Source organism: Verrucosispora sp. FIM060022, from assembly GCF_003977705.1.
GTDB classification, from domain to species: Bacteria; Actinomycetota; Actinomycetes; order Mycobacteriales; family Micromonosporaceae; genus Micromonospora; species Micromonospora gifhornensis.
In genome coordinates this window covers 345,207-402,877 of the sequence record NZ_RQIV01000005.1, presented here as the reverse complement: position 1 = coordinate 402,877, position 57,671 = coordinate 345,207, and the positions used below count along the sequence as shown (strand labels likewise).

Here is a 57,671-nt window from a genome sequence, read left to right as displayed (position 1 = left end):
CGCGTTGGGCACGTTCCTGCAACTGCTGGAACGCCCGCAGACCAGCGCGGCCAGCACTCCGCTGGTGCCGGCGCTGGAGGCGGCGTACGCGCTGGGCAGTGGTGAGGCCCGCTCCGGTCGCAGTGTGGACGCGCTGCTGGCCGCCTACCGGATCGGCGCCCGGGTCTCCTGGCGGGAGATGGCTGCGGCCAGCGTGGCGCTCGGCCTGCCCGCGGCCACCGTGGCGGAGTTCGCCGAGCTGATGTTCGCCTACATCGACGAGCTGTCCGCCGCCAGCGTGGCCGGGCATGCCGACGAGCTGGCCAGCGCCGGCCGGGCCCAGCGACGCAACCTGGAACGGCTCACCCAGCAGCTGCTCGCCGGTGAGCCGGAAGAGGTGCTGCTGCGCAGCGCCGAGCGGGCCGGCTGGCAGGTCCCGGAGACGCTCACCGTCGCCCTGCTGCCGCAGGCCAAGCTGCGCGGCGCGCTCGCGCTGCTCGACGAGCACACCTTGGAGAGCAGCGAGGAGCTACCCGCCGGTGAGCCCGGCGAGGAGACCGCCGTGCTGCTGGTGCCGGACATGCACGGCGACCGGCGTCGCCAGCTCGCCCGGGTGCTGCACGGCCGCCGCGCGGTGCTCGGCCCGGCCCGCCCGTGGGCGCACGTCAGCTCGTCCTACCGGCGGGTGGTCCGGGTGGTCGGACTGGGCATCGCCCAACCGCCCGACGGTGAACCGCTGGACACCGACCGGCATCTGGCCGAGCTGCTGCTCAGCGCCGACATGGAGGCCCTGACCGACCTGCGCGCCCGGGTCCTGCAACCGCTCGCCGACCTGCCCTCGGCCACCGCGGAACGGCTCGCCGAGACGCTGCGTTCCTGGCTGCTGCACCAGGGCCGACGCGACGACATCGCCGCCGACCTGTTCGTGCACCCGCAGACGGTGCGCTACCGGATGGGACAACTGCGCCAGCTCTACGGCGAACGGCTCACCGACCCGCGCAGCGTGCTCGACCTCACGGTCGCGTTGGCGCTGCCGACCGGAATCGCCACCGCGAGCTGACGGGCGGGACCTCACTCCAGGGTCCGGGGTCCGAGCAGGCGGATCTCCTCGACGTCCAGCCGCGCCTCCAGCTCACGTTGAACGGCGTCGTCGATCTGCCGGCGGTCCCGCAGCCGGGTGATCTCACGCCGCTTGTGGTCCAGCGCCGCCAGGCGCAGCTGGTGTTCGGCCTCCTGGGCAGCCGCCGTCTCGTCCTGCGGGTCGGACTGGAGTCCGTCGAGGTGGCTCTCGTACTCGTCCTGGATCCGGCGCATGGTGTCCGGGTCGGCACCGACCCGGTCGGCAAGATCCGGCAGGGCGTGCAGGGTCTGCCGGATGGCGTGGCGTTGCGCCTGCCGCTTCTCGTCGGTGCGGTCAGGGTCCCCGGTCAGCCTGGCCCATTTCATCACCAGCGGCAGGGTGGTGCCCTGCACGAGCATGGTCAACAGGATGACGGCGGCGACACAGAAGATGATCAGGTCGCGCTCCGGGACCGGCTGGCCGTCGATGCTCATCGGGACCGCGAGCGCCGCCGCCAGGGAGACCGCACCGCGGAACCCGGCCCAGCCGGCCACCGTACGGACCCGCCAGTTGACCCGCCGGTCGAGGTGAACCTTGCGCCAGTCCACCAGGCGCAGGATGAGGGCCATCGCGTGCACCCAGAGCATGCGTACCGCCACCAGCACCACGGCCACCACCACCGCGATGAGGAGCGCGCGGGTCAACGCCAGGCTGGTGACGTCGCTGACCGCCCGGGGGATCTGGAGCCCGACCAGCACGAAGAGGCCGCCGTTGATGAGGAAGGTGGTCAGGTCCCAGAACGACAGGGCCAGCACCCGGGAGCGGGCCCGGATCACCCGAGGGCTGGCGTAGGCGAGGATCAGCCCGGCGACCACCACCGCGAGCACTCCGCTCTCGTGAACGGCCTCGGCGAGGAAGAATGCGGCGAACGGGGTGAGGACGCTGACCGCGCCCTCCCGCAGCGGATCGTCCAGGTGCTTGCGGATTCCGATCACCACGATGCCGACCAGCAGCCCGGCCGCGATGCCGCCGAGGAAGGACAGGCCGATCCGCTCGACCAGTTCGAAGGCGTTCGGTGCGGCCCCGCCGCCGAGCAGGCCCAGTGCCACGGCGAACAGCACCAGAGCCGTACCGTCGTTGATCAGGCTCTCGGTGTGCAGGGTGGTGAGCAGCCGGCGGGGCATCTGCTTGGCCAGCCCGGCGACCGCCGCCGCGTCGGTCGGGGCGAGCACCGCGCCGAGCACCCAGGCCACCGCCGGGTCGATGCCGAAGCGCTGCACGACCAGGGACACCGCCACCATCGTGAGGCCGACCAGCACCACCGCCAGCATGGCGATCACCGTGATGTTCGCCCGGACTTCACGCAGGCTGGTGGTCAGGCTCTCCCGGTAGAGGATGGCCGGCAGGAACAGCAGCAGCACCACTTCTGGCGCGAGCATCACGTGGGAGAACGGTGGCAGCAGTCCCAGCAGCGCACCGAAACAGATCAGCAGCACCGGCGGGGCGACCCGGTACCGTCCACCGACGGTCGTGCCGATCAGCACGGTGATCCCGAGAACGATGATCAGCAGCAGTTCCTGCACGTCGCCCCCTGTTCGTCGCCCACCACATGGTGGTACGCCGAACGGCCTCTCCGGGTCGATTCGCCAGCTAACCGCGCAGGCCGAGGGCGCTGCCGGTCACCGGCGGGAGCCGGCGGCCAGGTCCTCCTCGATCCGGCGGGCGGTGGCCAGCAGCGGTGGCAGCAGTTCCCGGCGGATGGCGTCGAAGGTGCCACGGCTGGCGTGGGCGGAGACGTTGACCGCGGCGACCACCGCGCCGTCGTCGCCGTGGATCGGGGCGGCCAGCGACCGCAGCCCCTCTTCCAACTCCTGGTCGACGATGGCGTACCCCTGGCCGGCGATCCGGTTCAGGGTGGTGCGCAGCTTCGCCGGGTCGGTGATGGTCCGCCGGGTCAACGGTCGCAGCTGCGCCGTGGCGAGGTAGTCGTCCAGCCAGTCGGCCGGCTGGGCGGCCAACAGCACCCGCCCCATCGAGGTGGCGTACGCGGGGAACCGGGTGCCGACGCTGATCCCGACCGTCATGATCCGTTTGGTGGGCACCCGGGCCACGTAGACCACCTCGTCGCCGTCGAGGACGGACACCGAGCAGGACTCGTGCACCTGCGCGACAAGCGCCTCCATGTGCGGCTGGGCGACCTCCGGCAGGCTCAGGCTGGACAGGTAGGCGTAGCCGAGGTCGAGGATGCGCGGTCGCAGGGCGAACAGTCGCCCGTCGGTGTGCACGTAGCCCAACTCGACGAGGGTGAGCAGGAACCGGCGGGCGGCGGCCCGGGTCAGTCCGGTGGCGCGGGCCACCTCACTGAGGGTCAGTTGCGGGTGTTCGGCGTCGAACGCGCGGATCACGGCCAGGCCCCGTTCCAGGGACTGGACGAACTCCCCCGATCGCGCCGCGTCGGTCACCGGTCCTCCTGCCGCAGGGTTTCCTGAGCCACCTTGAACGCCCGGTTCGCGGCCGGTACGCCAGCGTAGACGGCGACCTGGAGCAGCACCTCGCGGACCTCCTGCGGGGTCAGTCCGTTCCGCAGTGCGGCGCGGACGTGCATCGCCAGTTCCTCGTCGTGGTGCAGGGTGGCCAGCACGGCGAGGGTGATGCAGCTGCGGGTGCGCCGGTCCAGGCCGTCGCGGGTCCATATCTCGCCCCAGGCGTACCGGGTGATCAGGTCCTGGAAGTCGGCGGTGAACTCGTCGGTGTCGGCCACCGCCCGGTCGACGTGCGCGTCGCCGAGCACCTGCCGGCGTACGGCCATGCCGGCGTCGTGTCGCTGCTTGTCGTTCACTGGTTCGTCCCGCCCTCCGGCTCGAAGTGGGCGCGCAGCAGCCGGGCCACGGCGGCGGGCTGTTCGACGTTTGCCAGATGCGCGGCGTCGTCGACGACGGCCAGCCGCGCCGCCGGGATCCGTTCGGCGATGTCGGCGGCGTGCTCGGGTGGGGTGGCCGGATCGTCGGCCGCGCCGATCACCAGGGTCGGTGCGCGGACGGCCGCCAGGTCGGCGCGCAGGTCCATGGCGGCGATCGCCTCGCAGCAGGCGGCGTAGCCGGCCGGCGGGGTGGCGGTCAACATGTCCCGGTAGCCGGCGACCGTGTCGGGTCGGGCGGCGGCGAAGCCCGGGGTGAACCAGCGGGACACCACGGTGTCGGCGATGGTGCCCAGCTGTCCGGCGCGGACACCGGCCGCCCGGGCCCGCCACACCTGCGCCGGGCCCAGGCAGGCCGAGGTGCAGAGCAGGGCGAGCCGGTCGATCCGCTCGGGGGCGTGCGCAGCCAGCCACATGCCGACCATGCCGCCGAGGGAGAGCCCGGCGTAGTGCGCGGACCCGACCCCCAGGTGGTCGAGCAGCCCCAGCACCTCCCGGCCGAGCAGGTCGATGGTGTACGGCCCGGGCGGTACCGGTGAGCGGCCGTGACCGAGGTGGTCGTAGCGGACCACCCGGAACCGGTCCGCGAGGGCGGCCACCTGCGGTTGCCACATGGCGCCGGTGGTGCCCAGGGAACTGCCCAGCAGCAGCACCGGCGCATCCGGCGGCCCGTCGACGGTGGCGTGCAGTGTCATCCGGTCCCCCGCTCGTAGATGTTCAGGGCGCGGTCGACAAGCGTGGCCGCGCTGCCGAGCCAGCCGGCCGGGTCCAGCGCCGCGTCGACGTCGGCCACCGACAGGTGGGCCCGCACGTCCGGGTCGGCGAGCAGGGCGTCCCGGAAGGAGGCGGCGGTGGCGGCCCGGGCGACCAGGTCGTGTGCGGCGGCCCGGCCGAGCGCTGGTGCCAGCCGGGCGGCGACGGCCTCGGCGAGCAGCAGGCCGCCGGTGGCGTCGAGGTTGGCGCGCATCCGCTGCGGGTGTACGCGCAGGTTGCCCAGCATCCGGGCGGTACGGGCGGCCGCCCCGCCGGCGAGGTGCAGCAGGTCGAGCAGGGGTTCCCATTCGGCGTGCCAGCCGCCGGTGGCCCGTTCGTGTTCCTGCCCGGCGGCGGCGAACAGGGTGCCGACGAGGCCGGGGCCGCGGCGGGCGGCGGCGGTGACCAGCACCGAGTCGACCGGGTTGCGTTTGTGCGGCATGGCCGAGGAGCCGCCGCGCCCCGTACCACCCTCGGCGACCTCGCCCACCTCGGTCTGGGCGAGCAGGCCGACGTCGAGGGCGACCTTGCCGGTGGCGGCGAGCAGCCCGCCGAGCGCGGCGGCCAGGTCGAGCACGGGTTGGCGGCGGGTGTGCCAGGGCAGCGGGCCGGCCGCCAGGCCCAGGTGGGCGGCGAACCGGTCCGCCACGACCAGACCGCTCGGCCCGTACCCGGCGAGGGTGCCCACCGCCCCGCCGAGTTGTGCGGGCAGCGCGGTGCGCGCCTGTGCCAGCCGGGTCCGGGCGTCGTGCAGGCCGAGCAGCCAGCCGGCCGCCTTGAGCCCGAAGGTGGTGGGGGCGGCCTGCTGGCCGAGGGTGCGGGCCACCATGACGGTGTCGCGGTGGGCGCGAGCGAGCCCGGCGGCGGCGTCGGTGGCGGCGTCGAGGTGACGCAGCAGCGGCCCGGCGGCCCGGGCGACCACCAGGGCCAGGGCGCTGTCGAGGATGTCCTGGCTGGTCGCGCCGTGGTGCACCCAGGCGCGGGCCGGTGGCGCGACGGCGGCGGTCAGGTCGCGGACCAGCGGGACGACGGGGTTGCCGGCGGCGTCGGCGGCCGTGCCGAGCGCCGCCGGGTCGTACCGGTCGGCGTGGCAGTGCCGGGCGATCTCGTCGGCGACCGGCCCGGGCAGCAGGCCGGCGTCGGCGCCGGCGCGGGCGAGCGCCGCCTCGGCGTCCAGCAGCGCCTGCAACAGGTGACTGTCGTCGAGTTCGGCGTCGACGTCGACCGCGCCGGACAGCCCGCGCAGCAGCACCTCAGACGGCGAAGAAGACGGTTTCATGCTCTCCCTGCAGGCGGATGTCGAACCGGTAGCCGTCGGCGGCCGGACGGGCCACGAGCGTGTCGCGGCGGCCGGGGTCGACGGTACGCAACACCGGGTCGGCGGCGTTGGCCGGCTCGTCCGGGAAGTAGATCCGGGTGACCAGGCGGTGCAGCAGTCCCCGGCCGAACACCGACAGGTTCAGGTGCGGCGCCTCGGTCTCACCGTCGGGGGTGGGCAGCGGTCCGGGCCGGACGGTGTGCAGCGCGTACCAGCCCTCGGCGTCGGTGTCGGCGCGGCCGAAGCCCCGGAAGCCGGGCACGGTGGCCGCGCGGGCGCCGCGCGGGTCGTCGGGGTGGTCGAAGTGCCCGTCCGGGTCGGCCTGCCAGCTCTCCACCATCGCGTCGCCGACCGGGGTGCCGGTGCCGTCGACGATCCGGCCCCGGATCCAGAACGCGCCAGGGGTGCCCTCGGGCACCACGTACGGGCCGTCCGGCCAGCTCAGACCGATGTGCAGGTACGGCCCGACGGTCTGGGCGGGCGTGACGCCCAGGCGCTCACTCATCGTCGTCCTCGTCCTCGAAGGGGGTGGCCTCCCGGCCCCGCAGCACGATGTCGAACCGGTAGGCCAGCGCCCACTCCGGCCGGGTGGCGGCATGGTCGTAGCGGGCCACCATCCGCTCGCGGGCCTGCGGGTCGCGGACCGAGTTGAAGATCGGGTCCTGGGAGAACAGCGGGTCGCCGGGGAAGTACATCTGGGTCACCAGGCGCTGGGTGAAGGCCCGGCCGAACAGTGAGAAGTGGATGTGCGCGGGCCGCCAGGCGTTGTCGTGGTTGCGCCACGGGTAGGCACCCGGTTGCACGGTGACGAACTCGTAGCGCCCCTGGTCGTCGGTGAGGGTACGCCCGACGCCTGTGAAGTTGGGGTCCAGCGGGGCGGGCCAGTTGTCGACAGCGTGCCGGTACCGGCCGGCGGCGTTGGCCTGCCAGATCTCGACGAGGGTGTGCGGCACGGCCCGGCCGTCGCCGTCGAGGACCCGACCGTGCACGATGATCCGCTGCCCCTGGGGCTCGCCGTCGTGCTGCCGGGTCAGGTCGTGGTCGAGTGCGCCGAGGCGTCCCTCGCCGAGCAGCGGGCCGGTGATCTCGGTGAGCCGCTGCGGCAGGTAGGTCAGCGGCTGCTGCGGCGCGCGGATGACTGTGGACTTGTAGCCGGGGCTGAGCAGCGGCGGGTGGGCCTCGACGTCGTCGCGCCGGTAGCCGGGCAGCAGCAGCTTCCGGGTGGTCTCGCTCATCAGGTCCCCTTCGGGCTTGCCGGACGACGCTTCATCACACCCCGGCCTTCTTGGTGGCTTCCAGGGCGCGCAGCACGGTGAGTTCATCGGTGCTGGGTGGCTCGCCGGTGCTCACCTCGTCGGCGACGGCCAGCGGCCAGCCGGTGGCGGCACGGACCTGGTCGACGGTGACGCCGGGATGCAGCCGGGTGAGGGTGAGTTCGCAGGTCACCGGGTCGGCGGTGAGCACACCCAGGTCGGTGATGACGGTCTTCGGGCCGCCGCCGCGCAGTCCGAGCCGGGCCCGGTCGCCCGGACCGGCGCCGTAGCCGACCGAGGTGACGAAGTCGACCCGGTCGATGAACGTCCGCAGGCTCTGTCGGACGATGACGACCACCTCGCCGCAGGAGGCGGCGATCTCCGGAGCACCACCGGCGCCGGGCAGGCGAACCTTCGGGTCGGTGTAGTCGCCGCCGATGACCGTGGTGTTGATGTTGCCGTACCTGTCGAGTTGGGCGGCGCCGAGGAACCCGACGTCGATGCGGCCGGGTTGCAGCCAGTAGTTGAAGACCTCGGGTACGGAGACCACCGCGTCGGCGGTGTCGGCGAGGACACCATCGCCGATGGACAGCGGCAGCCGGTCGGGTTTGGCGCCCAGGCAGCCCGACTCGTAGATGAGCACCAGGTTGGGGGCGTGGGTGACCCGGGCCAGGTTGGCGGCGGTGCTGGGCAGCCCGATGCCGACGAAGCAGGCGGTGCCGTCGCGCAACTGTCGGGCGGCGGCCACGGTCATCATCTCGTCGGCACTGTAGTCGGCGCTCACGCCGGCACCTCCACGTCGAGCACGTGCCGGGCGATCCACTCCTCGAAGGTGGCGCGCTCCCGGCTGATCGCGTCCCAGGCCCGGTAGAAGTCGTTGTCCCGCACCGAGTAACCCTGGGTGTACGACGGGTGCGCGCCACCGGGCACGTGTGCTACGGCGGTGACCGCCCAGCCCGGCAGGATCACCTGCCCGGGTACCGGATCCAGGTGCTCGACGATCTCCTCGACGGTGACCAGCGACCGTCGGGCGGCCAGCACCGCCTCCTTCTGCACCCCGGTGATGCCCCACATCTGCACGTTGCCGGCGCGGTCGGCGCGTTGGGCGTGCACCACCGTCACGTCGGGTCGCAGGGCGGCGACGGCGGTCAACATCTCCCCGGTGAAGGGGCATTCGATCGGGCGGATGTTTGCGGTGTGCCGGGGCAGGTCGGTGCCGGTGTAGCCGCGCAGCACGGCGAACGGCAGGCCGCTGGCGCCGGCGACGTACCGGTTGGCCATCCCGGCGTGGCTGTGTTCCTCCAGTTCCAGCGGCACCGGCCAGGAGTTCTGCACTGCGTCGCGGAACCGGTGCAGGGAGCCGACGCCCGGGTTGCCGCCCCAGGAAAAGACCAGCCGACGGGCACAGCCGGCACCGATGAGCTGGTCGTAAATGACGTCGGGCGTCATCCGGACCAGGGTCAGATCGCGCCGTCGCTGTCGGATGATCTCGTGGCCGGCGGCGAACGGGATGAGGTGGGTGAAGCCTTCCAACGCCACCGTGTCCCCGTCGCGGACCAGCTCCGCGACGCCGTCGGCCAGCGAGACGAGCTTCGCCATCAGCTTCCGCCCTCCCGGGTCCAGGACCGCCACCGGTGTTCGGTATGCGGACTCGCGTACACATCTCGAACGTAGTGGCCCGGGCCGAGCTCCGTCAACGCGTCGGATTCCGGTGCGCGGAATGTCCACAGCATGCGTTGACTGGCCCGACGGCCCGTGCCATGTTCTGAACGAGAACGATCGTTCGTTTTCCGAACAGCCTGCGGAGCGCTCCTTCGGACCACACCCCACCCCGCAAGGAGGATCACCATGTCCCTGCTCGACACCGGCGCCTGGCACGGCACGCTCTACAGCGACGGCTGGGTGGAGGCGGCCGGCGGCACCGCCGCGGTCCGCTCCCCCGCCACCGGCGAGGAGATCGGGCGGGTCGGCGTGGCCGACGCCACCGACGTCGCCCGCGCCGCCGCACGGGCCGCCGAGGCGCAGCGCGCCTGGGCCGCCACCAGCTACCAGGAACGGGCCGCGGTGCTGCGCCGGGCCGGTGCGCTGTGGGAGCAGCACGCCGCCGAGGTCGGCGACTGGATCGTCCGCGAGGCGGGGTCGATCCCGCCGAAGGCCGGCGTCGAGACCAGCACCGCCGCACAGGAGTGCTACGAGGCGGCGGCCCTGGCCTCGCATCCGCTGGGCGAGATCATCCCGAGCGCGCAGCCACGGCTGAGCCTGGCCCGGCGGCTGCCCGTCGGCGTGGTCGGGGTGATCGCGCCGTTCAACTTCCCGCTGATCCTGGCCATCCGCTCGGTCGCGCCGGCACTGGCGCTGGGCAACGCGGTGGTGCTCAAACCCGACCTGCGTACGGCGGTGTCGGGCGGGTTGACGCTGGCCGCCGTCTTCGCCGAGGCCGGGCTGCCCGACGGGCTGCTGCACGTGCTGCCCGGCGGGGCGGACACCGGTGCGGCGCTGGTCGCCGATCCACACGTACGGGTGATCAGCTTCACCGGGTCGACCGCCGCGGGCCGCAAGGTCGGCGAGGCCGCCGCCCGGCACCTCAAGCGGGCCCACCTGGAACTCGGCGGCAACTCCGCCCTGGTGGTGCTCGACGACGCCGATCTGGACCTCGCCGTCTCGGCCGGCGCCTGGGGCTCCTTCCTGCACCAGGGGCAGATCTGCATGACCACCGGCCGGCACCTGGTGCACGCCAGCCTGGTCGAGCGTTACGTCGAGGCCCTCGCCGAGAAGGCCGACCACCTGCCGGTCGGTGACCCGACCAAGGAACAGGTGGCGCTCGGACCGATCATCGACGAGGCCCAACGCGACAAAATTCACTCGCTGGTCACCGCGAGCGTCGACGCGGGCGCGCGGCTGGCCGCCGGTGGCCGCTACGACGGGCTGTTCTACCGTCCGACCGTGCTCGCCGACGTCACCCCGGCCACCCCGGCGTACGCGCAGGAGGTCTTCGGGCCGGTCGCGCCCGTGCTCAGCTTCACCGACCTGGACGAGGCCGCCGCCCTGGCCGCCGACACCGAGTACGGGTTGTCGCTCGGCATCCTCAGCCGGGACGTGCCGAAGGCGCTGGCCCTGGCCGACCGGATCCCCAGCGGCATCGTGCACATCAACGACCAGACGGTCAGCGACGAGGCGGTGGCCCCGTTCGGCGGCGTCCGCGCCTCCGGCACCGGCTCCCGTTTCGGCGGCGCGGCCGCCAATGTGGAGGCGTTCACCGAGACGCAGTGGTTGACCGTGCAGGGTGACATCACCCGTTACCCGTTCTGAGCCGGAGGCAGCGATGGCGGGTGGCAGCCGCTCCCCCGGCGCGTCGGTGACCTCGCGGGTGCTGGCCGTGCTCGGCGCGTTCGACGCGGCCCATCCGGCGTTGACGCTCAGCGACATCGCCCGGCGCAGCGGCCTGCCGTTGGCCACCACGCACCGGCTGGTCGCCGAACTGGTGACCGGCCGGGCGTTGGCGCGCGGCGTCGACGGCACCTACCGCATCGGGGTACGGCTGTGGGAGATCGGGCTGCTCTCGCCGCTGCACGGCCAACTGCGCGAGGTGGCGCTGCCCTACCTGCAGGAGCTGTACACCACGGTCCGGGAGAACGTGCACCTGGCGGTCCGCGACGGCGACGAGGCGCTCTACGTGGAGAAGGTCACCGGGCACCGCGCGGTGCCGACCATCTCCCGCGCCGGGGGCCGCCTGCCGCTGCACGCCACCGGGGTCGGCAAGGCGCTGCTGGCGTACGCCCCGCCGGAGGTGATCGCCGCGCACCTGCGGGGGCCGTTGCGCCGCTGCACCCCGTACACGATCGTCGAGCCGGGTCGACTGGCACGCGAGCTGGCGGCGATCCGCGAACGCGGCTGGGCGCGGACCCACGAGGAGATGACCCTGGGTTCCTGCTCGGTCGCGGTCGTGGTGCCGGGGCCCGACGGCGCGGCGCTGGCCGCGATCGGCGTCGTCGGGCACAGCCTGGGGGCCGCACCGCAGCGGCTGGTCCCGGCGCTGCGCGCGGCGGCCGACCAGGTGGCGGCCCGGCTCGCCGACGAGCCGGACGCGACGCAGCGCGCCACCGCCTGACCGGCGCAGGTTGGCCTTCCACTGGGTGGAAACCGACAGCGGCGGCCCGGGACGGTAGCGGGCAGGCTGAGGGCGGTGGAGACGGCGACCACGTCGCCGACGAGCAAGGAGGCACGGATGCGTACCCAGGTCGGCATCGTCGGAGCGGGACCGGCCGGTCTCATGCTGTCGCACCTGCTGCATCGGCAGGGCATCTCGTCGGTGGTGCTGGAGAGCCGCAGCCGCGACTACGTGGAGCACCGGGTGCGCGCCGGCGTGCTCGAACAGGGCTCGGTCGACCTGCTGCGCGCCACCGGCCTGGGCGACCGGCTGGACCGGGAGGGCCTGCGGCACGAGGGCATCGAGCTGCGCTTCGACGGCGAGTCGCACCGGGTGGCGATGACCGAACTGACCGGCCGGGCGATCACCGTGTACGGGCAGCAGGAGGTGGTCAAGGACCTGATCGCCGCGCGGCTGGCCGCCGGTGGCACGATCCTGTTCTCCGCCGAGGCGACCCGGCTGTCCGGCCTGGAATCGCCGTCGCCGGTGGTCCACTACCGGTACGAGGGGCGCGACGAGGAACTGCACTGCGACTTCGTGGTCGGCTGCGACGGCTTCCACGGGGTGAGCCGCTCGGCCGTCCCCGACGGGGTGCTGCACACCTACGAACGCACCTACCCGTTCGCCTGGCTGGGCGTCCTGGCCGCCGCCGCACCGGCGGTCGACGAACTCATCTACGCCCACCACGAACGGGGTTTCGCCCTCTACAGCATGCGCTCGCCGGAGATCTCCCGGCTCTACCTGCAGGTCCCGGCGGACGAGGACATCGCCGACTGGCCCGACGAGCGGATCTGGGCCGAGCTGCGGACCCGGTTGGAGACCGTGCCGGGCTGGAGCCTCAACGAAGGGCCGATCCTGGAGAAGGCGATCACCCCGCTGCGCAGCTTCGTGGTCGAGCCGATGCAGTGGCAGCGGCTGTACCTGGCCGGCGACGCGGTGCACATCGTGCCGCCCACCGGCGCGAAGGGCATGAACCTGGCCCTGGCCGACGTGGCGCTGCTCGGTGACGGCTTCGCCGCCTGGTACGCCGACGGTCGCACCGACCTGCTCGACGACTACTCGCGTACCGCCCTGCGTCGGGTCTGGCGGGCGCAGCAGTTCTCCTGGTGGATGACCTCGATGCTGCACCGCCTCAACGCCGACGACCCGTACGAGGCGAAGCTCCAGTCGTCGGCGCTGCGCTACCTGACCACCTCCCCCGCGTACGCCACAAGCCTCGCCGAGAACTACGTCGGCCTGCCGACCGTCTGAAGGAAGGGCACCTTATTAACGCCTCGGGTAGAGGAAGGTGCCCTTCTTAACAGCACCCGCAGATGGCGGGAACCGGAGTCGTCTGCTGTCCGACTAGGTACCCGTAGCGACGGGCGTCCGGGCGAGACGCAGCATCACTGACCCGAAGGGCACGGGCCAGGCTACAGAAGGCTCCTACTCCGATCGGAAAAGTGCATGTCTCTGACCGACGTCTCCGGCCTGCCGGATTCCGCTCCCGAGCCGTCCACTGTCGAGCCACCGTCGGGTCGGCCGCAACGGCGGTCGTCCCCGCTGGCGGCGCTGCTGGTGCGGCTGCACTTCTACGCCGGCATTCTGGTCGCCCCGTTCCTGGTGGTCGCCGCGTTGACCGGCCTGGCGTACACCGTCACGCCGCAACTGGACCGGGCGCTGCATGGTGACCAGCTGATCGTGACCACCAGCGGCGAGCAGCCACGACCACTGGCCGAGCAGATCACCGCCGCGCGGGCGGCCCACCCGGACGGCAGCCTCGTGGCCGTGTCACCCGGCACCGCAGACCGTACGACAGCTGTGGTGTTCGCCTTGCCGGAGTTGGGCGACAAGCAGCACACCGTCTACGTCGACCCGTACACCGGCACGGTGGCCGGGCAGTTGACCACCTGGTTCGGCTCCACCCCGGTCACCACCTGGCTGGACGACCTGCACCGCAACCTGCACCTCGGTGCCGTCGGCCGGCACTACTCGGAGATCGCCGCGAGTTGGCTGTGGGTGCTGGCGCTCGGCGGCATCATCCTGTGGTGGCGTCGCCGCGCCACCGGGCGGGGACGGGTACGGCACCTGCTGGTGCCGGACCTGTCGACCGGGCGCGGAGTACGCCGGACCCGGGGCTGGCACGCCACTCTCGGCGTCTGGCTCGCCGTGGGCCTGCTTGTCCTCTCGGCGACCGGGCTGACCTGGTCCCGGTTCGCCGGCGGCAACTTCTCCGCCGGCCTGACCGCGCTCGACGCCGCCCGCCCGACCCTGTCCACGAGTCTCACCGCCGCTCCCGTTGACGGTGGCGGGGAACACCACCACGGCGGCGCACCGTCGCCGACGGCCGAACCGACGACCTTCGACCGGGTGCTCGCGGTGGCCCGGGACGCCGGGCTGGACGGGCCGGTCGAGATCAGCCCGGGTGAGGCCGGCGAGGCCTGGGTGGTCGCCCAGACCGACAACACCTGGCCGGTCGGCTGGGACCGGGTGGCAGTGGACCCCGACGCCGGTACGGTGACCGCGCGCAGCGACTACGCCGACTGGCCACTGCTGGCCAAGCTCAGCGCGCTCGGCATCCAGGCGCACATGGGTGTGCTGTTCGGCCTGGTCAACCAGATCCTGCTGGCCGCCCTCGCGATCGGTCTGCTCTGCGTCATCGTCTGGGGCTACCGCATGTGGTGGCAACGCCGCCCCACCCGGGTCGACCGGCGGGCCCTTGTCGGCGCCCCGCCTGCCCGGGGTGCCCTGCGCGGACTGCCCTGGTGGGCGCTGCTGCCGGGCGTGCCGCTGGTCGCCGCGCTGGGCTGGGCGCTGCCGTGGTTCGGTGTGACGTTGCTCGGCTTCCTGGCCGTCGACGTGGCCCTGGGCCTGGCGGCCCGACGACGCACGGGCCTGACGTCCGTCGGGTGAGGCACTGCGTTTCGGCGCGATGGCGGTGACCGGGTGCGCCCGAAGCCGCCATCACGCCGAAACGGAGTCGATCACCGCGGGTCAGTCGACGACCGGGCTGCGCCGTTCCAGCAGCGTGACGTCGCGCCAGCGGCCGTGGTGGCGGGCCACCCGCTCGCGGACGCCGACCACCCGGAATCCCGCCCGACTGTGCAACGTCAGGCTGGCGGTGTTCTCCGGGAATACCGCGGACTGGATGGTCCAGATGCCCGCCGCCTCGGTCGAGGCGATCAGGCCGTCGAGCAGCAGGCGGGCCACTCCCCGGCCCTGTGCCGCCGGGTCGACGTAGACGGAGTGTTCCACCACACCGGCGTACACCGGCCGGGTCGAGGTGGGCGACACGGCGACCCAACCGAGCACCGTCCCCGCCTCGTCGACCGCCACCAGGCGATGCGCCGGCAACCGCCCGGCGTCGAAGGCCGCCCACGTCGGGGCGACGGTCTCGAAGCTGGCCTGTCCACCGTCCAGCCCGGCCTGATAGATCGTCAGCACCCGGTCGGCGTCGGCGGCCGTCATCGGCCGCAACACCACCTCGGCCATCGGCCCCCGCTCTCGTTCGCTCCGTACCTGCTCAGGGGCGGTCTCCGGGGTCCGGAACGCGCCCCGCCCCACCGTACTCCGGCACCTCACGGCCTTGATCATCGGCACCCGGCCGGGAGCCCTCCGGCCTCATGCCAGCCGGCCCGCCGCCGAGAACCCCTCGGGCGGCGGGCCGACATCATGCAGGGCAGGTCGGGTCAGCGTTCGGTGAGGTAACTCTCCACCGCGTGCGCTGCCTTGGCGGTGCCGCCGTCGGCCCGTACCTCGGCCTGGGCCTCGGTCAGGCGGCCGCGCAGCGCCGTGTCGTCGGCGACCGCGTCGACGGCCGCGCGCAGCGTCTCGGCGGTGACCTCCTCGGCGGGCAGCAGCCGGCCGAGGCCGGCGTCGGCCAACTGTTGCGCATTGGCGAACTGGTCGACCGCCTGCGGGATCGCGACCGTGGGCACCCCGAACCAGAGCGCCTCGGTGCAGCCGCCCATGCCGGCGTGGGTGACGAAGGCCGAGGCGTGGGCCAGCACCACCAGCTGCGGCACCCGGCGATGCACCTCGACGTTGCCGGGCAGCGGTCCCAGGTCCGCCGGGTCGACCTTGTCGCCGATGGCGATGACCACGTGCCACGGCGAGTCGGCGAACCCTTCCAGGCAGGCCCGGTACACCGGCAGCTGGTCGTTGTAGGCCGTACCGAAGGAAACCAGCAGGACCGGCCGCCCGTCGGTGGGCGGCGTCCACCCCGGCTCGGTGAGCCGGGCCGGGTCCAGGCACGGGCCGACGAAGCGAACCGTCTCCGGCACCCGGTCGGCGTTCGGTTGCATCACCCGTGGGATCAGCGACAGCACCCGCTGGGGAAAGGTGACGAAGGTGCGCGAGTCCTGGTGGATGCCGTGGTCGGCCAGCCAGGCGTCGAAGGTGGCGTAGTAGTCCCGCCCGGACGCCGAGGAGGTCAGCGCGGTGAAGAACTCGGCCATGTCCTGCTCGTAGCCGGTCCAGGCGACCATCGTCGGTGACAGTTGCACCGCCGGCACACCGTACCGCTCACCCAGCAACGGGCCCGGCAGGCCGCCGATGTCGTAGAGCACGAGGTCCGGCCGGTCCGCGTCGTAGCGTGCGGTCACCTGCGGCAGCACCGCGATGCCCTCGTCGAGGAAGACCCGCATCGCCGTGGCCGGGTCCTCCGGCCACGGCGTGTCGCCCTGCGGCAGGATCGTCGGGTGGGCGATGGGCTCGGCGCCGGTCGGCGCGACCAGGCCGGTGAGCGGTTCGCCGACCACGTAGGTCACCCGGTGTCCCCGGTCGACCAGTTCGCGGATCAGCGCCAACGAGGGGTAGATGTGGCTCGGCGCGGTGCAGCCGACCATGGCGATATGAGCTGGTTTACGCATTCGAGATAGGTCCCGTCGAGTCGGAGAGACGTGTGTCATCCGAGGGTCGAGGCGACGCGGACCGGGCCACTCACCGGGGTGAGGGCGTCATCGGGCCGACGAGGCACCGGTCAACGACCGGTGCGACGCGCGCCGCCTCAGGCGGAACGCAGGCGCATGAAAGCGATGATCATGTGTACGACCCTAGTGCGGCAGATCAGACCCGTCAAACCGGAAACACCGGTACGTCTTGTCGGCCGCGGACATCAGCCGGTACTGTCGCGACAATAGCCACCGATCAACCCGCCGCCACCCCGACCGGCCGGCACCTGCTCTGGTTTCGGCGGCCCGCCGTGGACTGGCAGTCCCAGGCCCTGCCGATCGGCAACGGCCGCCTCGGTGCCATGCTCTTCGGCCAGCCCGACCACGAACGCATCCAGTTCAACGAACAGAGCCTGTGGGGCGGGGTCGACGACTACGACAACGCCCTGGCCGGGCAGCCCGACGACGTGTTCGACCCGAGCATGACCGGGTTCGGCTGCTACCTGGCCTTCGGCGACCTGCACCTGCGCTTCCACGCCCACCAGCAGCCGGACGTCGACTACCGCCGGGCGCTGGACCTGGAATCCGGCATCCACACCACCCGCTTCGGTGCGCCCGGTCGACGTGTGCGGCGGGAGGCGTTCGCCAGTCGTAGCGCCGACCTGCTCGTCCTGCACTACGCGGCCGAGCGGGCCGACGCGCTCGACTGCGACATCACCCTGACCAGCGCGCAGGACGCGACCGCGACCGCCGACGCCGGGACCATCGCCTTCCGCGGCACGCTGGGAAACGGGCTGCGGTACGCCGCAGCCGTCCGGGTGGCGGCCACCGACGGGCAGGTCAGAGCCGACGGCCATCGGTTGCAGGTACGGTCGGCGACCCGGCTGACGCTGCTGCTGGACGCGCGTACCGACTACCGGCTCGACGCCGCCGCGCGGTGGCGGGGCGCGGACCCGGAGCCGGCGGTGCGCGCGGCGCTCGACGCGACGGCCGGGCAGCCCTACGCCTCGCTACGAGCGGCACATCGGGCGCGCAGCAGGGCGGTGGCCGACCGGGTACGGGTGAGCTGGGGTGCCAGCGCCGACGAGGTCGTGGCGTTGCCGACGGACGAGCGGCTGGCCCGCTACCGCGCGGGCGGCGTCGACCCCGAACTGGAACAGACCATGTTCGTGCTCGGCCGGTACCTGCTGCACAGCTCCTCGCGGCCCGGTGGCCTGCCCGCCAACCTGCAAGGGCTGTGGAACGACAGCAACCAGCCGCCCTGGGCGGCGGACTACCACACCAACATCAACGTCCAGATGAACTACTGGTGCGCCGAGACCACCGACCTGGACGACAGCCACCGGGCGCTTGTCGAGTTCGTCCGGCAGGTGGCGGTGCCGAGCCGGGTCGCCACCCGCCACGCCTTCGGCGCGCACACCCGAGGGTGGACGGCCCGCACCAGCCAGAGCATCTTCGGCGGCAACGCGTGGCAGTGGAACACCGTCGCCAGCGCCTGGTACGCCCAGCACCTCTACGAACACTGGGCCTTCGGTCAGGACGTCGGCTACCTGCGGGACACCGCCTACCCGATGATCAAGGAGATCTGCGAGTTCTGGACCGACCGGCTGGTCGACGACGGCACCGGCCGCCTCGTCGCGCCGCAGGGCTGGTCACCGGAGCACGGCCCACGTGAGGACGGCGTGCCGTACGACCACCAGATCATCCGGGACCTGTTCCAGAACTACCTCGATTGTGCCGCCGCCCTCGACGTCGACCACGATTACCAGGCCACCGTCACCGACCTGCGATCGCGGCTCGCACCGGACCGGATCGGCAGGTGGGGTCAGCTCCAGGAGTGGCGAGCCGACCGCGACGACCCGGACGACCGGCACCGCCACACCTCGCACCTGTTCGCCGTCTACCCGGGCCGCCAGATCACCCCGGCCGGGTCACCGGCACTCGCGGCCGCCGCCCTGGTGTCGTTGACGGCCCGCTGCGGTCGGCACGACGGCGGCCCGGTCAGTGACACCACTGTCACCGGCGACAGCCGCCGGTCGTGGACCTGGCCCTGGCGGGCGGCGATCTTCGCCCGGCTGGGCCAGGCACCGCAGGCGTGGACCATGCTCCACGGGCTGCTGCGGCACAACACCCTGGACAACCTGCTGTGCACCCACCCGCCTATGCAAACCGACGGCAACTTCGGCATCACCGCGGCGATCGCCGAGATGCTGCTGCAGAGCCACGACGGCACCATCCACCTGCTGCCGGCCCTGCCACCACACTGGACCGACGGCAGCTTCGCGGGGCTGCGGGCCCGAGGCGGCTACCGGGTCGACTGTGTCTGGCGGGCCGGCCGGGTCACCGACTTCACGATCACCGCCGACCGCGCACCCCACTGCGACCCGGTCGTGGTCCGTTGCGACGGCCGGGACGTGCTTGTCGAGCCGGCACGCTGAGCACCTCAGGACGTCAGCAGGCCCTCGGCCGCCAGGTCGTCCCAGAGCGCGTCGGGCACCGGCTCGGCGAGCAGTTCGGCGTTACGCATCACCTGCTCGACGCTCTTGACCCCGACGACCACGGTCGCCACCGCCGGGTGCCGGGCCACGAAGGCCATCGCCGCCTGCGGCAGGGTCACCCCGTGTCGCCGGCACGTGGCGGCGATGCGGACCGCCCGGTCGTACACCGGCTGCGGGACCGGACGGTAGTCGTACATCCGGCCTGGTTCCTCGGTGGCCAGCACACCGCTGTTGAAGACCCCGGCGGCGAGCACCGACACCCCACGTTCCTGGCAGGCGGGCAGCAGGCGTTCCTGCGCCGACTGGTCGAGCAGCGTGTACCGGCCGGCGAGCATCACGGTGTCGATGTCGGTCTCCACCACGAACCGGTGCAGCATCTGCCACTGGTTCATGCCGACGCCGATGGCACCCACCACGCCCTGCGCCCGTAGGTCGTGCAGCGCCGGATACGCCTGCTCGACCGCCTGCTGCCAGTGGTCGTCGGGGTCGTGCAGCAGCACCACGTCGATGCGGTCGAGTCCCAGCCGGTCGAGGCTGGACTCCAGCGACCTGCGGACCCCGTCGGCGCTGAAGTCCCACTCGCGGACGTGGTCGGCCGGCACGTCGAAGCCGCCTTCCTCGTCGCGCAGGTGCGCGGTCTGCGGCGAGGGCACCAGCAGCCTTCCGACCTTGGTGGACACGGTGTACTCGGCGCGGGGCCGGTCGGCCAGTGCGGCCCCGAGCCGGCGTTCGGACAGGCCGAGGCCGTAGTGCGGGGCGGTGTCGAAGTAGCGGATGCCCGCCTCCCACGCCGCGTCGAGGGCGGTGTGCGCCGTCTGCTCGTCGACGGTCCGGTACAGGTTGCCGATCCCGGCCGCGCCGAAGCCGAGCGGACTGACGGTCACCGTCGAGTTGCCGAGCCGTCTCATTGCTGCCTCGATTCTGCGGTGGGGGTGGTGGTTGTCGGTGGGCGCAGGCGCAGCCCGTGCATCCCGCCGTCGACGGCGAGCACGGTTCCGGTGGTGGCGGCGGCCAGTGGGCTGGCCAGGTAGGCGACCGCCGCCGCGACCTCGGCGGGGGTGACCAGCCGTCCGATGGGCTGGCGGGCGCGCAGGGCCGCGTACTCGGCGGTGGGGTCGTCGGCGGCGTCGACCAGGCGGCGTACCCACGGGGTGTCGACGGTGCCGGGGTTGACGCAGTTGACCCGGATGCCCTCACCGACGTGGTCGGCGGCCATGGCGAGGGTCAACGCCTGCACCGCGCCCTTCGTGGCGCTGTAGAGGGCCCGGCCGGGCAGGCCGGCGGTCGCCGCGATCGAGCAGGTGTTGACGACGGCGGCGGACGCGGAGACCCGCAGGTACGGCAGGGCGGCCCGGGTGACCCGGACGATGCCGACGACGTTGACGTCGTACACCCGGTGCCACTCGTCGTCCGACTGGGCCTCGATGGTGCCCTGCGCGCCGGCACCGGCGTTGTTGACCAGGATGTCCAGCCCGCCGAGCCGGTCCACGGCAGCACGCACCGCCGCGTTCACCGAGTCGGCGTCCCCGACGTCGCACGCGATGGCGTGCAGCGGCGCGGGCACCTGCGACGGGTCGAGGTCGAGGCAGGCCACGGCGGCACCGCGCGCGGCCAGCAGCTCGGCCACCGCCAGGCCGATGCCCGATCCCCCGCCGGTCACCACGGCCGCCAGCCCGGCGAACTCCCCGCTCACGCGGTGCCGACCGGCTGGCGTTGCCGACCGAGCCCGTCGATCTCCAACTCGATCACGTCGCCACCGCGCAGGTACGGCTTCGGCTCGGGCATCCCGAGCGCCACCCCGGCCGGGGTGCCGGTGTTGATTAGGTCGCCCGGCTCCAACACCATGAACTGGCTGACGTAGTGGACGATCTCCGCCACCCCGAAGATCATGTTTTTGGTGTTGCCGTCCTGGCGCAAGATGCCGTTGACGCTGCACCGCAGGCCCAACTGCTGCGGGTCGGGCACCTCGTCGGCGGTGACCAGCCACGGGCCGAGCGGGTTGAACGTTTCGCAGGACTTGCCCTTGTCCCACTGGCCGCCGCGTTCCAGCTGGAACTCGCGTTCCGAGACGTCGTTGGCGATCGTGTACCCGGCGACGCAGTCCCACGCCTCGGCCGGGCTCGCCAGATAGCGGGCGGTACGGCCGATGACGACGGCGAGCTCGACCTCCCAGTCGGTCTTCCGGCTGCCCCGGGGGATGAGCACCTGGTCGTTCGGCCCGACCACGGTGTTCGGCGCCTTCATGAACAGGACCGGCTCGGCGGGCGGCTTCGCGCCGGTCTCGGCGGCATGATCGGAATAGTTCAACCCGACGCAGACGATCTTGCCCGGTCGGGCGATCGGGGCGCCGATGCGGGCCGTGGGATCGGCCTCGGGAAGCGTGCCGCCGTCCACCGCCGCCCGGACCTCGGCCATGCCGTCCCCGCCGAGGAACGCCGCGTCGATCTCGGACACCAGGCCGGACAGGTCGACCAGTCGGCCGGCCCGGTCCAGTGCGGCGGGCCGCTCCTGCCCGACCGCTCCCACTCGCAGTAGCTTCACCGTGCACCCTCCGGCCAGACATCGGATCTATCGCCCTGGTTCTATCCGGATCATCGAGCACCGGCAAGCCCCGACCGGAAACTCAGGCGGCAGCGCGTTCGGCGGCCTCGATGGCGGCGTCGGTGACCCAGAACATGCCGACCAGCAGGATCAGGGCCAGCACGCCCATGATGACGAAGACCGCTTGGAGGCCGAACACCTCGGCGAGCCCGCCACCGACCAACGCCCCCAGCGGCATGCTCCCCCAGGCCAGCAGCCGGTAGCCGCTGTTGACCCGCCCGAGCAGGCGGTCCGGGGTGATCTGCTGGCGCAGCGAGACCGTGATGACGCTCCAGGAGGTGAGCAGGATCCCACCGACGAAGAAGACTCCGCCGAGGACGAACGGGTTGGTACTCACCGCCGGTACGCCCACGACGACCGCGATCGCGACCATCGCGACGCCGAGCGCGCGGGCGCGGCCGAGCAGCCGCTCGATCCTCGCGGCGACGAGCGACCCGAGCACGATGCCCGCCGCGAGGGTGGTCAGCAGGAGGCCGTAGCCCGGCTCGCTGAGCCCGATGGCCGAGTTCGGCCCGACCGCGTACAGCACCAGCACCGCGAAGGTGGCCGTGGTGGTGAGGTTGCTGACCCCGACCATCAGTGCCAGGGTCCGCAGCAGTCGGTGTCGCCAGAGGAACCGTACGCCTTCGGCGATGTCGGCGCGCAGCGTGCTCGTGCCCTGCCGCGCAACCCGGAACCGGCCGCCGACCAGCAGCAGGGCCACCACGGCGGCCGCCCAGAGCCCGGCCGGCCCGAGCATCGCGTACGCGACTCCGCCGGCGACGAGGAAACCGGCCAGCGGCGGGCCGACGAACTGGTTGGCGGCCAGTTCGACGGCGTACAGCTGTCCGTTGGCGCGGGGCAGCGCCGCGCGCGGGACGAGTTGCGGCAGGATCGACTGGGCCGAGGTGTCGTACAGGGTCTCGGCGGTGCCCGCGCCGAAGGCCACCAGGTAGAGCAGCCAGATCGAGCCGGCGTCGAGGGCCACGGCCAGGGCCAGCGTGCCGAGCAGGGCCGCCCGGAGGCTGTTGGCGGCCAGCATCACCTGTCGCCGGTCGAGCCGGTCGACGAGCGCGCCGGCCGGCAACGCGAACAGCAGCCAGGGCAGGCTGAACGCGGCGGCCACCCCGGCGACGAGCACCGGCGAGGTCGTGTAGCCGACGGCGGTCAGCGGCAGGGCGATCTTGACGATCCCGTCGGCGAGGTTGGACACCGCCGACGCCGACCACAACCGCCAGTACCGGCCACCCAGACCGCCCGAGCCCGTGCCCGTCTGCTCTGAGCCGGCCGGTCGCGCGGTCGCTACTGGCTCATCCACCCCCGTCACCGGCAGATCATCGCAGACCTCGCGCCCCTGCTCGACCCCGCCGGTACACGGCGGTCGACCGGCCGGAAACCGACCGTGGAGAACTGCGATCATGGATGACCGGAATTATCGATATTCACAAGCATCTTGCTCCGACCCATGGTGCACGCCCATACTTTGGCTACACGCGAGCAGCGGATTGGCACGAATTGCACCGTTGGCACGGCGAGGTGGACGGACACCAGGTTCCGTAGGGCAGCACCTCGCGCATCGCGACGCCGGTCCTCGTCCTCGGTCCACGCCTTTCTGCCGTGGCCCGGTCCGGCGCGCTGTCGTAGTCCATGGAGGTGGACGTGAAACGAACCGTAGCGGCGCTGGGATCCCTGGCTGCCGCGTCCCTTCTCGCCGTGACGGGCGTGCTCTTCGCCCCGTCACCGGCCTCCGCCGCGTCCCTGGTCGAGGTGACCAACTTCGGCACCAACCCGGGCAACATGCGGATGCACATCTACGTGCCGGACGTCCGGCCCGCCAATCCCGCCGTCGTGGTCGCCATGCACGGCTGCGGCGGCAACGGCCCCGGGTTCTACTCCGGCAGTGAGTTCGGCCGCCTCGCCGACCAGTACGGCTTCGTGGTCATCTACCCCACCGCCACCCAGCAGGCCGGCTTCGGCAACTGCTTCGACGTGTGGTCCGCCGCCTCGAAGGTGCGCAACGGTGGCAGTGACCCCGTGTCGATCATGTCGATGGTCAGCTACGCCCAGCGCCAGTACGGCGGCGACCCGCAGCGGGTGTACGCCACCGGCAGCTCGTCGGGCGGCATGATGACCCAGGCCCTGATGGCGCTCTACCCGGACGTCTACAAGGCCGGCGCGGCGTTCATGGGCGTGCCGTTCAACTGCTTCGCCAACGCCGCGGACTTCCCGCCCACCAACAGCCAGTGCGTCAACGGTCGGATGGACCGGACCCCGCAGCAGTGGGGTGACGCGGTCCGGCAGGCGTACCCCGGCTACACCGGTGCTCGCCCGCGGGTGCAGCTGTGGCACGGCACCAACGACAACCTGATTCCCTTCCAGCTCCTGCAGGAGTCGGTGGAGCAGTGGACCAACGTGGCCGGGCTGAGCCAGAACCCGACCCGCACGGACACCCCACAGGCGAGCTGGAACCGGCGTCAGTTCGCCGACTCCACCGGCACGGTGCGGGTGGAGGCGTACGCCATCCAGGGTGCCGGGCACAGCCTGCCGTCGACCGGCATGGCCCGGGCCGCCATCGACTTCTTCGGTCTGACCAGCACCACTCCGCCGCCCACCACCCCGCCGCCGACGACTCCGCCGCCCACCACTCCCCCGCCGACCACGCCGCCGCCCACCACTCCGCCGCCGACGACCCCGCCGCCGGGTGCCACCTCCTGCCGGGTGCAGTGGACGGCCGACACCTGGAACAACGGCCTGGTCGCCAACCTCACCGTCACCAACACCAGCCCGGTTGCGGTCAACGGCTGGACGGTGCAGTGGACCTGGGCCAACAGCCAGCAGGTGACGAACGCGTGGAACGCCACGATCACCCAGAGCGGCAACCAGGTGACCGCCCGCAACGTCGGCTACAACGCCACCATCGGGGCCAACCAGAGCATCACCTTCGGTTTCCAGGCCACCCACACCGGCACCAACACGCCGCCTGACCGCTTCACCCTGAACGGGGCAGCCTGCAGCTGACCCCTCGACCAGATCGGTGCCCCGGCCGTCGACGGCCGGGGCACCGGCACGCCCGGTCCGCGCGGGCACGCCTCCCCGACGACCTGACTCAGGCGGGCGTACCGCTCAGGATGTCGTGGCGTCGACCGGCGGCAGGTCGATCGGGACGCCGGTCAGGCGTTCGCTCTGCGCCCACAGCTGCTGTGCCACCTCGACGTCGACGGCGCGGGCGCTGCGGGTCGCGGGCACCGGCGGGCCGACGTTCTCCGCCCGGTGCGCCGGGCCCCAGTAGCTGCCGCCCTCGGCGTCCGGGTCGGTGGCGGCGCGCAGGATCGGCAGCGCCCCCTCGGAAAGCGGCATCGCCAGGTACCGGCCGATGCCGTTGACGATCGTGACCAGACGGTCGCGACCCTGACTCGGCCCGGTGTACGTCCACCCAGGATGGGCGGCGGTGACCCGCAACGACGTTCCGGCCCCGGTCAGCCGCCGATGCAGCTCCAGGGTGAACAGCAGCATCGCCAGCTTGCTCTGACCGTAGGCGGCGAACCGGGCGTAGCGCCGCCGTTGCCAGTTCAGGTCGTCGAGGTCGATCCGCCCGGTACGGTGCGCGTTGCTTGCCACGTTGACGATCCGGGCCTGCTCGGTGGCGAGCAGCAGCGGCAGCAGCCGGCCGGTGAGCGCGAAATGGCCGAGGTAGTTGGTGCCGAACTGCAGCTCGAAGCCCTGCCGGGTACGCCGCAACGGCGGATACAGCACCCCGGCGTTGTTGACCAGCAGGTCGAGTCGATCGTGCTCGGCCCGGTAGGCGGTGGCGAACGCGGTCACCGAATCGAGGTCGGCCAGGTCCAGCGGACGGCAGTGCACCTCGCTGCGCGGGTGCCGGGCGCGGATCACCTCGGCCGCGGCCTCACCCCGGCCGCGATCCCGGCAGGCGAGCACCACTCGCGCACCCTTGCCGGCCAGCGCTCGTGCCGTCTCCACGCCGAGCCCGCTGTTGGCCCCGGTGACGATAGCCGTGCGCCCCCGCTGGTCCGGAATGTCGTCGTACGTCCAGTGGGGCATCTGTCGCTCCTCGATCCGCTCGGGACCTGGCCGACACGACCAGGTTGGGCTCGTTCACGGCGACCCGGTGCGGTCCGCCGGCGGGATGACGCCGCCGGCGGACCGCACGGGGTCAGCCGATGGTGCAGAGGGTGCCGTTGAGCCGGAACGCCGTCGGTACGACGTTCGGCCCGCTGTACTCGCCGACGAGGCCGACAGTGGTCGAGGCCCCGGCGGAGAGTCGACGGTTGTCGTCGTTGCTTGTCACCCGCACGGTGCTGCCGACCTGTTCCCAGGTGGCGCTCCACCCGCTGCCGACCCGCTGCCAGGAGGTGGGCCAGGTCCAGGTCAGGGTCCACCCGTCGATGGTGTGCTCGCTGTTGTTGACGATGTCGACGTTTGCCACGTAGCCGTTGCCCCAGTCCGTGGTGCTGGTGAAGCGGACGGCGCATCCGCTGGTCGCGGGGCTGCCGGTGGTGAAGGTCAGCGGCGGGGACGCCCAGGAGACCCGTCCTGTGGTGTCGCGGGCCAGCACGTTGACCGTGTACCTGCGGCCCGGCACGAGGTTGCCGACGGTCAGGCTGGTCCCGGAGGTCTCGCCGAGCTGCTCACTGACCGCACCGTTCTGCCGGTGCACCTCGTACTTGGCGATCGGGGCGGCCCCGGCGGTGGCGGCCGGCCAGGTGATCGTCACGTCCCGGTCGGTGACGCCGGTCGCGCTGGGTTGGCCGGGCGCGCCGGGTGCGCCGGTGACCGCAGCCGCCGGCCGCACCACCAGGGTGGTCAGCGAGTACGGCGGCAGCGTACGGCTGGTCGCCTCGCCGCTGCGGGCGGTGGTGACCTCGGTGGCGCCGTTGGTGTGGGTGTGCACCGTCGGTGCTCCGCTGGCCGGGGCGAACCCGGCGTAGTCGATGGTGACCGGGTGGGCGTTCTCCGGGTCCTTGTTGATCAGCAGCACCGCCACCTCCCCGTTGGCCCGCCGCACCGCATGCGCACTGACCAGTGGCTGGTCGGTCTCGGCGCGGATGAACTGGTCACCGGTGCGGGCGAACCGACTCATCATGGACAACCCGTGATAGGCGGCGAACGGGGTGTTCACCGGCGGTTCGCAGACCGAGCCGTCCGCGGTGCAGGTGCCGCTGGAGAGCAACCCGAAGTCGCCGTAGTCGGTCTGCCCCGCCACGGTGCTCACCCGGCCGATGCCGTTGTGCACGTTCCACCAGTGCACGGTGAAGACCCCGTTGGCCAGCAGACCGCTGTAGGCGTCGGCCAGGAACAGCGCGGCCGGTTGGCTGGTCATGCCCTCGGAGGTGACGTTGACCTCGGTGAGGCTGATCCCGATGCGGTCGGCCTGGGACCCGGCGTACCGGGTGATCTGCTGGCGCAGCAGGTACACCGCGTCGGTGATGTGGCTGGTCCGGGGCAGCGACTCGGCGGGGCTGCCGCCCGGGTACCAGTGCACGTCCACGAAGTCGATCGACGGCCCGGCGATGGACAGCACGGTCTGGTTCCACGGGCCCGGGTCGTTGCCGGCGGTCAGGCCGTCCGGCCAGTTGGCCGGCATGGTCAGCACCGCGCCGACCTTGATGGTGGGGTCGGCGGCCTTCATCGCCTCGGCGTAGTCGACCACCAGGTTCGCGTAGTAGGTGGCGCTCTTGTCGGGGTGGTGGTCGGCCTCCCAGGCGGACCCGTAGTGACCGTTGCCGTAGTTCTCGTTGCCGACCGTCCAGTACCGCGCGCCGTAGCCCTTTGTCACGTTGGCGTACCGCACCCAGTCGGCCGCCTCCTGCGGCGTGCCGGTGCCGTAGTTGGCGATGATCATCGGTTCGGCGCCGACCCGCCGCACCGCACCCATAAAGGTGTCGAAGTCGGTGCCGGGAGCGACGTAGCCGCCGGGCGCGGTGTGGTCGCGCCAGTGGTAGATGTCGGCGTACGAGCCACCGGGGTAGCGCATCATCTGCACCCCGGCGTCGCGCAGCAGGTCCGACGTCTCGGGGGTGGCCAGATACTGGTCCCAGATGGCGTGGTTGACGCCGAGCGCGGTGTCGGGCACCCGGGCCAGCCCGGCCCGCGCGTTCACGCTCACCGTCACCGGTGCCGTCGCCGCGTCGGCGCTCGGGGCGTCGACCCCGGTCACCACGCCTGTGGCGAGCAGCAGGCCCGCCACGAGCAGCGCACCTCCACGCCGGGGCAGTCGCCACGATCGGGCCGAGGATCGAACACCGTGCCTGTTCGGAAATCTCATGGTTGTCCTTTTTCGATCACGAGCGAGATCCGCCCGGCCGACAGCCCACGACCGGCGGCGGAGAAGAGAGAACGACCAGCTCACCTGCCGTCACCCGCCGCAGGCCCGGACGGGCCCCGGCTGCCCATCGGGCGACGGTCACTCGCGCGACAACACATCGACAGATCAGAATTGCACAGCGTACGGCGATCACTCAACGTCTCGGGCCCAGAAGGCCGATGCGAGGCGGACGAGAAAAGCGCCCGTCCCGGCTCGGGGAACGGGCGCTTCGCGCATCCGGGTCAGGGCCGCTCGCCGGTCAGGCCCGCTCGGTCACCTGGGCGACGAACGCCTTCCAGGCCGCCGGACCGAAGGCCAGCATCCCGCCGTCACGGTCCTTGGAGTCCCGGACGAGAACGACCCCGGAGAGATTGTCCGCGACCTCGACGCAGTCACCGCCGTTCGCACTGCTGCGGCTGCTCTTGCGCCAGGTGGCACCGATCAGGTCCATGTCTCAGCCACTTCCCTCAGGAGCTCGATTGACTGCCGGTGGGACAAGGCCTCACCTCGCACATTCTCCCACGCAGCCATAAGGGCAACCAGCTCTGCCGGATCAGACACCACCTTGCCGTGCAGCTGCGTGTCCAGGTATCCGGCGGTGCGGTTGTCAGCGCTACTGGCGATCACGAACGGCCCGGACAGGCCAGCGTATGCCCCCGCAGACAGCGGTACCACGTGCACACGAACGTGCGGCAGATCCGCCGTCGCAGCCAGCGATTCCACCTGCTGCCGCATCACCTCGGGCCCACCCACGCTGCGCCGCAGCGCCCCCTCGTCGATGACCGCGGTCAACCACGGGGGAGCATCACCGGAGAGCACCGATTGACGTGACATTCGCGCCGCCACCAGCCGCTCGATGTCATCCGGTGTGTACTGCCCGGCCGACCCGAAGAGTGCCCGCGCATATCTCTCTGTCTGCAACAGCCCCGGCAGGACCAGCGGTTGGTATGAGCGCAGCGAGCGCGCCTCGCGCTCGATTGCCTCCCACGGACGGAACCACACGAGATCCCGATGCCGTCGATTTGTGTCCGGCCATATGTCCGACACATTCTGTCCGAGTGCGGCTGCTGCCGCGCTCCGGTGTGCCGGGTGTGGAATGCGTCCCTCGCGAAGCCAACGGTCCGTCGTCTTGGGGTCCACACCGATCTGGCCAGCAAGGGATTCCGTTGTGTGGCCGGCCCGCTGAAGCGCCACTCGTAGTGCGTCATTCACTGCGACACCTCTCGACACAAGGGATTCCTCGACACCATATCCCTACGCGGTGTCACTGTCTCCACACTGACGGCAAGGTGGCGGTAGGCGGTGTTCACGGGCTGGACCAGTAGCCCCCGTGGGCGCTGCACGGGGGCCGACCTGTCCGTACACCTTCGAGGGTCGGCCCCCTTCCACGACGCGCACCGACGGGAGGGCCGCCCATGCCCGCGCAGAGACCAGCGCACGCCGCCACATCCCACGGAACCGCCCCGAGACGGGCCGCGAGCCCGACGCCCACGCGACCGGACGGCACACCACGGGTCGCTCCCGGCGCGTACCTGCTGACCCGGGCGGCGTCGCCGCAGTTCAGTCAGCCGATCGTGGTCCGGGTGATCCGCGAGTTGGTCGAGCGGCAGCCGTACGACGGTTGGGCCTGGGTGGATTGTTACGTGCTCGACCGCCACGGCGACGCGACGGAAAAACGGCAGTTGTTCGTCCGCCCGGACGGGATGCGGCCGGTGCAGATCCGACCGGTTCCGTACGCCGAGCGGCACCGCGCCAAGGTCGGCCGGTGAGCGCGCCGCACGCCCGGGATCATGTCGCCTCGCGTCCGACGTGGCGCTGCCGGGCGTGCGGGGTCGTGTGGCCGTGCAGTGCGGCGAAGGTACGTCTGCTCGCCGAGTACCGGGGCAACACCCCCGGGCTGATGGTCTACCTGGTGACGCTGCGCGAGGAGGCCACCGCCCAACTGGCCGAACTGAACCCGAGCACGCCCCTGCCGGACCTGCACCGACGGTTCACCGACTGGGTTCGCGTCCGGTCGACGTAGCGAGCGGGTGCGCCGGAAAGGCTGTGGCAGTAGAGCTGCTCTGCGTCGGCGTGTCGTACCGCTCAGCTGCCACAGTCCTGCGTTCCTGGGGCAGTACAGCTAGGGCAGCTTCGGGGTGGCGCGGGCGAGGAGGGTGGGGAAGTCGACGCCGGGGGGCAGGGTGCCGTAGGCGTGGCCGTGGTCTGCGGCGAGTCGGGAGGCGCAGAAGGCGTCGGCGACCGCCGGGTGGCCGTGGCGCACCAGCAGCGCGCCCTGCAACACCAGGGCCAACTGCTCGACCAGCCGGCGGGCGCGTACCTCCCGGTCGGCGGGGTCGGCGAGGGCCGCCTGCACCTGGCGTACCGCCGCGTCGAGGCGCGGGTCGGCACCGGCGGCGGCGTCCAGCTCGGCGCGGAAGGCCGCCAGCACCTCGGGCTGGCCGGCGAGCGCGCGCAGCACGTCCAGCGCGGCCACGTTGCCGGAACCTTCCCAGATCGAGTTCAGCGGTGACTCGCGGAACAGCCTCGGCATGCCGGATTCCTCGACGTAGCCGTTGCCGCCCAGGCATTCCAGGGCCTCGGCGGCATGGCCGGGCCACCGCTTGCAGACCCAGTACTTGCCGATGGCCAGCGCGATCCGTTTGAACGCCGCCTCGGTCGCGTCGCCCCGGGCGGCCCGGTCGGTGGCTCCGGCCAGCCGCATCATCAGGATCGTGGCGGCCTCGGACTCGATGGCCAGGTCGGCCAGCACGTTACGCATCAGCGGCTGGTCGATCAGGGCACGACCGAAGGCACGCCGATGCGTGGCGTGGTGCACGGCGGTGATCACACCCTGGCGCATGCCGGCCGCCGCACCGATCACACAGTCCAGCCGGGTCAGGTTGACCATGTCGATGATGGTGCGTACGCCCCGGCCCTCGTCACCGATCCGCCAGGCCGCCGCCTGCTCGTATTCGACCTCGGCGGAGGCGTTGGAACGGTTGCCGAGCTTGTCCTTCAGGCGCATCAGTCGCATCGGGTTGCGGGTGCCGTCGGGCAGCACCCGGGGCACCAGGAAGCAGGTGAGGCCGCCGGGCGCCTGCGCGAGGGTGAGGAACAGGTCGCACATCGGCGCGGAGGTGAACCACTTGTGCCCGACCAGCCGGTAGCTGCCGTCGGGTTGCGGGCGCGCGGTGGTGGCGTTGGCGCGGACGTCCGAGCCGCCCTGCTTCTCGGTCATCGACATGCCGGCGAGCAGTCCCCGCTTGGTCAGCGGCGGGCGCAGCCCGAAGTCGTACGCCCGGGTGGTCAGCAGTGGTTCGTGGTCGGCGGCCAGGTCCGGCGCGTGCCGCAACGCGGGCACCGCCGCGTAGGTCATCGAGATCGGGCAGCCGTGCCCGGCGTCCGGACGCCAGGTGTAGAACTTCGCGGCGCGGGCGACGTGCGCGCCGACCCGCTCGTCGGCCCAGGGCGCGGCGTGCAGACCGTGCTCGACGGCGGTACGCATCAGCTCGTGCCAGGACGGGTGGAACTCCACCTCGTCGATGCGGTGACCGTAGCGGTCGTGGGTACGCAGCACCGGCGGATATTCGTTGGCCAGCCGACCGTGCTCGATGGCGGGCTGGCTGCCGGCGAGCCGACCGAGGTCACGGACCTCCCCGACGGCCCAGCCGGCACCCTCACGGGCGAGGCCTTCCAGCAGCGCCGGGTCGTCGGCGGTGTCGTGGTCGATCAACGGGGGGACCTGGTTGGACACCTCGTGTGTGGTCACGGCGACACCCCCGGCGCGTGGTGCAGTTGCTTGGCGAACCAGTGATCAGGGTACGGGCTCGTGTTGTATCGCGGGATCTCCTCGTATCCGGCGCTGCGGTAGAGCCGGATCGCCTCGGTGAGGGCGCGGTTGCTGTCCAGGCGTACGCAGTCCGCACCGGCTGCCGCGGCGTGCCGTTCCAACTCGGTGAGCAGCCGTCGGCCGACACCGAGCCCGCGCACCGTGCCGGAGACCCAGAGGCGCTTGATCTCGGCGGGCCCGTCGGGGTCGAAGCGGACCGACCCGCAGCCCACCGCCTCGGAGGCGAGGGTGGCGACCAGGAACACCCCGGCGGGCGGGACGAACTGCTGGTCGTCGTCGGTGTCGAGGGTGAACCCGGACTCGAACCGCTCGGCCAACTCCGCCGCGTACGCCCGCAGGCAGGCACGGGCACGCGGATCGGCGGGCGGGCAGACCTCGACGGTGACCATCGAGGCCATCAGCAGCCGTTGCACCTCGTTCATCGCGGTGGTCAACCTGTCACGTTGGCCGACGGTCAACGGGGCGAGCATCGACCAGGCCAGTTCGTCGGATCGGCGATCGAGCAGTGCCCACTCGGCACGGCCGGCTTCGGTGAGCCGGGCCATGCGTACCCGTCCGTCGCCCTCGGCCGGTGTCACCACGACCAGTCCCGCGCCCTCCAGGGTGCGCAGCAGCCGGCTGAGGTATCCGGCATCGAGGTCCAGCCGGTTGCGCAGCGCCGCCACCTCCGCCCCGGCGGGGCCGATCTCCCAGAGCAGCCGGGACTGGGCCAGCGGCCGATCGCGGGCCAGGAACTTGTCGTCCAGCGCGCCGACACGCTGGGTCACCGTGCGGTTGAAGCCCCGCACCACGTCCACCAGTTCACGCTCCATGTTGTCTGACTTTAGTCAGCTATTCTCTCCGACGGTAGGGCGGATCCGCATCGGACACCCGGAGCACCCCAACCGGGCAGCCGAAAGTCCAACGCCGGTCAACGCCGGTCGGCGCGGCGCAGGGAGGGCGAGGTCAGTGCCGTCACCGCCGCCACGGCCAGCACACCGGCGCAGCCGTACAGCAGCGCCGCCACCGGCACGACCTCGGCGAGCGAACCGAGCACGTTGAGGGTGAGCAGCAGCGGCAGGCTCTGCACGAGCACCAGCACCGACTGCACCCGAGACACGTGTGTGTCCGGGGCGACGGCCAGGATCAACGGGCCGACATGGGTGGCGAAGCCACCCGATCCGACACCGATCACCATCCCGGCGGCGACCGAGACCGACAACGAACCGGCCGCCGCCCCCAGGGTGACCACGCCGACGGCGGCCACCAGCAGCGCGGCAGCGCTGGCCCGACCGGGGTCGGGCAGGGCGCCACGCACCAACACGAGGATCGCGACGGTCGCGGTGCCGAGCGCCAACGCCGCGACGACCGCACTGGTGGCCGGCGACGACCAGGTGCGCTCCCGCCCGAGCAACGGTACGAGCAGGCTGGACACCGGCAGCAGGAAGCCTGCGGCCACCCCGACCAGCAGCATTGCGGGCCGCAGTACGGCATGCGAGGCGGCGATCCGCAGGCCGTCGACCGCAGCCCGCCACAGTGGTTGCGACGGCGGCTGCCCGTCCGGCAGTTCCGGCGATCCGCTCGGCCGTCCGCCCATGGCCGCACGGAGCACCACCAGGACCGCCAGCATCAGGGCGAAACTTGAGGCGTTGGCCAGCGCCACTGCGGCGAGCCCGAGGGCGGCCAGCAGCAGGCTGCCCGCCGCCGGCCCGACGAACATGGCGAGTTGACCGGCAAGGTGTCGGGCCGACATCGCCCGCGCCAACCCGGCCGGTGGCACCAACCGCCGGGGCATCGAGCCCGTGCTGGGCAGGTAGAAGGCGTCCACGACCCCGATGGCCAGGGCTGCCAGCAGCAGTGGCAGCCACGGATCCGCCGCCGACCACACGGCGGCGGCCAATGCCACGGTGACGACGACCATCGCCGCGTCCGAGACCACCATGACGGTCCAGGCGCCCAGCCGGTCGGCCACCGCACCGCCGACCAGCAGGAGCAGGGCCCGGGGCAGGTTGACGGCGGTGAGCACCAGCGCGGCGAAGCCGCCACCTGCTCCGGCCGCCACCCAGGCCATCGCGAACGCCATGGCCTGAACGCCGATCAGGGACAGCGTCGTCCCGCCCAGCCACGCCCAGTACGCGCCCGGCACCGCTGTCGCACTGCCGCTCGATGGCGCCCTACCGGTAGATGTCGCCGCCACGGTTCCTCCCGATCACCGCATCGCGCCGACCGTTGCCGGTCGGTGTCTCGCGTCCGGCACTGTCCGGCCTCGACCCGGTCGAGAGTCAAGTCGGCACGGGACCGGCCCCGGCGGGCGACCGTCAGTCGGCCGGCTCGGTGCGCGGCAGCATTTCGGGCGACCAGGTGAAGCGGTAGCGCGGATCGGACACGGCCTGGGCGAAGGCCGCCGAGACAGCCGGGGAGCTGACGATCCGCCAGTCCCGTTCCTTGTTCACCTCGAACCAGATGAGCCCGATGATGCCCTCGTGCTCGGGTAGCGACCGGAACGTCTCAGTGATCCATTCCGCCTTGCGGCCGGCGATGTCGGAGGCCGCGGTCTCGGTGATGACCAGCGGTTTGGCGCTGAAGGCACGGATCTCCCCGATGGTCTCCTTGAAGATCGCGTCGAAGGACCGGTATTTCGAGAAGGCGCCCATGCCGTAGTAGCCCGAGATGCCGATCCAGTCGACGTAGTCGTCCCCCGGGTAGAGCGCGGAAAGCTTCGGCGTCGAGCCGTCCCATCTGGCGTTCGGGCTCCACACCCAGATCACGTTTGTCGTTCCGGCAGCCTTGAACAGATCGTGCAGGTGGCGCCAGGCCTTGACGTAGTCGCCCGGCTGATTGCCGTTGGCGGTCTCGCACCACGGGTACCAGTTGCCGTTCATCTCATGGGCGAACCGGATGGCCACCGGGTAGTCGAGCGCCTTGATCCCCTCAGCCCAGGAGCGCAGGTAGTCATCGAAGTCGCCGCGCGTGATGTGGGACAACCGGTAGTCGGGCTGACGGGAGCGGAGCCGGTCGATCGTGCCGCGGGCGGCTCCCTTCTCACGGGCCTGCTCGTCCAACCGGTAGTCCCATGGTTCCCAGGCCAGCATCGGCAGCATGCCCCGACCGCTTACCGCGTCGAACAGCGTCCGGTCGAAGGTGTCGGTCGCCCAGCCGGAACCGAAGAGCATGACCTGCGGATGGTGCTTCGCCGTCGCGGTGAAGGCGTCCACGGGTGTGAAGTCGTGCGGTCCCTCCTTGGTCGCGATGCCGATGAACACCTTTTCCGCTGGCGGGAAGACCTCGGGCGGGGATGGCGAAGGGCTCGGTTCGCGTACCGCCGCCTGGTCCGCCGGGGCGGATTCCCGCCTCCCGGACCCGGTGCCCGGTGCGATGGCGAAGGCGTACGCCAGCAGCAGCGCGCCGACCAGCGACATGGCGACCCGCGGCAGAGTCAGCCGTGCCATGGCACCTCCCGGGAAGCGACCACCGGTGCCGTCGCCCGGACCCGCCGGTGGCGGACGGCATGACGCCCGGTCGGACTGGCGCGGCGCGAGCGCCAGGCCAACAGAGCCGACCCGCACGCGATCAGCGGTGGGCCGAGGCCAGTCAGGAGGGTCAGCAGAGGCCATACCCGCAGTGGTGTGCGGCCGTGTTCCAGCACGAAGCTCACGGCGAGCAGGCCGGCGGCGAAGGCCGCCCAGCACAGGTGCAGCCGGAACGTGTTGAGCGATTCGGTGGTGCGTAGCCTGCCCTTGGCGGTCACCACGAACCCGAGCTTGCGGCGCAGCAGCGCGCCGACGGCAGCCGCCACGTAGATCGGGCCGGCGAACAGCGCCAGCGCCATGCCGACCAGGCCGATCTCCTCCCGCTCGTGCGGCGCGATGTTGAATCGACGCAGCCAGAGCCAGAGCACGAACCAGGTGCAGATGGTGGCGCCCCACAGCACCGACCACACGGCGATGTCGACCCGGGCCGCGCTCACCCCGGTGAGCAGGTACGCGGCGGTGGCGAAATTGCCCAGCAACAGACTGACCGCGACGCTCGGGTAGTAGAACTGGAGCAGCCGGTAGTGCCAGCGCCGTCGGGACCGTAGTTCGCGCGGCGCCCGCAACTCGGGGCGGACCAGTATCTCGCAGATTCCCGCCGCCCACCGCTTCTGCTGGTTGAAGTAGTCCGCCCACGATGTCGGGCCTTCCCCGATGGCCACCACGTCGGGGGTGTAGACGCCCTTCCACTGGTTGCCGGTCTGCGGGTTCACCGCAGCGTGGATCCGGATGCTGGTCAGGTGGTCCTCGATGATCGAATCCTGGTAGCCGCCGATGCTGCGCCAGGCGGACGGCCGGTACAGGTGGCCGGTGCCGGTGAGCAGTGGGGCGTCCAGTCCGTTGCCACCGCGGGCGATCAGTCCGTTGTAGAGATACTGCTGGACCGACGCGCCGTGGGCGACCATGTTCTGGTGCATGTTGCCGTAGACCTGTGGCGTCACCACGAAGGCGACGTCCGGGTCGCGGAAGTAGCCGAGCGTACGCTCCAGGAAGTTGGCCAGCGGCACGTGGTCCGGATCGACGTTGGCGACCACGTCGTAGTGGTGCTCGTGCTCGGCCCGCCAGGCGTTGTGGTTGCCGGACTTCGTCCTGGTGCGGAACTCGCCGTCGGGCTGGTTGTACTCCGGTCTTCCCTTGCGGCTGAAGTGGCGTACGCCGAGCCGCGCGGCCATCTCCTTCACCGCCGGATCGTCGCCCTCGTCGAGGATCCAGACATCGACCTGACCGCAGTAGACGATCTGCCGCATGCGCCGCAGGGTCCGCTCGGCGACGTCGATCGGCTCCTTGCTCGGCACGATCGTGGTGAGCAGCGCCACCCGCAGGCCGACCGGAGGATCGACCGGGATCGGATCCTTGGCGTGGTACGCGAACACCCAGACGACCATGTTCTGCGCGAGGCGGATCAGTTCGACGCCGACGATCACGCAGAAGCCGAGCCGGGCCACGGCGGTCTGCCAGTCGCCGAGCCCCGTCACGCCCGAGCCGGGTACGTGCTGGGGAAGCAGCAGCCAGCCGACGAGCAGCAGTCCGGCCGCACTGTTGACGAGGACCAGCAGGGTCAGTACGAGCCGCGCCGCGGGCGACAGGACGGATCGGAACTCGACCGCCGCCTGCGGATGTCGTGGCGCGACGAGAGTTCCGGCACTCGCCCCGCAACTCGCGTACGCGATGCGAGCACTGATGTTGAGTTGACGACGGTCAGGGCGTCGGGCGGGTGACGGCCGGACCGCGGTGCTCTCTACGGGCCCGCCTCCGGGCGGCCTCTCCGCCACGTCCCGAGACAGGCGTGTGTCGGTCACGACGCCCACGTTGCCCCCCAAGGGTCGGAGTTCCCTGGCCTTCATGAACACGGCCATGCTGATCGTAAGGACAGATACCGGCAAACTTCTCAGATAGCTCTGTTCGGCCCCAAAGGGCTACATATCTGCTCTTTCATCTACCAGCAGGGCAGGATTGAGTCCCGCGTCGCGGAACGGTGCCCGGCTATCGCCGCCAGCACACCCGCCGACCGGCGGACGCGCATCGCGCGAGCGCGGCCGCGCCGAGCGTCGCCCAGGCCGGAAGCGTGAAGAGGACGAACTCCGGCCGCCAGAGCGGCGTCGCCTGCGCAGCGAGCAGCAGAGCCAGCGGCGGCACGGCCGCCCAGGCGGTGAACACGGCGGCGGGGTGCCGCAGCGGAAGGCTGAACAGCACCAGCACCAGCAGCGCCGCACCCAGCGCGGTGACGCCGAACAGTTCTCCCGGCGTCGCAGCCAATTCGGTCAGACTCGGGTTCGACGTCTGCGCGAGCCGTACTCCCTGCCGCGTGGCGTGCCAGAGCAGGCCGACCGCGGGTAGCGCGCTCACCACCGCAGCGGCCAGCCATCGCAGCGCCACCTCGCGCCGGAAGGCGAGCACGGTCCAGCCGTGTCCGACGAGGAGCAGGAGCGCGGTCACCTGACACAGACCCATCAGGCCCGCCACGGCGGCGTAGAGCACGAAGCGCCAGAGTCTCGGCCGACCCACGGCCGCCTGGAGCAGCCATGTGGCGAGGACCGCGGCGAGCAGGGTGAGCGCGTACGGCTGGGCCTCCTGCGCGTACCGCGCGGACGTCGGCAGCAGGGCGAAGATGACGCCGGCCAAGACACCGGTGCCCGGTGCGAACATCCGGGCGGCCAGCGCTCCGACGAGCGCTGCCGCTGTGACCATGGCGAGGACGGAGAGTCCCCGCAGCGCCAACTCCGAGGTGCCGAAGTACTCCGCCCAGGCCCGCACCAGCAGGTGGTAGAGCACGCTGTCGCCCGAGCGGAGCATCGACCAGGTGTCCCGCCAGGACGATGTGGCCCCGGCCCGGGTCGCGAGTTCCGCCATCCGCGGCCCGGGTGTGCCGGCCCGTACGGCGCCGAGTGCGCCCATCAGCAGTGCTGGCACCAGCCAAGCGGCCAGCCGCATTCGGCGGCTACCCTTCACCGGCTCGCCCGGTGCCTCGCCGCGGCCCTCCCCCCATGGGTCCTCGGCGGCCTCCGGCAACCCGAGTCGGGGCAGGACGATGGTGTCGGCGTCCTTCATCTGTCCCTCACGCATCTCCGTGGGTTCCGTAGATCCAGGAGCGTATTGAGCGGATCTCACCACCGAGGCCGTTATGCCTACAAAGCCGCCGAATCGGTACGTCATAGCTGCAAAGCGACAAACAACCATGGCCACCTGAGCGGGCCGCCGTAGGATGCCCGCGCCGCTCGACGTTGACCGACAGGTGTGTTGCGGGACGATTTCGACCCTGCGTTCCGGCCGGAAACCCGAGGCTTGCGCACCTGTTACCGGAACCATTATGTTAGCGATAACATCGATGCCGGCGCATAAAGGTTCGGAGCTCGATCCGTGGAGACGGGCGAGGGCACCCCGCCGCCACGGCCGCACAACACCCGGCCGGACGGTCGTGGGTCGCCTGCGGTGCCGCCGTCTCCGACGCCCCGCCGAGCCCCACCACCTACCGCAGCGACACCTCCTGCCCGCCGGCCGTTCCCTGGGCTTCGTCCCCCCGGGGCTCACGGCCCGCCCAGCACTTGGCGTACCGGAGTCACACCCCCGTCCCACCACCAGAAAGGTCCACCCCCATGGCGTTGCGCCGACGAGCATTCACCCCGGGCGCGATAGCCAGCGCCGGACTCACCGCAACCGGCCTGGCGATCCGCCCACGATCCGCCTCGGCCGCCACCTTCCGGGTCACCTCGTAACGGTCCACCGGCCCGGGGTGACGCCGAGATTCGGCCCGCCCCGGTTCCCGTACATGCCGCACCCCTCACCCGCAACCAGGGAGGCCGCGATGCCCTACCCGTCCCTCAACCGTCGACACATACTTCAGGCCGCCGGCGCGGCTGCCCTCGCCACCGCCGTCGGTCCCGTCCTGCGTGGCGGCACCGCCAGCGCGGCGATCCCGCCGGTGCGACCCGATCTCGGTGTCGCCGCGTACGCCTTCGACATGGGTCAGGTGCGACTGACCGCCAGCCGCTGGCTGGACAACCAGAACCGCACCCTGAACTACCTGCGCTTCGTCGACGTCAACCGGCTGCTCTACAACTTCCGCGCCAACCACCGGCTGTCCACCGCCGGGGCCACGGCGCTCGGTGGTTGGGAGGCACCCACCTTCCCGTTCCGCACCCACTCCCAGGGGCACTTCCTGACCGCCTGGTCGCACATGTGGGCCGTGCTCGGCGACACCACCTGCCGGGACAAGGCCAACTACATGGTGGCCGAGCTGGCGAAGTGTCAGGCCAACAACGCCGCCGCCGGCTTCAACCCCGGCTACCTCTGCGGCTACCCCGAGTCGGACTTCACCGCCGTGGAGGCCCGTACCCTCAACAACGGCAACGTGCCGTACTACACCATCCACAAGACCCTCGTCGGCCTGCTCGACGTGTGGCGGCACATCGGCAACAACCAGGCCCGAGACGTGCTGCTGGCGTTGGCCGGGTGGGTCGACTGGCGTACCGGCCGGCTCAGCTCCGCACAGATGCAGGCCATGCTCGGCACCGAGTTCGGCGGCATGAACGCGGTGCTGACCGACCTGTACCAGCAGACCGGTGACGCCCGCTGGCTGACCGTCGCCCAGCGCTTCGACCACGCGGCCGTGTTCAACCCCCTCGCGGCGAATCAGGACCAGCTCAACGGGCTGCACGCCAACACCCAGATCCCCAAGTGGATCGGCGCGGCCCGCGAGTTCAAAGCCACCGGCACCACCCGGTACCGCGACATCGCCAGCAACGCCTGGAACCTGACCGTCAACACCCGCACGTACGCCATCGGCGGCAACAGCCAGGCCGAACACTTCCGGGCCCCGAACGCCATCTCCGGGTATCTGCGCAACGACACCTGCGAACACTGCAACACGTACAACATGCTCAAGCTGACCCGCGAGCTGTGGCTGCTCGACCCGAACCGGGTCGCCTACTTCGACTTCTACGAGCGCGCCCTGCTCAACCACCTGATCGGCGCACAGAACCCGGCCGACAACCACGGCCACATCACCTACTTCACCCCGCTGCAACCGGGCGGACGGCGCGGCGTGGGACCGGCCTGGGGTGGCGGCACCTGGAGTACGGACTACAACTCCTTCTGGTGCTGTCAGGGCACCGGCCTGGAGAACAACACCACCCTGATGGACTCGATCTACTTCCACAACGGCAGCACGCTGACGGTGAACCTGTTCATGCCGTCGGTACTGAACTGGTCGCAGCGCGGCATCACCGTCACCCAGTCGACCAGCTACCCGGCCAGCGACACCAGCACGCTCACCGTCACCGGCACCGTGGACGGCTCGTGGACGATGCGCATCCGCATCCCCGCCTGGACACAGGACGCCACCGTCAGCGTCAACGGCACCGTGCAGAACATCGCCACCACGCCCGGCACGTACGCCTCTCTCACCCGCACCTGGACCTCCGGCGACACGGTGACCGTACGGCTGCCGATGCGGGTCGTCGTGGAGCCGACGAACGACAACCCGAGCGTGGTCGCGCTCACCTACGGCCCGGCGGTGCTCTCCGGCAACTACGGCAACACCGCCCTGTCGGCGCTGCCCGCACTGGCCACCGCCTCGGTCACCCGCACCAGCAGCACGGCGCTCACCTTCACCGCCACCGCCAACAACACGCAGGTCAACCTGCTCCCGTTCTACGACGCGCACGGGCACAACTACACCGTCTACTGGAGCAGCGGCGGCTCCTCCGGCCCGGCGCAGGCCACGTTCCGGCTGGTCAACGCCGCCAGCGGGCTGGTGCTCGGGATCGAGAACATGTCCACCGCCGACGGCGCACCGGCGTTGCAGTGGGCCGACAACGGCACCGCCGACCACGACTGGCAGCTGATCGTCGACGGCAGCGTGGTGCGGTTCCGCAACGCCAACAGCGGCAAGGTGCTCGGCGTGCAGAACATGTCCACCGCCGACAACGCGCAGGTCCTGCAATGGTCGGACACCGGCACCGCCGACCACCGCTGGACGATCGTGGACGCCGGCGACGGCTCACACAAGATCCGCAACGGCAACAGCGGCAAGCTGCTGGCCGTTCTGAGCGGCTCGACCGCGCAGGGCGCGCGGGTGGTCCAGGACCCGGACAACGGTACGCCGGACAACCAGTGGCGATTCGTCCCCAACGGTGCCCGCCGGATCCAGAACCTGGCCACCGGCCTGGTCCTCGGTGTGCAGAACATGTCCACCGCCGACGGCGGCCTGGTGATCCAGTGGGGTGACACCGGCACCGCCGACCACCTCTGGACCGCGATCGTGGACAGCGGCGGCTACCTGCGGCTGCGCAACTCCAACAGCGGCAAGGTGCTGGGCGTGGAGAACGGCAGCAGCGCCGCCGGCGCCCGGGTGGTCCAGTGGGCCGACAACGGCTCGTCCGCCAACCGGTGGCGGCTGCGGTACGGCGGAGGCGGCTACTTCCGGATCCAGTCGGCCAACGGCGGACGGGTGCTCGGCGTACTCGGCGCCTCGTCGAGCCAGGGCACCCAGATCGTCATCTGGGACGACAACGGCGCCAACGACCACCACTGGCGCTTCATCTGACCACCACCGCTGATCGGCTGATCGCTGACGGCCGACGCTGATCGCATAGCGCCGCGTGCGGCCCGGGCCTCCGCTCGGGCCGCACACGCGTCTTCGGCAACCGTTCCCTCAGCAGGCACGACCCCGCAGTCGTCAATCCATCGACACTCTTGATGGTGTTATCGATAACATGCTAACTTCTGCCCAGGAGTAAGGGCACACTCCTTTTCGAGGTCACCGTCTGCCAGGGCGCTGCGGGACGCAACCACTCCCGCCACCCGCCGACCGAGACCTGTCCGGGCCGACACCACCCCAGCCAACCCCACACTCCCCCACCCGCCCCACCCCGTTGATCAAGACGTTTCGGTCTGATTCCACGCGCTCCCCGACCAGACCGGCCGGGGTCGGGTTGAGCCGGGGGCGCGGCGGGGTGGGTGATCAAGAGGTTTTGGTCAGGTGTCGAGCTGATTCTGACCGAAACCTCTTGATCACCACTTTGAGCGGGGGCCGGGGGCAGGGGTCGGGTTAGCGGTGGGGTGGGGGGCCTACGGATTGGCGGGATACGAGGGAGGGGGCGATGGTTTCGCGGAGGGCACCGCCGCTGTCGGTCTCGATCTGCGCCAGCAGCATCTCCAGGCTGGCCCGCGCCACCGCGACGAAGTCCGGTCGGACGGTGGTCAGCGGTGGGATGAAGTAGGCCGCTTCCGGCACGTCGTCGAAGCCGACCACGCTTATGTCGTCCGGCACCCGTCGGCCGTGCTCGTGCAGGGCGCGCAGCACCCCGAGCGCGAGATGGTCGTTGGCGGTGAAGACCGCTGTCACGTCGGGCATCCGGGCGAGCATCTGCCCGCACCGGTAGCCGGCCGCCGCCGACCAGTCCGCCGGCACCAGCGGCGGGATCTCGACGCCCGCCGAGAGCAGGGCGCTCCGCCAGCCCTCGATGCGGCCCGCGCTGTCGAACCAGTCGGACGGCCCGGAGACGTGCCAGACCGTACGGTGCCCGGCGTCGAGCAGATGCTGGGTCGCGGCTCGGGCACCGGCTGCCTGGTCGACAGTCACCAGCGGCATCGGTCGGCGCGGATCACCGTCGACGGTGACCAACGGTACGTCGTTGGGCAGCCGCTCCAGCGCCTCACCGGCCGACTCCACCGGTGCGATCACCACGATGCCGGCGACCCGGTGGGCCAGGTGCCGTTCGACGACCGCCGAGATGGACCGGTGATCGAGGTCGCGGACACTGCCCACACTGACCGCGAAGCCGGACTCCGCGGCGGTCTGTTCCAAGGCGGCCAGCAGTGACGCCGGCCCGTAGAGGGTGGTGTTCTGCGCGACCACGCCGATCACCTGAGAGCGACCGGTGACCAGCGCACGCGCCGCCCGGTTCGGCCGGTAGCCCAGCTCGGCTATTGCCGCCTGGACCCGCAGCCGGGTCTGTTCCCGCACGTTCGGGTGGCCGTTGAGCACTCGCGAAACCGTCTGGTGGGAGACGCCAGCGAGGCGAGCCACGTCCGTCATCGCAGGATCGCGTACGGCCATCTCACACTCCCGCATGCCCGTGGGTCGCCGCGACCCGTCGACACTGACCGGAGCGGCTCAGATTCACGATCCCTCTCGCGACGCCCACGCCGGCCCGTGCCAGCCGGGGTGGCTTTTCGCTAGATCACGCACAGTCTACGACAGCGACGACGTCATACGCCGACAGGCCAGTCACGGATTGACGGATGTCCGTCTTTCCGACCGCACCGATCGGCTAAAGGGTGATTCGAAGTCGCTGCTCCGCGCTTTTCGCCACGCGGCGATCACGGGGCCGCGATTCCGCGAAACTGCGGATCGGCGCGTGGTGCGGGTGGCGCCCATGCCTGGGCGCCACCCGCCGGTCACCGGTGGCTGGTGACCTCGTTCCCGGTGGTCGGCGTTGCCGGAGGAGAACGCCGGACCCACTTCGAGAGCCGCCTGACGATCGAGGTCAGGGCGTCGCCAGCTCGAAGCGTCGCACGGTCACCGCGCCGCCCAGTGCCTGGGTGGCGTGGTTGAAGATGGCGAACCGGTACCCCATGAAGAACGTCCAGTTGTTGTTGAGGGTCAGGGCATTGCCCAACGAGACGAAGTTGACCCCGTCGGTGCTGTACGAGAAGCGGGCCTGCCGGCCGGAGCCGGGCCTGATGTCGGCGTTGGCCCGCAGCCAGATCCGCCCGCCGGACACCGCCGCGCTGGCGATCTCGCTGCCGGTGCTGGTGGTGTCCCAGTTGCTGTTCATGTTCAGCCCGTTGGTCATGACCACCCGGGTCTGCCCGTTGTCACGCCGTACCCCGATCCAGGCCGAGACGTCGCGCAGCATGGCCAGACCGGTCCGGTCGCCGTCGCGCATCGTCGAGTAGTCCAGCTCGACGGTCGCCGTGGAGGTCGGCCCCTGGATGCGGTGGGTGACCGTGTTCCGGGCCTGGTAGAGGTCGTTGGTGACCGAGGCGGTCTGCAGACGCAGGCCGTTGTTCACCGACCAGCGGCTGTTGTCCGGGTTGTGGTTCCACTCCCACTGCGGGCCGAGGGTGGTGCCGGCGAAGGTGTCCACGCCGGTGAGCGGCTTGACCGGACGCAGCGGCAGCGGGTTGGGGTAGTTCACGCCCCAGGCGCCGTTGACCGTCTGCACCTGCGGCCAGCCGTCGGCGGTCCAGGTGATCGGGGCCAGGGTCGGCACCCGCCCGCCCGGGTACGCGTCGGTGAAGGCCATGTAGTACCAGGCGCCGTTCGGGGTCTGCACCAGGCCGCCCTGGTGGGGCACGCCACCGCCGGAGATCGGACCCTGCATGTTGAGCAGCACCTGCCGCTGCTCGTACGGGCCGAAGGGTCCGTTCGTGGACTTCAGCACGTACTGGCCGTTGGCGGGGCGGGTCAGCCAGATGTAGTAGGCGCCGTTGCGCTTGTAGAACCGCGCCCCTTCCAGGGTGCCGATGCTCGACGGCGTCTGGTAGACCTGCTGGGCCCGTACCTGGCTGCGCCCGTCGGCGGAGAGCTGCGCGACGCTGATCGTGCCGTTGCCGTACGCGACGTACATCGTGTCGTTGTCGTCGATGAGCATGCCGGCGTCGTAGTAGCAGGGCAGGGTGGCGTGCCGGGTCCAGGTGCCGTCGACGGCCTTGGCGGTGTAGATGTGGGTCTGGGCAAAGTTGATGCACCCGGCCCAGTAGTACGTCTGGTTGCTCGGCCGGTAGCTCAGGGTCGACGCCCAGATGCCCTCCACGTACGCCTGTTGCCCGGGGGGCAGGTCGTACTTGGTGCCGAAGTCCAGTCGGGGCACGGAGTGCCCGGCGAACTCCCAGTTCACCAGGTCCCAGGAGCGCAGGATCGGCGCGCCGGGCGAGTAGTGCATCGTCGAGGCGGTCATGTAGTAGACGTCGCCGACCCGGATCACCTCGACGTCGGCGAAGTCCTGCCAGACCACCGGGTTGGTGAAGTTGCCACCGGTGGGCGGCGGGGTCGTCGGCCCGGGGGTGGGCCCGTCGCCGACCCGGACCAGCTGCCACTGCTGGTTGGCACCGTTCCAGTCGTCGTACTGGACGATGTTGCCGCCGTCGGCGGTCGAGGCGTTCTGCACCTCCATCACCCGGTTCGAGTTCCGGTTGATCAGCCGTACGTAGCCACCGGCCGAGTCGGCCAACCGGAACTGCTGGTTGGTCCCGTTGTGGTCGGACCACTGCACGATCGAGGCACCGTTGGCGGTGGAGAAGTTGTAGACGTCGAGCACCTTGCCCGACAGCCGCGACTTGAGCCGGTAGTAGCCACCGCCGGAGTCGACGAACTGCCACTGCTGCTGGTTCCCGTCGTTACGCGACCACTGGGTGATCCGCGCGCCGTCGTTGGTCGCCAGGTTGTACACGTCGAGCGCCTTGCCGCTGTTGCGGTTGACCAGCACGTACCACGCGTTGGTGTCGACCGTCGCGGCCGAGGCCGGCGTGGCGGCCACCGCCACCAGCGTGCCGCCGACCATCACCGCCGCCGCCACCGCGGCCCACATCCGCGACCACCACCCACGCCTACGCGGCGCGGGTCCTGAGACCTCGCCAATGGCAACCATGATCCTCCTTCAGCAATGACGAGCCATCTGAGCGGGACGGTCTCCACTGCGGCGAGCGTCGTGGTGATCTCAGACCAGTCATGTGATCGCTAACATGCCATCCCGTGCCCAAAGGACGACAAGAGATCATTTACTGGGAGAGACGCGAAGCGGCCCGGACAGCCACAGATATCGTCCGTCTTCACTATCGACTGTGAGCGATAACACGACGTTAGTCAAGACGTAACATCCGCAGCGCGATCGGGCGGCGGAGGCGAAGGTGAGGACCCGCCACCGGCAGGGCGGTGCCCCGGCCGGTGGGTGGCGGGTCGGCCGGGGCGAGGCAGCCGCGAAAGCGCGCGCTGCCGTCTCGGCGTGACGGGCGGCGCGCCCGTCACGCCGAGAGGGTCGTGCTCAGAAGCCCCGGGCGAGCCGGTAGTACGCCTGGTTCCAGCGCAGTTCGTTGGCGAAGCGGCGCGGCTCGGTGTCCGCGTCGATGACGACCAGTTCGGTACGGGCCATCTCGGCCAGATCGTGCAGCTCCTCCACCCCGACGCCCTGGGACAGCACGGTGTGGTGCGGCGCGCCCGCGGTGATCCACGCCTCGGCAGAGCCGGCCAGGCTCGGGCGGGGCTGCCAGACGGCCCGGGCCACCGGGAGCTTGGGCAGCGGCTGCGGCGGCGCCACCACGTCGACCTCGTTGGCGACCAGCCGGAACCGCTCCCCCATGTCGGCCAGGCCGAGCACCACCGCCGGGCCGGGTGCGGCGTCGAAGACCAGCCGGACCGGGTCCTCCCGGCCACCGATGCTCAGCGGGTGGATCTCGACGTTCGGCACGCCTGAGGCGATCGTCGGGCACACCTCCAGCATGTGCGCGCCGAGGATCAGCTCCTGGCCCGGCGTGAGGTCGTAGGTGTAGTCCTCCATGAAGGAGGTGCCGCCCTCGGCCCCGACCGCCATCGCCTTGACGGTGTGCACCAGCACCGAGGTCTTCCAGTCGCCCTCGCCGCCGAAGCCGTACCCGTCGGCCATCAGCCGCTGCACCGCGATGCCGGGCAGTTGCCGCAGTCCGCCGAGGTCCTCGAAGTTCGTGGTGAAGGCGCGGAAGCCACCGGCGTCCAGGAAGGTACGCAGACCGAGCTCGATGCGGGCGGCGTAGCGCAGCGAGTCGTGCCGGTCACCGCCGGGACGCAGCTCGGCGGCGACCCGGAAGGTGTCGTCGTACTCCTTGACCAGGTCGTCGATCTGCGCCTCGGCGACCTCGTCGACGGCCGTGACCAGGTCGTTGACGCCATAGGTGTTGACCGAGACGCCGAAGCGCAGCTCCGCCTCCACCTTGTCGCCCTCGGTCACCGCGACGTCGCGCATGTTGTCGCCGAAGCGGGCCAGGCGCAGCGAACGCATCGCCGACCAGCCGATCGCGGCCCGGGTCCAGGCGCCGACGCGAGAGACCACCCGCGGGTCGGTGACGTGCCCGGCGACCGTCTTGCGGGCCACCCCCAGGCGGGTCTGGATGAACCCGAACTCCCGATCGCCGTGGGCGGCCTGGTTGAGGTTCATGAAGTCCATGTCGATCTCGTGCCATGGCAGCTGAACGTTTGCCTGCGTGTGCAGGTGCAGCAACGGCGTACGCAGCGCGTCCAAGCCGGTGATCCACATCTTCGCCGGCGAGAAGGTGTGCATCCAGGCGATGACCCCGACCGCCCCCTGCACGCTGGCGTCCTGACAGACCTTCAGGATGTCGGCGCTTGTGGTCAGGACCGGCTTCCAGACCACCCGGGCGGGGATGTGCGGCGAGTCGTCGAGCAGGGCGGCGATCTGACGGGACTGCTCGGCCACCTGCCGGAGGGTGTCCTCGCCGTACATCGCCTGGCTTCCGGTGAGGAACCAGACCTCGGGTTCAGGTTGTGCTGCCATGGGAGTTGCCTTCCGCGAGAGGGGCGGTCACTTGTAGCGGATGCCGATGAGGCGCTGGAACAGGATGAACGCGAAGAGCAGGCCTCCGATCACGATCTTGGTCCACCAGGAGTTGAGGCTGCCGTCGAAGGTGATCAGAGTCTGGATCACGCCGAGCACCAGCACACCGAGCACCGTGCCGAACACGTAGCCCGATCCACCGGTCAGGACGGTGCCACCGATCACCACCGCCGCGATCACGTCGAGTTCCATGCCCACCGCGATCAGCGGCGCGCCGGACAGGGTGTAGAACGACAGCAGGATCCCGCCGATCGCCGAGCAGAGCCCGCTGATCGTGTAGACCGCGATCCGGGTACGGCCCACCGGCAGGCCCATCAACAGCGCCGACTGCGGGTTGCCGCCGATCGCGTACACGTTGCGCCCCAAGCGGGTGTACGCCAGCACGTACGCGGCGATCAGCACGACCGCGAAGGCGATCAGGACGCTGACCGAGACGAAGTTGCCGCGGGGATCGCCGATCCGGTACTGCGCCATCGTGGTCCAGAAGCCGTCGGTGATCCGGATCGACGAGTCACTGATGAACGTGCACATGCCCCGGGCGAAGAACATCCCGGCGAGTGTCACGATGAACGGCTGGATGTCGAAGAAGTGGATCGCACAGCCCATCAGGAAGCCGAGGGTCGGCCCGATGAGCAGCGCGATGATCAGCACCGGCAACGCCGGCAGACCGGATTCGAGCAACCAGGCCGAGACCATCGCCGTCATCGCGACCACCGAGCCGACCGACAGGTCGATGCCGCCGGTGAGGATCACGAAGGTCATCCCGACCGCGACCACGAGCAGGAAGCCGTTGTCGATGAAGACGTTGAAGATGACCTGGATGTTGGAGAAGGCGCGATACTGGGACACACCGATGCCGTACATGACCAGCAGCAGGGCGAGGGTGACAAGCACCGGCACGTGACGCCGGGGCAGCCGGGCCCACCGCGGGCCGGTGGTCAGCGAGGTCGTGGTCACGCCGTCACCTCTTCCTTCTGCGGCTGCGGGGCCGAGGTCGGCGAGGGTGGTCCACCGCGCCTGCGCCGACCGAGCTTGGCCCGGAACTCCGGTGCCTGGATGAGGCAGACCGCGATGACGACCACCGCCTTGAACAGCAGGGCCGTCTGGGGGGAGATGTTCATGGCGTACACCGTCGTGGTGAGGGTCTGGATGATCAGCGCGCCGAGGATGGTGCCGCTGAGATAGAACCGGCCACCGGCCAGCGACGTGCCGCCGATGACGACCGCGAGGATCGCGTCCAGCTCGACCCAGAGGCCGGCGTTGTTGCCGTCGGCGCTGGAGACGTTGGCGGTCATCATGAAGCCGGCGACGGCCGCACATGCCGCGCTGACCACGTAGACGAGGAAGACCATCCGGGCCGACCGGATGCCGGCCAGCCGGCTGGCCTCGCGGTTGCCACCCACCGACTCGATGATCATGCCGAGGGCGGTACGGCGGGTCAGCGCCGCGACGAGCAGGGCCGCGCCCAGCGCGATGAAGATCGCCAGCGGCAGGGTCAGCAGGTGCCCCAGCCCGATCGCCCGGTACGGCCCCGAGTTGATGGTGATGATCTGTCCCTCGGTGACCAGCTGGGCCAGGCCCCGGCCCGCCACCATGAGGATCAGCGTGGCGATGATCGGCTGGATGCCGATCACGGAGACGAGCACACCGTTCCACGCGCCGAGCACGAGTGCGGCGCCGAGCGCCATGGCCAACGCGGTGAAGACGGTGACCAGGCTGTTCTGGTCCGGTGCCTGACTGATGTGCAGACAGGCGATGGCGCCGCTGATGGCGCAGATCGAACCGACCGACAAATCGATACCGCCGGTGGAGATGACCAGGGTCATGCCCAGCCCGACCAGGATCAGCGGGGCGCTCAACCGGAGGATGTCGATCGGGGTGCCGTAGAGATGCCCGTTGTTCACCTCGACGGCCAGGAAGCCGGGACGGTAGATCGTGTTCACCGCCAGCATCACCACGAGGACCGCCACCGGCCAGAACAGCCGGTGGCTCGCCATCGACCTGAGACGCTCGTTCACTGGCTCGCCTCCTTCCTCGTCGATCCGCTGGCGATGGTCTGCATCACGCGCTCGGCGTCCACAGTGTCGTCGTTGTCGAGCTGCGCCACCATCTCCCGGTCGCGCATCACCGCAACCTTGTGGCTGAGCCGCAGCACCTCCTCCAGCTCGGCGGAGATGAACAGCACGGCCATGCCGCCGTCGGACAACTGCACGACGAGCTTCTGGATCTCGGCCTTGGCGCCGATGTCGATGCCGCGGGTCGGCTCGTCCAGGATGAGCAGGCGAGGCTCGGTGATCAGCCAGCGGGCCAGCAGCACCTTCTGCTGGTTGCCGCCGGACAGGTTACGCACCGGCACGTCCGGGTTGGCGGGTCGGATGCTCAGCGCCTTGATGTACTGCTCGACCAGCTCGTCCTGGCGTCGGCGTGGGATCGGGCGGAGCCAGCCCCGGGCCGCCTGCATCGCCAGGATCATGTTCTCCCGGACGGACAGGTCGGGGATGATCCCCTCCGCGCGGCGGTTCTCCGAACAGAACCCGATGCCGTACTCGATGGCCTGGACCGGGTTGCGCAGGCTCGTCGGTTTGCCGTTCACCGCGACCTCGCCCCGATCGGCGCGGTCCGCGCCGAAGAACAACCGCGCCGCCTCGGTACGCCCCGAGCCGAGCAGGCCGGCCAGGCCGACCACCTCACCGGCGTGGATGGTCAGGCTGAACGGGGCGATCGCGCCCTTGCGACCCAGCTCGGAGACCGCCACGAACGGGGTGCCGCCCTCCAGGGCCGCGAGCTCCCGCCGGGGCTGCTCCTCCAGCCGTTCCAGGACGTCGAGTTCCTTGCCGATCATCTTCTCGACCAGGGCGAGCTGCGGCAGCTCCGCGATCGGGTACTCACCGACCAGGGTGCCGTTGCGCAGCACGGTGATCCGGTCGGCGATGCCGTAGACCTGGTCGAGGAAGTGGGTCACGAAGAGGATCGCGATTCCCTCGTCGCGCAACTGGCGCATGACGCGGAACAGCTGCGCCACCTCACCGGCGTCCAGGCTGGAGGTCGGCTCGTCGAGGATCAGTACCCGCGCCTGCACGTCGATCGCGCGGGCGATGGCGACCATCTGCTGGACCGCCAGGGAGTAGCTGGCCACCGGCGCGGTGACGTCGATGTCGAGGTCGAGACGGGTCAACAGTTTGCGGGCGCGACGGCGTACCTCACCCCAGCGGACGGCACCGAAGAGTCGGGGCTCCCGGCCGATGAAGATGTTCTCCGCCACGGAGAGGTTGGGGCAGAGGTTGACCTCCTGGTAGACCGTGCTCACGCCGGCAGCGGACGCCTGCATCGGGCCGGAGAAGGCCACCTGCTCGTCGCCCAGCGTGATGGTGCCCTCGTCGATGCCGTAGACCCCGGTCAACACCTTGATCAGGGTCGACTTGCCGGCGCCGTTCTCGCCCATGAGGGCGTGCACCTCGCCGGGAAAGAGCCGGAAGTCGACGTTGTGGAGTGCGCGCACTCCAGGAAAGGACTTACTGATCCCGGTCATCGTCAGGACCGGACGGCTATCCGTCATCCCATCAGGCCTTCTTCTGGGTTCGATTCTGTTCGGGGGAATACGGCCGTCCGGTGACGTCCGCCCGACCGACCCGGGGGTCGATCGGGCGGACGTGGGCACCGGAGGTGTCGGGCCGCCCGGTCCGTCGGGGAAGTGGGCGACGCGGCGGGGCCGCCACGATCAGTGTGGCGACCCCGGGCATCGATCAGTACTTACGGTTGGGCAGAGCCTCCTTGGCCTGCTCCTGGGTGAAGGTGGTCTCCTCGGTCTCGATCCGCGGCGGCACCTCTTCACCGGCGTGCACCTTCTTGGCCAGCTCCATCAGCTGTGGGCCGAGCAGCGGGCTGCACTCCGCGATGAAGTTGAACTTGCCGTCGGCCAGGGCCTGCATGCCATCCTTCACCGCGTCGATGGTGATGATGATGATGTCCTTGCCGGGCTCCTTGCCCGCCGCGGTGATGGCTTCGAGAGCACCCAGACCCATGTCGTCGTTGTGCGCGAAGAGCACGTCGATCTTCGGGTGGGCCTTGAGGAACTGCTCCATGACCTGCTTGCCACCGGCACGGGTGAAGTCACCCGACTGGGAGGCGATGACCTTCAACTTGGGGTCGGCGGCGATCGCCTCGCCGAAGCCCTTCTTGCGGTCGTTGGCCGGGGCCGAGCCGGTGGTGCCCTGCAGCTCGACGATGTTCACGTCGCCGGTCGCGCTCTTCATCTGCTCGACCAGCCACTCGCCCGACAGCCGGCCTTCCTTGACGAAGTCCGAGCCGAGGAACGTCTTGTACAGCGACTTGTCGGCCGAGTCCACGGCGCGGTCGGTCAGGATGACCGGGATGCCGGCGTCCTTGGCCTCCTTGAGCACGGTGTCCCAGCCCGACTCCACGACCGGCGAGAAGGCGATCACGTCGACCTTCTGCTGGATGTAGTTGCGGATGGCCTTGATCTGGTTCTCCTGCTTCTGCTGGGCGTCGTCGAACTTCAGCTCGATGCCCGCCTCGGCAGCCGCCTCCTTGATGGAGTTGGTGTTGGCCGTCCGCCAGCCGCTCTCCGCACCGACCTGGGAGAAGCCCATGACGATCTTGCCGTCGCCGCTTCCTCCTTCGTCGGTTCCGGTGTCACTGTTGCCGCAGGCTGCCATGCCGCCGGCCAGAAGCACGGCGGCGAGCGCCGCGACGGCGCGCCGAGGCGCGAGGGACATTCGCATGTTTCTCATCGGATCTCCTCGGGTGGGGGTGCGGGTTCCACGCCGTCGGCCGAGACCGGCGGCATGGCGTACTGGTGGTGTGGATCCTGTGCACGGTGGTACGAATTCGGTCGCGGCCCGGCCGGGTCGCGGCCGGGGTCAGGTGGTCGTCGCCGGCGCGGGACGTTGGCCGTAGACGTTCTGGTAGCGGTCGTAGAGGGCGTCGATGTCCGCCTGCGCCATCGGCACCGGCTGTCCGAGCGCCCGTGCCAGGTGCGCGGTCCGGGCGACGTCCTCGCACATCACCGCGGCCTTGACCGCGGCCCGAGCGGTACGCCCGATGGTGAAGACCCCGTGGTTGCGCATCAGTACGGCCGGCGAGCGGTGCCCGGTCAGCGTGCTGACGATCCCCTTGCCGATGTCGTCCCCGCCGATCAGCGCGAACGGACCCACCGGGATCTCCCCGCCGAACTCGTCGGCCTGGGCGGTCAGCCAGCAGGGGATCGACTCGCCGCGAGCCGCCCAGGCGGTCGCGTACGTGCTGTGGGTGTGCACCACGCCGCCGACCTCGGGCATGGCCCGGTAGACGTAGGCGTGCGCGGCGGTGTCACTCGACGGCGACAGGTCACCCTCGACCGGTACGCCGTCGAGGTCGCAGAGCACCATGTTGTCGGCGGACAGGTCGTCGTAGTCGACACCGCTCGGCTTGATGATCATCAGGTCCCGGCCGGGTACCCGCGCGGAGACGTTCCCGGCCGTCCAGGCCACCAGCCCGTAGCGGGTCAGTTCGCCGTGCAGCCGAGCGACGGTCTCGCGCAACTCACGCTCGATCATGCCACCTCCTCCGACGCGGTCTCGTTGGTCGACGCGGCCGATCCCGCGGCCGCATTACGGATCGCCCGCAGGCGCAGCATCACGTCGTTGGCGCCGCGACCGAAGTGGTCGTGCAACGTCCGGTACTCGGCGTAGAGCGCGTCGTAGGCGCGTACCCGGTCCGGATCGGGGCGGTAGACCGCCTCGCTGATCCGGCCCATCGCCTGCGACGCCTCGTGGATCGAGGAGTACTCACCGGCGGCCACCGCGGCGTGGATGGCCGAGCCGAGCGCCGGGCCCTGCGCCGAGCCGATGATGCTCAACGGCCGGTTGGTGACGTCGGCGTAGATCTGCATCAGCAGCGTGTTCGAGGTGAGCCCGCCGGCGATCACCAGGTCGTTGACGGGCACCCCCGCCTCGACGAACGCCTCGATGATCATCCGGGTGCCGTACGCGGTCGCCTCCAGCAGCGCCCGGTACACGTCCTCCGGGCGGGTGGCCAGGGTCAGGCCGACGATCATTCCACTGAGGTCGTGGTTGACCAGCAACGACCGGTTGCCGTTCCACCAGTCCAGCGCGACCAGGCCGTGGGCCCCGACCGGCTGGGCGGCGGCGAGCTCGGTGAGCCGCTCGTGCGAGGCGACCTCGGCCGGGGCGGCGTGCTTGACGAACCAGCCGAAGATGTCGCCGACCCCGCTCTGACCGGCCTCGTAGCCCCAGGCTCCGGCGCTGATGCCACCCTCGACGACGCCGCACATCCCGGCCACCTCGGCCGGCTGGGCGCCGTTGACCACGTGGCAGGTGGAGGTGCCCATGATCGCGACCAGTCGGCCCGGTGCGAGGGCCTGCGCGGAGGCGGCGGTGACGTGCGCGTCGACGTTGCCGACGGCCACCGCGATGCCCTGCGGCAGGCCGGTCCAGGCGGCGGCCGCCGCGGTCAGCTCGCCGGCCTTGTCGGCCAGCGGCATCAGCGGACCGTCGAGCTTGGTCACGAAGTCGCCGAAGTCGGGGTTGAGGGCGGTCAGGTAGTCCGTCGACGGGTACTTGCCGTCCTGCATGATGCCCTTGTAGCCGGCCGTGCAGACGTTGCGGGTCTCGACGCCGCACAGCTGCCAGACGATCCAGTCGGCGGCCTCGATGAACCGGTCGGCCCGGCGGTAGACCTCCGGGTCCTCCTCCAGCAGTTGCAGCCCCTTGGCGAACTGCCACTCGGCGGAGATCTTGCCGCCGTAGCGGCCGATCCACGGCTCGCCGCGTTCGTGGGCCAGGGCGTTGATCCGGTCGGCGTGCGGCTGGGCCGCGTGGTGCTTCCAGAGCTTCACCCAGGCGTGCGGGCGCTGCCGCAGCTCCGGCACCTCGCACAGTGGAGTGCCGTCGGCGAGCGTCGGCAGGATCGTGCAGGCGGTGAAGTCGATGCCGATGCCGACGACGTCGCGCGGGTCCACTCCGGCCGCGGCGACGGCCGCCGGCACGGCATGACGCAGCACGTCGCGGTAGTCCTGCGGGTCCTGCAACGCCCAGTCCGGTGGCAGGGACGGGCCGCCGTCGGGCAGTGCGGACTCGATGACGGCGTTGCGGTACTCGTGCACCGCCGTACCCAGTTCGGCACCGTCGCGTACGCGGACCACCAGGGCCCGCCCGGACAGGGTCCCGTAGTCGACTCCGACGACATACCGGTCGCCGACTTCGCCCACACCGCTCATGCTCACCTCCGGCCGATGACGGCCCTCAGTGTTAACGCTCACATCCGGCGTCGTCAAGACACCGGCCGGCAACAGCTCCGTAACGGAGTACGACGACCCGTCCGACCACCCGCAACGAACGGCGCGACACCGCTTACCCGACCCGTGCTGCACCAGATGCCGGGATGCGCCAGCGGTCGTCGATGTCGGGCTCGGTCGGTGCGGGCGTCGCCCGGTCGTCGGCTGCCCGCGACCGCTCCGGCGGCTCCGCCCGCAACGGCCACGTCCAACACCCGGACCGCCGGCCACCGCGACGACGACAACCCCGGAAGCGAGCTTGCCGAGCGATCGACCGACGCCATCCACAAAGGCTTCCGGGCCACCGGCGAAAGCGGGCTCGACTCGGCACATGAGCGTTAACATCCGTCGATTCGGCCGGGGCTACCCGACTCGCGTCCTCGACATCCGCGACACAGCGACGCCGCACCGGAGACGATCACTTACTGAATCGTTTCCACATGCGAAATCAGCAGCGCGAGGACGGGGTAACTGCTTCTGATCAGGTCGAGAAGTCCGCTTGGCATCCATCGACGACGATTTACAGAACTAGATGTCAGCGATAACATCCCTGACATCGGAGCGCCCGTGTCCGGGAGAACCGCCACCGTCACACCGCCCACGTCGTAGCGCCACCACCGTGACGGCCGACGCGATCCTCGGGCGGCCCGTGGGCGACGGCGTCCCCGCCACGGTCGGCGGCACTTCGTTCATCTGACCGCGAGCAGACGACGCTGCCCGCGCCCGCTCGACGAACCAGCTGGGCTGCCCGACAACTCACCGGTCGGTCATCGATGACTACCACTCACCACCCCTGTCCCGAGGAGGATCGAATGCGTGCACGACCACGATGGTTGGCCGTCCTGAGCGTCCTGGTGCTGACGCTCACCACGGTCGTCGTCGACGGACTCCACTCACCGAAACCCGCACAGGCGCTGAACAACGGCGTGGCTCGCACCCCACCGATGGGGTGGAACACCTGGAACACCTTCGGCTGCAACATCAACGAGACGCTGATCCGGCAGATGGCCGATGCGATCGTCAACACCGGCATGCGCGACCTCGGCTACAAGTACGTCGTCGTCGACGACTGCTGGTTCGACCCGAACCGCGACGCGCAGGGCAACCTTCAGGCCCATGCCGGCCGCTTCCCCAGCGGCATGAAGGCCCTCGGCGACTACCTGCACTCCCGGGGTCTGCTCTTCGGCCTCTACCAGGTGCCCCGGGAGAAGACCTGCGCCCAGTACTTCGGCGCCTGGCCCGGTTCCACCGGTAGCCTCGGGCACGAATACCAGGACGCCCGGCAGTTCGCCGCCTGGGGCGTGGACTTCCTCAAGTACGACTGGTGCTCACCGTGGGGCACCATCAACGACCAGATCGCCGGGTTCTCGCTGATGCGCGACGCCCTCGCGGCCACCGGTCGGCCCATCGTCTACAGCATCAACCCGAACAGCATCCACGAGAAGACCGGCCCCCAGCGCAACTGGGGCGACATCGCCAACATGTGGCGGACCACCGAGGACATCACCAACGCGTGGAACACCGGTCAGACCAACGGCTACCCGATGGGCATCCAGAACATCGTCAACGTCAACGTGCCCATCGCCTCGTACGCCTCCCCGGGCTCGTTCAACGACCCGGACATGCTCGTGGTCGGCAACGGCGGCATGACCGACACCGAGATGCGCAGCCACTTCGCCCTCTGGGCGATCATGGCGGCGCCGCTGATCGCCGGCAACGACATCCGTAACGCCAACGCGGCGACGCTGGACATCCTGCGCAACCAGAACCTCGTCGCCATCAACCAGGATTCCCTGGCGCTGCAGGCCGTGCAGGTCTCCAACGACGGCATCCGCCGGGTGCTGGCCAAGCGGCTGGCCAACGGTGACGTCGCGGTCGCCCTGTTCAACCAGGGCAACTCCACCACCACCGTCTCCACCACGGCGGCGGCGATCGGCAAGTCCGGCAACTCGTTCACCCTGCGCGACGCCTGGACCAACACCACCTCGACGAGCACCGGAACGATCTCGGCAAGCGTCCCGGCGCACGGCACCGTGGTCTACCGGGTCAGCGGTGGCGGCACCACCACTCCCCCGCCCCCGCCGACCACCTTCCGGCTGCGCAGCGAATCGTCCGGCCGCTGCCTGGACGTCAACAACAGCGGTACCGCCAACGGCACCGCGACGCTGATCTGGGACTGCCACACCGCCAGCAACCAGAGCTTCACCCAGAACGGTCAGGCGCTGCAGGTGCTCGGCAAGTGTCTGGACATCTCCCCGACCGCCACCCCCGGCACTCCCGTACAGATCTGGGACTGCAACGGCGGCACCAACCAACAGTGGACGTTCAACAGCAACGGCACCATCAGCAACGTCCGCTCCCCCAACCTCTGCCTGGACGTCAACAACAACGGCACCGCCAACGGCACCCCCGTGATCGTCTGGACCTGCCACACCGCCCCCAACCAACGCTGGACCCGCACCTAACACCCCACCCACCCCCACGCCCTTGCGCCCTTGCGCCCGCCCCACCCGCTCGACCCGCCCGCTCGACCCGCCCGTCGATCTTGCACTTTCCGCCTCGACAAAAGCTGCCAATACAGGCATATAGGCGACCCGAAGTGCAAGATCGACGGGGCGGGGGGCGGGGCGGGGGGGGGTGCGGGGTGCGGGGGCGGGGCGGGGGGGCGGGGGGTGTCGGGGTCAGGTGGGGGTGGTCAGGGGGTTGGTGAGGAGGGGGGTGAAGGCCAGTTCGGCGGCGCCGGTGAGGGTGGCGTCGTCGCCGAGGGCGGCGATGCGCAGCTTGACG

Annotated in this window: 46 protein-coding genes (2 of these 46 cut by a window edge); 11 read left to right on the top strand and 35 right to left on the bottom strand. The window is 70.8% G+C overall.

Annotated elements, in window-relative coordinates; translation table 11 throughout:
- Positions 1 to 1,039, top strand: partial view of a PucR family transcriptional regulator gene (locus tag EG812_RS16995; protein ID WP_013733709.1) — the 3' portion only. The gene continues 191 nt to the left of window position 1, outside the view; the window shows 1,039 of its 1,230 coding nt (coding positions 192-1,230); the start codon falls outside the window, past its left edge; the stop codon is at positions 1,037 to 1,039.
- A gap of 11 nt (positions 1,040 to 1,050) precedes the next feature.
- Here EG812_RS16995 and EG812_RS16990 read toward each other — a convergent pair whose 3' ends face one another.
- From EG812_RS16990 to EG812_RS16950, 9 genes are all read right to left on the bottom strand, one after another.
- Positions 1,051 to 2,622, bottom strand: a complete 1,572-nt coding sequence (locus tag EG812_RS16990; RefSeq protein WP_013733708.1) for a Na+/H+ antiporter — start codon at positions 2,620 to 2,622, stop codon at positions 1,051 to 1,053.
- A 96-nt stretch (positions 2,623 to 2,718) separates the two neighbouring features.
- A complete protein-coding gene (locus tag EG812_RS16985; RefSeq protein WP_126712102.1) occupies positions 2,719 to 3,501 on the bottom strand; it encodes an IclR family transcriptional regulator domain-containing protein in 783 nt (260 codons plus the stop codon).
- Complete coding sequence (gene pcaC / locus EG812_RS16980; protein ID WP_126712101.1) at positions 3,498 to 3,878, bottom strand: 4-carboxymuconolactone decarboxylase; 381 nt, start codon at positions 3,876 to 3,878, stop codon at positions 3,498 to 3,500. Before pcaC ends, EG812_RS16985 begins: the two co-directional genes overlap by 4 nt.
- Entirely contained in the window at positions 3,875 to 4,651 is a 777-nt protein-coding gene (gene pcaD, locus EG812_RS16975) for a 3-oxoadipate enol-lactonase (protein WP_126712100.1), read from the bottom strand. Before pcaD ends, pcaC begins: the two co-directional genes overlap by 4 nt.
- Positions 4,648 to 5,988: a 3-carboxy-cis,cis-muconate cycloisomerase gene (gene pcaB, locus EG812_RS16970; protein ID WP_233579512.1), complete on the bottom strand. Its 1,341-nt coding sequence runs from the start codon at positions 5,986 to 5,988 to the stop codon at positions 4,648 to 4,650. Before pcaB ends, pcaD begins: the two co-directional genes overlap by 4 nt.
- Entirely contained in the window at positions 5,963 to 6,532 is a 570-nt protein-coding gene (gene pcaG / locus EG812_RS16965) for a protocatechuate 3,4-dioxygenase subunit alpha (RefSeq protein WP_126712099.1), read from the bottom strand. Before pcaG ends, pcaB begins: the two co-directional genes overlap by 26 nt.
- The gene (gene pcaH, locus EG812_RS16960) at positions 6,525 to 7,262 is read right to left on the bottom strand and encodes a protocatechuate 3,4-dioxygenase subunit beta (RefSeq protein WP_126712098.1); all 738 of its coding nucleotides are present in this window, start codon (positions 7,260 to 7,262) and stop codon (positions 6,525 to 6,527) included. The genes pcaG and pcaH overlap by 8 nt, the downstream gene beginning before the upstream one ends.
- A gap of 34 nt (positions 7,263 to 7,296) precedes the next feature.
- Positions 7,297 to 8,064 (bottom strand): CoA-transferase subunit beta, encoded by a 768-nt coding sequence (locus EG812_RS16955; RefSeq protein WP_199743889.1) that lies wholly within the window; start codon positions 8,062 to 8,064, stop codon positions 7,297 to 7,299.
- Complete coding sequence (locus EG812_RS16950) at positions 8,061 to 8,879, bottom strand: CoA transferase subunit A (protein ID WP_013733700.1); 819 nt, start codon at positions 8,877 to 8,879, stop codon at positions 8,061 to 8,063. The genes EG812_RS16955 and EG812_RS16950 overlap by 4 nt, the downstream gene beginning before the upstream one ends.
- Before the next feature lie 249 nt (positions 8,880 to 9,128).
- Between EG812_RS16950 and EG812_RS16945 the strand changes: the two genes are divergently transcribed.
- From EG812_RS16945 to EG812_RS16930, 4 genes are all read left to right on the top strand, one after another.
- On the top strand, positions 9,129 to 10,589 hold the full coding sequence (locus EG812_RS16945) for a benzaldehyde dehydrogenase (protein WP_013733699.1): 1,461 nt from the start codon (positions 9,129 to 9,131) through the stop codon (positions 10,587 to 10,589).
- A gap of 13 nt (positions 10,590 to 10,602) precedes the next feature.
- Entirely contained in the window at positions 10,603 to 11,388 is a 786-nt protein-coding gene (locus EG812_RS16940) for an IclR family transcriptional regulator (protein ID WP_126712097.1), read from the top strand.
- A 117-nt stretch (positions 11,389 to 11,505) separates the two neighbouring features.
- Positions 11,506 to 12,678 (top strand): 4-hydroxybenzoate 3-monooxygenase, encoded by a 1,173-nt coding sequence (locus EG812_RS16935; RefSeq protein ID WP_126712096.1) that lies wholly within the window; start codon positions 11,506 to 11,508, stop codon positions 12,676 to 12,678.
- Positions 12,679 to 12,873: 195 nt separating this feature from the next.
- Positions 12,874 to 14,319: a PepSY-associated TM helix domain-containing protein gene (locus EG812_RS16930; protein ID WP_126712095.1), complete on the top strand. Its 1,446-nt coding sequence runs from the start codon at positions 12,874 to 12,876 to the stop codon at positions 14,317 to 14,319.
- Positions 14,320 to 14,400: 81 nt separating this feature from the next.
- Here EG812_RS16930 and EG812_RS16925 read toward each other — a convergent pair whose 3' ends face one another.
- Both EG812_RS16925 and EG812_RS16920 read right to left on the bottom strand, forming a co-directional pair.
- Complete coding sequence (locus tag EG812_RS16925; protein ID WP_013733695.1) at positions 14,401 to 14,898, bottom strand: GNAT family N-acetyltransferase; 498 nt, start codon at positions 14,896 to 14,898, stop codon at positions 14,401 to 14,403.
- A gap of 197 nt (positions 14,899 to 15,095) precedes the next feature.
- Positions 15,096 to 16,277, bottom strand: coding sequence for a macrolide family glycosyltransferase (locus EG812_RS16920; protein WP_043720761.1), 1,182 nt, complete (start codon positions 16,275 to 16,277; stop codon positions 15,096 to 15,098).
- Between the two features lie 32 nt (positions 16,278 to 16,309).
- Here EG812_RS16920 and EG812_RS16915 point away from each other — a divergent pair, with 32 nt between their 5' ends.
- The gene (locus EG812_RS16915) at positions 16,310 to 18,736 is read left to right on the top strand and encodes a glycoside hydrolase family 95 protein (RefSeq protein WP_332416552.1); all 2,427 of its coding nucleotides are present in this window, start codon (positions 16,310 to 16,312) and stop codon (positions 18,734 to 18,736) included.
- 5 nt (positions 18,737 to 18,741) lie between these two features.
- Here the strand turns inward: EG812_RS16915 and EG812_RS16910 are convergent, their stop codons facing one another.
- The 4 genes from EG812_RS16910 to EG812_RS16895 all read right to left on the bottom strand — a co-directional run bounded on the left by EG812_RS16910 (position 18,742) and on the right by EG812_RS16895 (position 22,694).
- A complete protein-coding gene (locus EG812_RS16910; RefSeq protein ID WP_013733692.1) occupies positions 18,742 to 19,704 on the bottom strand; it encodes an aldo/keto reductase in 963 nt (320 codons plus the stop codon).
- Entirely contained in the window at positions 19,701 to 20,489 is a 789-nt protein-coding gene (locus EG812_RS16905; protein ID WP_013733691.1) for an SDR family NAD(P)-dependent oxidoreductase, read from the bottom strand. The genes EG812_RS16910 and EG812_RS16905 overlap by 4 nt, the downstream gene beginning before the upstream one ends.
- On the bottom strand, positions 20,486 to 21,337 hold the full coding sequence (locus EG812_RS16900) for a fumarylacetoacetate hydrolase family protein (RefSeq protein ID WP_043720758.1): 852 nt from the start codon (positions 21,335 to 21,337) through the stop codon (positions 20,486 to 20,488). Before EG812_RS16900 ends, EG812_RS16905 begins: the two co-directional genes overlap by 4 nt.
- Before the next feature lie 82 nt (positions 21,338 to 21,419).
- Positions 21,420 to 22,694, bottom strand: coding sequence for an MFS transporter (locus tag EG812_RS16895; protein ID WP_233579511.1), 1,275 nt, complete (start codon positions 22,692 to 22,694; stop codon positions 21,420 to 21,422).
- A 329-nt stretch (positions 22,695 to 23,023) separates the two neighbouring features.
- Here EG812_RS16895 and EG812_RS16890 point away from each other — a divergent pair, with 329 nt between their 5' ends.
- On the top strand, positions 23,024 to 24,394 hold the full coding sequence (locus tag EG812_RS16890; protein WP_013733688.1) for an extracellular catalytic domain type 1 short-chain-length polyhydroxyalkanoate depolymerase: 1,371 nt from the start codon (positions 23,024 to 23,026) through the stop codon (positions 24,392 to 24,394).
- Between the two features lie 105 nt (positions 24,395 to 24,499).
- Here the strand turns inward: EG812_RS16890 and EG812_RS16885 are convergent, their stop codons facing one another.
- The 4 genes from EG812_RS16885 to EG812_RS16870 all read right to left on the bottom strand — a co-directional run bounded on the left by EG812_RS16885 (position 24,500) and on the right by EG812_RS16870 (position 28,910).
- On the bottom strand, positions 24,500 to 25,435 hold the full coding sequence (locus EG812_RS16885) for an oxidoreductase (RefSeq protein WP_013733687.1): 936 nt from the start codon (positions 25,433 to 25,435) through the stop codon (positions 24,500 to 24,502).
- 112 nt (positions 25,436 to 25,547) lie between these two features.
- On the bottom strand, positions 25,548 to 27,581 hold the full coding sequence (locus EG812_RS16880; protein WP_013733686.1) for a cellulose binding domain-containing protein: 2,034 nt from the start codon (positions 27,579 to 27,581) through the stop codon (positions 25,548 to 25,550).
- A 376-nt stretch (positions 27,582 to 27,957) separates the two neighbouring features.
- On the bottom strand, positions 27,958 to 28,149 hold the full coding sequence (locus EG812_RS16875) for a DUF397 domain-containing protein (RefSeq protein WP_126712094.1): 192 nt from the start codon (positions 28,147 to 28,149) through the stop codon (positions 27,958 to 27,960).
- A complete protein-coding gene (locus tag EG812_RS16870; protein ID WP_126712093.1) occupies positions 28,140 to 28,910 on the bottom strand; it encodes a DUF5753 domain-containing protein in 771 nt (256 codons plus the stop codon). The genes EG812_RS16875 and EG812_RS16870 overlap by 10 nt, the downstream gene beginning before the upstream one ends.
- 203 nt (positions 28,911 to 29,113) lie before the next feature.
- Between EG812_RS16870 and EG812_RS16865 the strand changes: the two genes are divergently transcribed.
- A complete protein-coding gene (locus EG812_RS16865) occupies positions 29,114 to 29,467 on the top strand; it encodes a hypothetical protein (protein WP_126712092.1) in 354 nt (117 codons plus the stop codon).
- Positions 29,464 to 29,721, top strand: a complete 258-nt coding sequence (locus EG812_RS16860) for a hypothetical protein (protein WP_013733682.1) — start codon at positions 29,464 to 29,466, stop codon at positions 29,719 to 29,721. Before EG812_RS16865 ends, EG812_RS16860 begins: the two co-directional genes overlap by 4 nt.
- A 99-nt stretch (positions 29,722 to 29,820) precedes the next feature.
- On the opposite strand, the gene EG812_RS16855 is transcribed toward EG812_RS16860, so the two are convergent.
- The 6 genes from EG812_RS16855 to EG812_RS16830 all read right to left on the bottom strand — a co-directional run bounded on the left by EG812_RS16855 (position 29,821) and on the right by EG812_RS16830 (position 38,102).
- Positions 29,821 to 31,449, bottom strand: a complete 1,629-nt coding sequence (locus tag EG812_RS16855; RefSeq protein ID WP_013733681.1) for an isovaleryl-CoA dehydrogenase — start codon at positions 31,447 to 31,449, stop codon at positions 29,821 to 29,823.
- On the bottom strand, positions 31,446 to 32,342 hold the full coding sequence (locus EG812_RS16850) for a bifunctional helix-turn-helix transcriptional regulator/GNAT family N-acetyltransferase (protein ID WP_013733680.1): 897 nt from the start codon (positions 32,340 to 32,342) through the stop codon (positions 31,446 to 31,448). Before EG812_RS16850 ends, EG812_RS16855 begins: the two co-directional genes overlap by 4 nt.
- Positions 32,343 to 32,440: 98 nt before the next feature.
- Positions 32,441 to 33,706, bottom strand: a complete 1,266-nt coding sequence (locus EG812_RS16845; protein WP_232510808.1) for an MFS transporter — start codon at positions 33,704 to 33,706, stop codon at positions 32,441 to 32,443.
- A 121-nt stretch (positions 33,707 to 33,827) separates the two neighbouring features.
- Complete coding sequence (locus EG812_RS16840) at positions 33,828 to 34,958, bottom strand: glycoside hydrolase family 26 protein (protein ID WP_126712091.1); 1,131 nt, start codon at positions 34,956 to 34,958, stop codon at positions 33,828 to 33,830.
- Complete coding sequence (locus EG812_RS16835) at positions 34,946 to 36,838, bottom strand: glycosyltransferase family 2 protein (protein ID WP_232510807.1); 1,893 nt, start codon at positions 36,836 to 36,838, stop codon at positions 34,946 to 34,948. The genes EG812_RS16840 and EG812_RS16835 overlap by 13 nt, the downstream gene beginning before the upstream one ends.
- A gap of 184 nt (positions 36,839 to 37,022) precedes the next feature.
- Complete coding sequence (locus tag EG812_RS16830) at positions 37,023 to 38,102, bottom strand: glycosyltransferase family 39 protein (protein ID WP_233579510.1); 1,080 nt, start codon at positions 38,100 to 38,102, stop codon at positions 37,023 to 37,025.
- Positions 38,103 to 38,841: 739 nt separating this feature from the next.
- On the opposite strand from EG812_RS16830, the gene EG812_RS16825 reads away from it, so the two are divergent.
- Positions 38,842 to 41,583: a beta-L-arabinofuranosidase domain-containing protein gene (locus EG812_RS16825; RefSeq protein ID WP_126712090.1), complete on the top strand. Its 2,742-nt coding sequence runs from the start codon at positions 38,842 to 38,844 to the stop codon at positions 41,581 to 41,583.
- Positions 41,584 to 42,087: 504 nt separating this feature from the next.
- Here the strand turns inward: EG812_RS16825 and EG812_RS16820 are convergent.
- The 9 genes from EG812_RS16820 to araB form a co-directional block, all read right to left on the bottom strand.
- Entirely contained in the window at positions 42,088 to 43,077 is a 990-nt protein-coding gene (locus EG812_RS16820) for a LacI family DNA-binding transcriptional regulator (RefSeq protein ID WP_193386257.1), read from the bottom strand.
- A 451-nt stretch (positions 43,078 to 43,528) separates the two neighbouring features.
- Positions 43,529 to 45,574, bottom strand: coding sequence for a family 43 glycosylhydrolase (locus tag EG812_RS16815; protein WP_013733672.1), 2,046 nt, complete (start codon positions 45,572 to 45,574; stop codon positions 43,529 to 43,531).
- A gap of 453 nt (positions 45,575 to 46,027) precedes the next feature.
- Positions 46,028 to 47,530 (bottom strand): L-arabinose isomerase, encoded by a 1,503-nt coding sequence (araA, locus tag EG812_RS16810; protein WP_126712089.1) that lies wholly within the window; start codon positions 47,528 to 47,530, stop codon positions 46,028 to 46,030.
- Between the two features lie 27 nt (positions 47,531 to 47,557).
- Positions 47,558 to 48,547: a galactofuranose ABC transporter, permease protein YjfF gene (yjfF, locus tag EG812_RS16805; RefSeq protein ID WP_013733670.1), complete on the bottom strand. Its 990-nt coding sequence runs from the start codon at positions 48,545 to 48,547 to the stop codon at positions 47,558 to 47,560.
- Positions 48,544 to 49,587, bottom strand: coding sequence for an ABC transporter permease (locus EG812_RS16800; RefSeq protein WP_126712156.1), 1,044 nt, complete (start codon positions 49,585 to 49,587; stop codon positions 48,544 to 48,546). The genes yjfF and EG812_RS16800 overlap by 4 nt, the downstream gene beginning before the upstream one ends.
- Positions 49,588 to 49,604: 17 nt before the next feature.
- The gene (locus EG812_RS16795) at positions 49,605 to 51,146 is read right to left on the bottom strand and encodes a sugar ABC transporter ATP-binding protein (protein WP_043720744.1); all 1,542 of its coding nucleotides are present in this window, start codon (positions 51,144 to 51,146) and stop codon (positions 49,605 to 49,607) included.
- 187 nt (positions 51,147 to 51,333) lie between these two features.
- Complete coding sequence (locus EG812_RS16790) at positions 51,334 to 52,341, bottom strand: ABC transporter substrate-binding protein (RefSeq protein WP_198408907.1); 1,008 nt, start codon at positions 52,339 to 52,341, stop codon at positions 51,334 to 51,336.
- 129 nt (positions 52,342 to 52,470) lie between these two features.
- Entirely contained in the window at positions 52,471 to 53,145 is a 675-nt protein-coding gene (locus EG812_RS16785; protein ID WP_013733666.1) for an L-ribulose-5-phosphate 4-epimerase, read from the bottom strand.
- Positions 53,142 to 54,827: a ribulokinase gene (araB, locus tag EG812_RS16780; RefSeq protein ID WP_126712088.1), complete on the bottom strand. Its 1,686-nt coding sequence runs from the start codon at positions 54,825 to 54,827 to the stop codon at positions 53,142 to 53,144. The genes EG812_RS16785 and araB overlap by 4 nt, the downstream gene beginning before the upstream one ends.
- 869 nt (positions 54,828 to 55,696) lie before the next feature.
- On the opposite strand from araB, the gene EG812_RS16775 reads away from it, so the two are divergent.
- Entirely contained in the window at positions 55,697 to 57,349 is a 1,653-nt protein-coding gene (locus EG812_RS16775) for a glycoside hydrolase family 27 protein (RefSeq protein ID WP_126712087.1), read from the top strand.
- A 216-nt stretch (positions 57,350 to 57,565) separates the two neighbouring features.
- Here EG812_RS16775 and EG812_RS16770 read toward each other — a convergent pair whose 3' ends face one another.
- A protein-coding gene (locus tag EG812_RS16770) for an ROK family transcriptional regulator (RefSeq protein WP_126712086.1) crosses the window boundary here: on the bottom strand, positions 57,566 to 57,671 show its final stretch. It continues 1,076 nt past the right edge of the window; the window shows 106 of its 1,182 coding nt (coding positions 1,077-1,182); its start codon lies beyond the right edge, outside the window — the gene reads right to left on this strand; its stop codon occupies positions 57,566 to 57,568.

What these genes read in the sequence shown, in the direction of transcription:
- pcaD (WP_126712100.1), bottom strand. Translation starts at nt 4,651, where the DNA reads ATGACACTGCACGCCACCGTCGACGGGCCGCCGGATGCGCCGGTGCTG.
- pcaB (WP_233579512.1), bottom strand. Translation starts at nt 5,988, where the DNA reads ATGAAACCGTCTTCTTCGCCGTCTGAGGTGCTGCTGCGCGGGCTGTCC.
- pcaG (WP_126712099.1), bottom strand. Translation starts at nt 6,532, where the DNA reads ATGAGTGAGCGCCTGGGCGTCACGCCCGCCCAGACCGTCGGGCCGTAC.
- pcaH (WP_126712098.1), bottom strand. Translation starts at nt 7,262, where the DNA reads ATGAGCGAGACCACCCGGAAGCTGCTGCTGCCCGGCTACCGGCGCGAC.
- EG812_RS16950 (WP_013733700.1), bottom strand. Translation starts at nt 8,879, where the DNA reads ATGGCGAAGCTCGTCTCGCTGGCCGACGGCGTCGCGGAGCTGGTCCGC.
- EG812_RS16945 (WP_013733699.1), top strand. Translation starts at nt 9,129, where the DNA reads ATGTCCCTGCTCGACACCGGCGCCTGGCACGGCACGCTCTACAGCGAC.
- EG812_RS16940 (WP_126712097.1), top strand. Translation starts at nt 10,603, where the DNA reads ATGGCGGGTGGCAGCCGCTCCCCCGGCGCGTCGGTGACCTCGCGGGTG.
- EG812_RS16935 (WP_126712096.1), top strand. Translation starts at nt 11,506, where the DNA reads ATGCGTACCCAGGTCGGCATCGTCGGAGCGGGACCGGCCGGTCTCATG.
- EG812_RS16930 (WP_126712095.1), top strand. Translation starts at nt 12,874, where the DNA reads ATGTCTCTGACCGACGTCTCCGGCCTGCCGGATTCCGCTCCCGAGCCG.
- EG812_RS16925 (WP_013733695.1), bottom strand. Translation starts at nt 14,898, where the DNA reads ATGGCCGAGGTGGTGTTGCGGCCGATGACGGCCGCCGACGCCGACCGG.
- EG812_RS16920 (WP_043720761.1), bottom strand. Translation starts at nt 16,277, where the DNA reads ATGCGTAAACCAGCTCATATCGCCATGGTCGGCTGCACCGCGCCGAGC.
- EG812_RS16910 (WP_013733692.1), bottom strand. Translation starts at nt 19,704, where the DNA reads ATGAGACGGCTCGGCAACTCGACGGTGACCGTCAGTCCGCTCGGCTTC.
- EG812_RS16890 (WP_013733688.1), top strand. Translation starts at nt 23,024, where the DNA reads ATGGAGGTGGACGTGAAACGAACCGTAGCGGCGCTGGGATCCCTGGCT.
- EG812_RS16885 (WP_013733687.1), bottom strand. Translation starts at nt 25,435, where the DNA reads ATGCCCCACTGGACGTACGACGACATTCCGGACCAGCGGGGGCGCACG.
- EG812_RS16875 (WP_126712094.1), bottom strand. Translation starts at nt 28,149, where the DNA reads ATGGACCTGATCGGTGCCACCTGGCGCAAGAGCAGCCGCAGCAGTGCG.
- EG812_RS16865 (WP_126712092.1), top strand. Translation starts at nt 29,114, where the DNA reads ATGCCCGCGCAGAGACCAGCGCACGCCGCCACATCCCACGGAACCGCC.
- EG812_RS16850 (WP_013733680.1), bottom strand. Translation starts at nt 32,342, where the DNA reads ATGGAGCGTGAACTGGTGGACGTGGTGCGGGGCTTCAACCGCACGGTG.
- EG812_RS16840 (WP_126712091.1), bottom strand. Translation starts at nt 34,958, where the DNA reads ATGGCACGGCTGACTCTGCCGCGGGTCGCCATGTCGCTGGTCGGCGCG.
- EG812_RS16830 (WP_233579510.1), bottom strand. Translation starts at nt 38,102, where the DNA reads ATGCGTGAGGGACAGATGAAGGACGCCGACACCATCGTCCTGCCCCGA.
- EG812_RS16825 (WP_126712090.1), top strand. Translation starts at nt 38,842, where the DNA reads ATGCCCTACCCGTCCCTCAACCGTCGACACATACTTCAGGCCGCCGGC.
- EG812_RS16820 (WP_193386257.1), bottom strand. Translation starts at nt 43,077, where the DNA reads ATGACGGACGTGGCTCGCCTCGCTGGCGTCTCCCACCAGACGGTTTCG.
- EG812_RS16815 (WP_013733672.1), bottom strand. Translation starts at nt 45,574, where the DNA reads ATGTGGGCCGCGGTGGCGGCGGCGGTGATGGTCGGCGGCACGCTGGTG.
- araA (WP_126712089.1), bottom strand. Translation starts at nt 47,530, where the DNA reads ATGGCAGCACAACCTGAACCCGAGGTCTGGTTCCTCACCGGAAGCCAG.
- EG812_RS16800 (WP_126712156.1), bottom strand. Translation starts at nt 49,587, where the DNA reads ATGGCGAGCCACCGGCTGTTCTGGCCGGTGGCGGTCCTCGTGGTGATG.
- EG812_RS16795 (WP_043720744.1), bottom strand. Translation starts at nt 51,146, where the DNA reads ATGACGGATAGCCGTCCGGTCCTGACGATGACCGGGATCAGTAAGTCC.
- EG812_RS16790 (WP_198408907.1), bottom strand. Translation starts at nt 52,341, where the DNA reads ATGAGAAACATGCGAATGTCCCTCGCGCCTCGGCGCGCCGTCGCGGCG.
- EG812_RS16785 (WP_013733666.1), bottom strand. Translation starts at nt 53,145, where the DNA reads ATGATCGAGCGTGAGTTGCGCGAGACCGTCGCTCGGCTGCACGGCGAA.
- araB (WP_126712088.1), bottom strand. Translation starts at nt 54,827, where the DNA reads ATGAGCGGTGTGGGCGAAGTCGGCGACCGGTATGTCGTCGGAGTCGAC.
- EG812_RS16775 (WP_126712087.1), top strand. Translation starts at nt 55,697, where the DNA reads ATGCGTGCACGACCACGATGGTTGGCCGTCCTGAGCGTCCTGGTGCTG.